The 50,171-nt window shown below is 37.8% G+C and carries 49 protein-coding genes and 1 pseudogene (1 of these 50 only partly in view); 36 read left to right on the top strand and 14 right to left on the bottom strand.

Annotated elements, in window-relative coordinates:
- Positions 1 to 84 precede the first annotated feature (84 nt).
- The 3 genes from AC6HVZ_RS11080 (at position 85) to AC6HVZ_RS11070 (ending at position 2,954) form a co-directional block, all read left to right on the top strand.
- Entirely contained in the window at positions 85 to 1,953 is a 1,869-nt protein-coding gene (locus AC6HVZ_RS11080) for an endonuclease (RefSeq protein WP_497558225.1), read from the top strand.
- A 528-nt stretch (positions 1,954 to 2,481) separates the two neighbouring features.
- Positions 2,482 to 2,811, top strand: a complete 330-nt coding sequence (locus AC6HVZ_RS11075; RefSeq protein ID WP_497558224.1) for an HIRAN domain-containing protein — start codon at positions 2,482 to 2,484, stop codon at positions 2,809 to 2,811.
- On the top strand, positions 2,790 to 2,954 hold the full coding sequence (locus tag AC6HVZ_RS11070) for a hypothetical protein (protein WP_497558223.1): 165 nt from the start codon (positions 2,790 to 2,792) through the stop codon (positions 2,952 to 2,954). Before AC6HVZ_RS11075 ends, AC6HVZ_RS11070 begins: the two co-directional genes overlap by 22 nt.
- A 207-nt stretch (positions 2,955 to 3,161) precedes the next feature.
- Here AC6HVZ_RS11070 and AC6HVZ_RS11065 read toward each other — a convergent pair whose 3' ends face one another.
- The 7 genes from AC6HVZ_RS11065 to modA form a co-directional block, all read right to left on the bottom strand.
- Entirely contained in the window at positions 3,162 to 4,937 is a 1,776-nt protein-coding gene (locus AC6HVZ_RS11065; protein WP_497558222.1) for a DUF262 domain-containing protein, read from the bottom strand.
- A gap of 92 nt (positions 4,938 to 5,029) precedes the next feature.
- On the bottom strand, positions 5,030 to 5,578 hold the full coding sequence (locus AC6HVZ_RS11060) for a hypothetical protein (RefSeq protein ID WP_497558221.1): 549 nt from the start codon (positions 5,576 to 5,578) through the stop codon (positions 5,030 to 5,032).
- A 60-nt stretch (positions 5,579 to 5,638) separates the two neighbouring features.
- Complete coding sequence (locus AC6HVZ_RS11055) at positions 5,639 to 5,851, bottom strand: hypothetical protein (RefSeq protein ID WP_497558220.1); 213 nt, start codon at positions 5,849 to 5,851, stop codon at positions 5,639 to 5,641.
- A gap of 574 nt (positions 5,852 to 6,425) precedes the next feature.
- Positions 6,426 to 6,680 (bottom strand): hypothetical protein, encoded by a 255-nt coding sequence (locus AC6HVZ_RS11050; protein ID WP_497558219.1) that lies wholly within the window; start codon positions 6,678 to 6,680, stop codon positions 6,426 to 6,428.
- A 162-nt stretch (positions 6,681 to 6,842) separates the two neighbouring features.
- Positions 6,843 to 7,901, bottom strand: a complete 1,059-nt coding sequence (locus tag AC6HVZ_RS11045) for a sulfate/molybdate ABC transporter ATP-binding protein (RefSeq protein WP_497558218.1) — start codon at positions 7,899 to 7,901, stop codon at positions 6,843 to 6,845.
- Positions 7,902 to 7,904: 3 nt separating this feature from the next.
- Positions 7,905 to 8,585, bottom strand: coding sequence for a molybdate ABC transporter permease subunit (gene modB / locus AC6HVZ_RS11040; RefSeq protein WP_497558217.1), 681 nt, complete (start codon positions 8,583 to 8,585; stop codon positions 7,905 to 7,907).
- Positions 8,586 to 9,374 carry a molybdate ABC transporter substrate-binding protein gene (modA, locus tag AC6HVZ_RS11035; protein WP_497558216.1) on the bottom strand — a complete coding sequence of 263 codons (789 nt, stop codon included), beginning with the start codon at positions 9,372 to 9,374 and terminating at the stop codon, positions 8,586 to 8,588.
- Positions 9,375 to 9,506: 132 nt separating this feature from the next.
- Here modA and AC6HVZ_RS11030 point away from each other — a divergent pair, with 132 nt between their 5' ends.
- The gene (locus AC6HVZ_RS11030) at positions 9,507 to 9,626 is read left to right on the top strand and encodes a helix-turn-helix domain-containing protein (RefSeq protein ID WP_497558215.1); all 120 of its coding nucleotides are present in this window, start codon (positions 9,507 to 9,509) and stop codon (positions 9,624 to 9,626) included.
- A 220-nt stretch (positions 9,627 to 9,846) separates the two neighbouring features.
- Here AC6HVZ_RS11030 and betA read toward each other — a convergent pair whose 3' ends face one another.
- Complete coding sequence (betA, locus tag AC6HVZ_RS11025) at positions 9,847 to 11,532, bottom strand: choline dehydrogenase (RefSeq protein WP_497558214.1); 1,686 nt, start codon at positions 11,530 to 11,532, stop codon at positions 9,847 to 9,849.
- A 126-nt stretch (positions 11,533 to 11,658) separates the two neighbouring features.
- Between betA and AC6HVZ_RS11020 the strand changes: the two genes are divergently transcribed.
- Positions 11,659 to 11,811, top strand: coding sequence for a hypothetical protein (locus tag AC6HVZ_RS11020; RefSeq protein ID WP_497558213.1), 153 nt, complete (start codon positions 11,659 to 11,661; stop codon positions 11,809 to 11,811).
- A 196-nt stretch (positions 11,812 to 12,007) separates the two neighbouring features.
- Here AC6HVZ_RS11020 and betB read toward each other — a convergent pair whose 3' ends face one another.
- On the bottom strand, positions 12,008 to 13,465 hold the full coding sequence (gene betB, locus AC6HVZ_RS11015; RefSeq protein ID WP_497558227.1) for a betaine-aldehyde dehydrogenase: 1,458 nt from the start codon (positions 13,463 to 13,465) through the stop codon (positions 12,008 to 12,010).
- 380 nt (positions 13,466 to 13,845) lie between these two features.
- Between betB and AC6HVZ_RS11010 the strand changes: the two genes are divergently transcribed.
- Positions 13,846 to 14,745 carry a glycine betaine ABC transporter substrate-binding protein gene (locus AC6HVZ_RS11010; protein WP_497558212.1) on the top strand — a complete coding sequence of 300 codons (900 nt, stop codon included), beginning with the start codon at positions 13,846 to 13,848 and terminating at the stop codon, positions 14,743 to 14,745.
- 202 nt (positions 14,746 to 14,947) lie between these two features.
- Complete coding sequence (gene cudC / locus AC6HVZ_RS11005) at positions 14,948 to 15,526, top strand: choline uptake/conversion transcriptional regulator CudC (RefSeq protein ID WP_497558211.1); 579 nt, start codon at positions 14,948 to 14,950, stop codon at positions 15,524 to 15,526.
- A 1,061-nt stretch (positions 15,527 to 16,587) separates the two neighbouring features.
- Here cudC and AC6HVZ_RS11000 read toward each other — a convergent pair.
- On the bottom strand, positions 16,588 to 17,763 hold the full coding sequence (locus AC6HVZ_RS11000; protein ID WP_497558210.1) for an NAD(P)/FAD-dependent oxidoreductase: 1,176 nt from the start codon (positions 17,761 to 17,763) through the stop codon (positions 16,588 to 16,590).
- Between the two features lie 202 nt (positions 17,764 to 17,965).
- On the opposite strand from AC6HVZ_RS11000, the gene AC6HVZ_RS10995 reads away from it, so the two are divergent.
- The 3 genes and pseudogenes from AC6HVZ_RS10995 (at position 17,966) to AC6HVZ_RS10985 (ending at position 19,827) form a co-directional block, all read left to right on the top strand.
- Positions 17,966 to 18,238 (top strand): (2Fe-2S)-binding protein, encoded by a 273-nt coding sequence (locus AC6HVZ_RS10995; protein WP_497558209.1) that lies wholly within the window; start codon positions 17,966 to 17,968, stop codon positions 18,236 to 18,238.
- A 7-nt stretch (positions 18,239 to 18,245) separates the two neighbouring features.
- Positions 18,246 to 18,524: pseudogene (locus tag AC6HVZ_RS10990) on the top strand ((2Fe-2S)-binding protein); the annotation flags it as partial.
- Between the two features lie 94 nt (positions 18,525 to 18,618).
- Positions 18,619 to 19,827: an NAD(P)/FAD-dependent oxidoreductase gene (locus tag AC6HVZ_RS10985; RefSeq protein WP_497558208.1), complete on the top strand. Its 1,209-nt coding sequence runs from the start codon at positions 18,619 to 18,621 to the stop codon at positions 19,825 to 19,827.
- Positions 19,828 to 20,232: 405 nt separating this feature from the next.
- Here the strand turns inward: AC6HVZ_RS10985 and AC6HVZ_RS10980 are convergent, their stop codons facing one another.
- The gene (locus tag AC6HVZ_RS10980) at positions 20,233 to 21,075 is read right to left on the bottom strand and encodes a MurR/RpiR family transcriptional regulator (RefSeq protein WP_497558207.1); all 843 of its coding nucleotides are present in this window, start codon (positions 21,073 to 21,075) and stop codon (positions 20,233 to 20,235) included.
- 195 nt (positions 21,076 to 21,270) lie between these two features.
- Here AC6HVZ_RS10980 and AC6HVZ_RS10975 point away from each other — a divergent pair, with 195 nt between their 5' ends.
- From AC6HVZ_RS10975 to AC6HVZ_RS10925, 11 genes are all read left to right on the top strand, one after another.
- A complete protein-coding gene (locus AC6HVZ_RS10975; protein WP_497558206.1) occupies positions 21,271 to 22,146 on the top strand; it encodes an N-acetylneuraminate lyase in 876 nt (291 codons plus the stop codon).
- Positions 22,147 to 22,170: 24 nt separating this feature from the next.
- Entirely contained in the window at positions 22,171 to 22,851 is a 681-nt protein-coding gene (locus tag AC6HVZ_RS10970) for an N-acetylmannosamine-6-phosphate 2-epimerase (protein ID WP_497558205.1), read from the top strand.
- Positions 22,852 to 23,250 (top strand): hypothetical protein, encoded by a 399-nt coding sequence (locus AC6HVZ_RS10965; protein WP_497558204.1) that lies wholly within the window; start codon positions 22,852 to 22,854, stop codon positions 23,248 to 23,250.
- Positions 23,247 to 23,912, top strand: coding sequence for a DctP family TRAP transporter solute-binding subunit (locus AC6HVZ_RS10960; protein ID WP_497558203.1), 666 nt, complete (start codon positions 23,247 to 23,249; stop codon positions 23,910 to 23,912). Before AC6HVZ_RS10965 ends, AC6HVZ_RS10960 begins: the two co-directional genes overlap by 4 nt.
- A 25-nt stretch (positions 23,913 to 23,937) precedes the next feature.
- Positions 23,938 to 24,411 carry a TRAP transporter small permease gene (locus AC6HVZ_RS10955; RefSeq protein ID WP_497558202.1) on the top strand — a complete coding sequence of 158 codons (474 nt, stop codon included), beginning with the start codon at positions 23,938 to 23,940 and terminating at the stop codon, positions 24,409 to 24,411.
- Entirely contained in the window at positions 24,412 to 25,689 is a 1,278-nt protein-coding gene (locus AC6HVZ_RS10950) for a TRAP transporter large permease (protein ID WP_497558201.1), read from the top strand. It begins immediately after the preceding gene.
- 28 nt (positions 25,690 to 25,717) lie between these two features.
- On the top strand, positions 25,718 to 26,623 hold the full coding sequence (locus AC6HVZ_RS10945) for an ROK family protein (protein ID WP_497558200.1): 906 nt from the start codon (positions 25,718 to 25,720) through the stop codon (positions 26,621 to 26,623).
- A gap of 140 nt (positions 26,624 to 26,763) precedes the next feature.
- Positions 26,764 to 27,402 carry a GDSL-type esterase/lipase family protein gene (locus AC6HVZ_RS10940; RefSeq protein WP_497558199.1) on the top strand — a complete coding sequence of 213 codons (639 nt, stop codon included), beginning with the start codon at positions 26,764 to 26,766 and terminating at the stop codon, positions 27,400 to 27,402.
- 303 nt (positions 27,403 to 27,705) lie between these two features.
- Complete coding sequence (locus AC6HVZ_RS10935) at positions 27,706 to 28,539, top strand: transposase (RefSeq protein WP_497558198.1); 834 nt, start codon at positions 27,706 to 27,708, stop codon at positions 28,537 to 28,539.
- Between the two features lie 534 nt (positions 28,540 to 29,073).
- A complete protein-coding gene (locus tag AC6HVZ_RS10930; protein ID WP_497558197.1) occupies positions 29,074 to 29,718 on the top strand; it encodes a DUF1186 domain-containing protein in 645 nt (214 codons plus the stop codon).
- 88 nt (positions 29,719 to 29,806) lie between these two features.
- Positions 29,807 to 30,820 carry a hypothetical protein gene (locus AC6HVZ_RS10925; protein ID WP_497558196.1) on the top strand — a complete coding sequence of 338 codons (1,014 nt, stop codon included), beginning with the start codon at positions 29,807 to 29,809 and terminating at the stop codon, positions 30,818 to 30,820.
- 355 nt (positions 30,821 to 31,175) lie between these two features.
- Here the strand turns inward: AC6HVZ_RS10925 and AC6HVZ_RS10920 are convergent, their stop codons facing one another.
- Positions 31,176 to 32,303, bottom strand: coding sequence for a M20 peptidase aminoacylase family protein (locus tag AC6HVZ_RS10920; RefSeq protein ID WP_497558195.1), 1,128 nt, complete (start codon positions 32,301 to 32,303; stop codon positions 31,176 to 31,178).
- A gap of 1 nt (position 32,304) precedes the next feature.
- On the bottom strand, positions 32,305 to 33,132 hold the full coding sequence (locus AC6HVZ_RS10915) for a MurR/RpiR family transcriptional regulator (protein WP_497558194.1): 828 nt from the start codon (positions 33,130 to 33,132) through the stop codon (positions 32,305 to 32,307).
- Positions 33,133 to 33,249: 117 nt separating this feature from the next.
- Here AC6HVZ_RS10915 and AC6HVZ_RS10910 point away from each other — a divergent pair, with 117 nt between their 5' ends.
- The 15 genes from AC6HVZ_RS10910 (at position 33,250) to hprK (ending at position 49,919) form a co-directional block, all read left to right on the top strand.
- The gene (locus AC6HVZ_RS10910; protein ID WP_497558193.1) at positions 33,250 to 34,668 is read left to right on the top strand and encodes a YfcC family protein; all 1,419 of its coding nucleotides are present in this window, start codon (positions 33,250 to 33,252) and stop codon (positions 34,666 to 34,668) included.
- A 22-nt stretch (positions 34,669 to 34,690) separates the two neighbouring features.
- Positions 34,691 to 35,797 (top strand): o-succinylbenzoate synthase, encoded by a 1,107-nt coding sequence (menC, locus tag AC6HVZ_RS10905; protein ID WP_497558192.1) that lies wholly within the window; start codon positions 34,691 to 34,693, stop codon positions 35,795 to 35,797.
- Positions 35,798 to 36,280: 483 nt separating this feature from the next.
- Positions 36,281 to 37,024 carry a hypothetical protein gene (locus tag AC6HVZ_RS10900; RefSeq protein ID WP_497558191.1) on the top strand — a complete coding sequence of 248 codons (744 nt, stop codon included), beginning with the start codon at positions 36,281 to 36,283 and terminating at the stop codon, positions 37,022 to 37,024.
- Positions 37,025 to 37,237: 213 nt separating this feature from the next.
- A complete protein-coding gene (locus tag AC6HVZ_RS10895; protein ID WP_497558190.1) occupies positions 37,238 to 37,861 on the top strand; it encodes an HNH endonuclease in 624 nt (207 codons plus the stop codon).
- A 278-nt stretch (positions 37,862 to 38,139) separates the two neighbouring features.
- Positions 38,140 to 39,000 carry a BglG family transcription antiterminator LicT gene (licT, locus tag AC6HVZ_RS10890; protein ID WP_497558189.1) on the top strand — a complete coding sequence of 287 codons (861 nt, stop codon included), beginning with the start codon at positions 38,140 to 38,142 and terminating at the stop codon, positions 38,998 to 39,000.
- A gap of 221 nt (positions 39,001 to 39,221) precedes the next feature.
- The gene (locus tag AC6HVZ_RS10885) at positions 39,222 to 41,192 is read left to right on the top strand and encodes a beta-glucoside-specific PTS transporter subunit IIABC (RefSeq protein WP_497558188.1); all 1,971 of its coding nucleotides are present in this window, start codon (positions 39,222 to 39,224) and stop codon (positions 41,190 to 41,192) included.
- Between the two features lie 36 nt (positions 41,193 to 41,228).
- On the top strand, positions 41,229 to 42,665 hold the full coding sequence (locus tag AC6HVZ_RS10880; protein WP_497558187.1) for a 6-phospho-beta-glucosidase: 1,437 nt from the start codon (positions 41,229 to 41,231) through the stop codon (positions 42,663 to 42,665).
- 449 nt (positions 42,666 to 43,114) lie between these two features.
- Positions 43,115 to 43,873, top strand: a complete 759-nt coding sequence (locus tag AC6HVZ_RS10875; RefSeq protein ID WP_497558186.1) for a class I SAM-dependent methyltransferase — start codon at positions 43,115 to 43,117, stop codon at positions 43,871 to 43,873.
- A 434-nt stretch (positions 43,874 to 44,307) separates the two neighbouring features.
- The gene (locus AC6HVZ_RS10870; protein WP_497558185.1) at positions 44,308 to 44,640 is read left to right on the top strand and encodes a hypothetical protein; all 333 of its coding nucleotides are present in this window, start codon (positions 44,308 to 44,310) and stop codon (positions 44,638 to 44,640) included.
- A gap of 86 nt (positions 44,641 to 44,726) precedes the next feature.
- Positions 44,727 to 45,125: a disulfide bond formation protein DsbD gene (locus tag AC6HVZ_RS10865; protein WP_497558184.1), complete on the top strand. Its 399-nt coding sequence runs from the start codon at positions 44,727 to 44,729 to the stop codon at positions 45,123 to 45,125.
- 107 nt (positions 45,126 to 45,232) lie between these two features.
- Positions 45,233 to 45,544, top strand: coding sequence for a hypothetical protein (locus tag AC6HVZ_RS10860; protein WP_497558183.1), 312 nt, complete (start codon positions 45,233 to 45,235; stop codon positions 45,542 to 45,544).
- Positions 45,545 to 46,119: 575 nt separating this feature from the next.
- Positions 46,120 to 47,625 (top strand): malate:quinone oxidoreductase, encoded by a 1,506-nt coding sequence (locus tag AC6HVZ_RS10855; RefSeq protein WP_497558182.1) that lies wholly within the window; start codon positions 46,120 to 46,122, stop codon positions 47,623 to 47,625.
- 107 nt (positions 47,626 to 47,732) lie between these two features.
- Entirely contained in the window at positions 47,733 to 47,885 is a 153-nt protein-coding gene (locus AC6HVZ_RS10850; RefSeq protein ID WP_497558181.1) for a hypothetical protein, read from the top strand.
- A 574-nt stretch (positions 47,886 to 48,459) separates the two neighbouring features.
- Positions 48,460 to 48,684 (top strand): hexameric tyrosine-coordinated heme protein, encoded by a 225-nt coding sequence (locus AC6HVZ_RS10845; protein ID WP_497558180.1) that lies wholly within the window; start codon positions 48,460 to 48,462, stop codon positions 48,682 to 48,684.
- Between the two features lie 308 nt (positions 48,685 to 48,992).
- A complete protein-coding gene (gene hprK, locus AC6HVZ_RS10840; RefSeq protein WP_497558179.1) occupies positions 48,993 to 49,919 on the top strand; it encodes an HPr(Ser) kinase/phosphatase in 927 nt (308 codons plus the stop codon).
- 37 nt (positions 49,920 to 49,956) lie between these two features.
- On the opposite strand, the gene AC6HVZ_RS10835 is transcribed toward hprK, so the two are convergent.
- Positions 49,957 to 50,171, bottom strand: partial view of a coenzyme F420-0:L-glutamate ligase gene (locus tag AC6HVZ_RS10835; protein WP_497558178.1) — the end only. Its footprint extends 985 nt past the window's final position; 215 of the gene's 1,200 nt are visible here — the last part of the coding sequence; its start codon lies off the right edge, out of view — the gene reads right to left on this strand; its stop codon occupies positions 49,957 to 49,959.

The raw sequence follows: 50,171 nt of genomic DNA, 5'->3' as shown, positions 1-50,171 counted from the left end.
GCTCTTTATTGGGGGAAAATAAAATTTGCCTTGTCCTTAACACCTTGGGACACTTGCACTTTGAGACTTCGCAATTAGCTCTACTTGCCAGAAGGTCTTGATGAACGTGATAAATGGGGACCAGCAGTGGACGAGGGGATTTATCATGGTGGTGGAGTAGAAGAGGGACCATATGCCGCTATTTCCAAATTAAACGAAGGAAAAGCAGCCTTCATTGGGGATTCCTCTCCTGTTGAGGATGCGACACCGAAATACCGAAATGAAGAAACTGGTAAAAAGAAAACAACGTACGATGGATTTACAGACGCAGATAACGGAGAATTACTATTAAATATCATTGATTGGTTAGCAGAAGATGAAACCTATGCAAGTTTTGCCGAGGCAGGTATTCCATTAGATGAACCTTCTCCATTCTTGGATAAGGAAATACCTGGGAATTCAACAGAACCTCAGGAAGAACCTTGGAGGGCACCGTTAGAATCTTATGATTGGTTTGATCCAGCAACATTCGCATCAGGTTCTTTTGGATCACCTGAAGATCCGGTTGCGGAACCGGAATTATCCTTGAACTATCCATCTGTTTTGCCAAATAACGAGCCCTTTACCATTGAAATAGTGGCAGAAGGTTTAAAGCCGGGACAAACGATTACGGGATATAACCTTGGTATTTATTTAGCTGGTGGTAAGCAAGTTGCCAAAGTCCAAAATGCGGACGGAAGCTGGCCTGCTAACTATGGCTATAGTGAAGATTTTCCACTTACAGCAAATAGTGACGGAATTGCCAAGCAAACATTAAACGTACAGCTGGACGAAAATGCGGATGGAAATGCAAATGTACGCTTGCGCCAAGGTTCAACAAACGTCATTACAAATCCCGCGCTTATTGGAGAAGCGGAAGAAACTGTTAAACTATCAATTCAGGAAGCACGTGATTTAGCGGATGGCAAGTCTGTAGAAGTAGAGGGTGTTATTACGACAGAACCAGGAGTCTTCGGTGGACAAGGCTTTTATTTACAAGATGAAACGGCAGGGATCTATGTGTTTCAACATGATGAGGCGTTTTGTCCTGGAGATAGAGTGAAGCTTGAAGGTGTCGTAACAACATTTCAAGGTCTAAAGCAAATTTCAGATCTGAAGCAGATCGAAGTAATTGGAAAAAGTGGACTCCCAGAATTTGAAGCTGTCGACCAAATAGACGATGCCAATCAAGGACAACGTGTTAAGCTTCAAGGTGAAATTGAAAATATAGTGTCTTACTGGAATGCATTTGAATTTGATGTAAGGAATGGTGAAAATCGGACGAGAGTGCGCGTTGATGACCGAACAAATATTTCTTATGAAGCGTTTCTAAGTAATTATGAAGAAGGAGAAGAAGTTTCAGTATCTGGTGTAGCTTCGATTTTTCAAGATACGTATCAATTATTAGTGGTGGCTGAAGACGATATCCAAAAGACGGCAGATTCTGATTCTGCCCCAATCATTAACCCTACTCCCGACTTCACGACATTTGATATTACGGGATCCTATCAAATTCCAGTGGATGTGTATGATGAAGATGGAGATTTAGCTGAAGTTATCATTGAGATGGAAGACAATACAATGAAAGATGATATTTCTATTGAGCCTCTAGATTATACACCTGGGAGCTATGAGATAAAAATTATTGCACGGGATTGGGCGGGGCATGTCACGGAAGAAGTGTTTCCTGTAGAGGCGATCCTCTCCTTATCTGAACTGGATGAATTAGTGGAACTAGGGGAAGATCAAGGTTATCTTGATCAAAGAATCGAAAAACGGTTATTGAAAAAGGCTAAAGATGTTCAAACCGCTAAAAGTGAACAAGCAAGAAATGGTAAATGGAATGCGTTAGTGTATCAGATTGAAGCGCAGCTGGGTAAGAAAATAGAGAGGGATTATATGGAGTATTGGGAAAGTCCGGTTGAAATGCGGTAGGTGAATGAAATGGTGCGGGATTAGGTGAGTAGCGGGAATAAAAACGTTAGGACGATGTAACGTTCGCTGAAATGATATTGGCATTGCAGGATTTGAAAATACATGCTAATAGAAAGATGAAAAAAGGGAGCTAGGCACTTCAGCCAAGCTTCTTTTTACTTTAAGTGAAGCACAAAGAGATTGGTTATTGAATATTATACCATTTAGAAGAGGAAAAATCTTAGAGTGGATTGGAAAGGAGGAAACAAACATTGAATAAGTAACGTTCATACGCTTTTAGTTGTATGGCAAGACAACAAAAGTCGATTGTACTATCATATTGGAACTCTTTCTCATTACGACGGTCACTTTGAGTTCTTTTATACAAACTATGGATCTGGACATCGCAAGCTTAAAGAAGCACTTGATAACGGATATATGCCGCATCCTGCATTTCCCAATATAAAAAAGGTTTAAAAGTCAAAAGTACTTTTTCCTGTATTCGATCGTCGTTTACCTTCTTCCGATCGCTCAGATTTTAGAGCTATTATGAGTGATTTGGGTCTGAACGATAATTCTACAAAAATGGATTTCTTGCGGCAAACTCGAGGTCGTTTAGCAAATGATACCTATTCTTTTGAGCAACCATTACGCCGTGAAAGTGATGGTAACCTATATTCAAGCTTTTTTGTTCATGGAATGCGTCATCGGAATTTACCTGCAGCTTGGCCAGATTGGCTGGCAATTAATGGATCGCTAGAATTACGGAAAGAGTCTACAAATCCTGGTGATCCACATGCAGTGGGGGTTTATACCAAAGGTGGTAAACACTTAGGATATGTTCCTGGATTCTACAGATGGCCATATATGCTCTTCTAGAACAAGATGCAGATCCGATTGTACGAGTCATATATATAAATGAAAAGTCTACTTCCTACTGGTGGCTTAAAGTTGATTTCGAATGTAAGATTCCAGCCGATGATAAAGTTGAGTCAACTGAAGTATTATCTGTAATGCAATAATAGCTCTTTAGAAAAAGCCCGTATTTCTATATTTAGATTTACGGGTCTTTATTTGTTCATATTAGATATAAAGTATATCTTGATTTAAATTTTTACCCTATCCAACGTTTACGGTGAACCATGACGTATCTAAGTGCGGTTTTGAGTATAGTTAAAGCTATGAAATTAAGTCACTTGGTCAATTTCATAGCTTTTAAAAACAAGATTTTAAATTAGACCTTTTCTTTTTAATTCCCTTATTGCTCTTAAATCTTCAGGGGTGGGGGGTGGAGTTGGTTGTTCTTCATTTTGACTTAGAAAATCGGGTTGATTTAATCCCCAATTATTTAATATATTTAACAGTTCATCAGAAACTCGTATGTCTCTCTCTCGAATTTCATCCATTCCCCAGTCTTTATGTTCGCTAGATAAATTTAATAAGATTTGAACTTCGGACTTCTTGTAACTCTCTTGTTTTTTAAAAAAATACCCGTTACTTGCAATGATATTAAGCTTTTTCTCAAAAGGTATTTTATTTCCTATATGTTCCACAAGTTCTTTTACCTCTTCATCAGAATTATTTGGAAAATAACTAGATTGCCACCTTCGGGGTAGAATATGCTCAATCTCCCATTTACCAGGAAGGAGATGCTCCTGCTTTTGATAGGCAAGGATCTTTAGAATCATCCGAACAGTGTTACGATGAGCCGTTTTAATCTTAATTTTTAGTTCTTGTTCATCCACCTTATTAAAATTAAATATAGGTGTAGGCGAATTAATAATTTCAGAATTTAAATTTAAAATTCCTCGTTTGACTGCATTAATAGTTGGCGTAACTATGTAGCGAGCTGCTAAAATAGCAAGTAAGTTTTTAAGGAACCTTAAAAAAAGTGCTTCAAAATTTGGTAAATCATGATGGTTAAGATAATAAATAACTACTGGATATTTCCAAAATTCATTTGGATACGATGATAACCCATCAAGTGTTTGTTTAATCTCGATATTTTTAGACCAATCCTCATCTTCTATTTCTACACGATTATTAACCACTTTCCACAAATTCAGCATTGAATTTAAGTTTGTTATAATATCAGTTTTATATAACTGTTCAAAGTTATTTCTTGAATAATACTTTCTTAGCCCTGGAGTTGTGGTATTTCTATCATTTTCTAATGCTCTTAAATAGAACATATAATAATAGAATAGTTTTTGAATACTTTCACTAGCATCTGTCGCTTCATCATCAAGTTGTTGCCATTGCTCAATGAAAACAGATCTCTTTTCAATGCTTAGATTATTATAGATTTTCGCTTTAAAAATATCAGCATCCGATAAAGCTAACCCTCTATCGTTAAGAGTTGAAAAGATTGTTAAAGCTGTATCTTGGGAATCTGCTGTGATTGGTAACAAAATTGCCTTGTTTAAAATATTCCTAATAAACCAAAAAAATAACTCCGGTTCATTTGTAGCATAATTCTCAATTAGCTCTGTAAATAGCTTATAGTTAAGTGAATAGTTATCTTTTGCAGTTTCTTCAGTAGTACCATTAACAAGAATCTGACCAAAAATTTTGTTTCCCTCATCACTTATAACTCTAGATTCAATAAGAGCTCTTTCAAAGTTAACCTCAGCTGTTAATTCATCTTGTTCCCACAATGCTGATTCTATCTGTCCTTTGAAGTTTGCCACTTCTTTTGTTTCTGTCATAGAATTAAGCTTGGAGTAAAGCGCCCGTAACAATAAGAATAAAGATGTTATTCGCTGTTGACCATCTATGATTTCTTGTTCACCACTATCACTTTCATAAGAAACAATCGTTCCTAGAAAATAAGTGCTTTCATTATTATTTTCTGTATACTCTGCTAAGTCTTCAAAAAGTGTTTGAATCTGTTCGTCAGTCCATGCATATGGACGTTGATATTCAGGAATAATAAATTTATTTGCTTTTCCTGTTTCTAATAGTTGCTTAACACTCTGTTTATTTACTTCTATAGATGTAGTCATTATTTATTTTCCTCTCTTTTAAAAAAGATTATTTTTTTAATACTAGACTTAAACAACAACACACATTTACTTGTACTACCGATTAGTGATTATCACTCTTCTTCAAGTATAATTTCTTCAAAATCAACATCGATAATGTCAGGAAAATTATCTTTCATAACTTTATACTCATCCATTATATCCTCTTTATTTAGAGTCAATGAATCCGACAATGCATCTGCTAATTTCTTTCCCATCGGACCCATGGTGACATATGTTATTGATCCGGAGACAACACCGCCTAATACTGGGACAATCTTGGAAACACCTTTTGCAAATGAATCTTTCGTGAGTTTAACACCAACATAACCTGTAACCTTTTTTATTATCGGATAAAATAAAGTCTTAGTAAGAGCTTGTTGAGGTAATTTTTTGAGGATTGCTTTTGAAAATCCAGATGATAAAAATTTTACTGCTGAAGTTGTTCCTCCAACCCCAAACATCACACCCAAAAATAGTAAGAGCTTATTTCTAGCATCCTCTGTATCACTGTATTCTTCTAACCACAAATCTTTGTGTCCATATAGGTAGGCTAATTCTTGGGCTAATCTAAGAGAAACACCTAAAAATTGCATGATGTCTGCGGGTATTGTTGCTGTCATCGCAATTCCACCAGGCAATCCAGCTATAAATGAAGCGGATGTACTTGACAGGGTATTTTTTTAAATTCTGGAAATAGCAATATTATCTAAAACTTCTTTTTTTACTCCAGCTATATAAGGTCCTTCTTTTAAAATCTCTTCAAGTATTGCCGGAGTTACAAGTTCTGAAAACGTATTGGTTAGAAAGCTTTCTCTCCCTATTTTTACACCAGGTATTTTTAATACTTGTTCAAGTGCGGTATCCATATCTATATTTATTTTATTTTTTTTCATAGAATTGTCTCCTACTATAGATTTTTCATTATTTAATTTTAATATAAGAGCAATTAATTGAATAATAGTTTAACATGGATTGTTAGTTTCTATGATATCATTAAATAGGTTAATTATCATTCGTATTTCTCCTACACTACTGTTCAAATATGTAATGGAATTAGACAGAAAAAATAAATCTATCGATGAAAAAAATTAGCGTTACAATTACGTTCACCATAATCGTAACGCTCTTTATATTTGATTACTTCACCTTTTCCTAGTCACCCAAGAATTTCTATAACTAGTTCTTTAATAATTTCCTTATTATTCATGTCTACCCACCCCTCAGTAATCACTAGGAAGCAACATTGTTTGATAAGCTCCATCATCTATACACCAAACGGTACCACTTACGGATGGATGATGCATATTTTAACGGAATCAGGCACTCGCACTTTCTTTCAGGTATTTTTTGTCTTTGGATGATGTGTTGCTTATCTTGCTTGTTCTCAAGTTCAAATACCTGTAAGTAATCCAGTTTTTCTCCCTGTTCCCGTTGATGGTCTAGCATGAGACCAATTCTGAAATATTTCTATCCATCTATTTTTTCAACTTCTACACATTCCATTGCATTCATGTGATCAATTAACATCTGCATGTCTTCTTCTTTATCAAAATGGTAGATACAGGAATAGGGTGGCAAGCTAAATTCATCTAATGATTCTCCATCATTTTCAGCTTCATACCATATTAAAAATTGGTTTTTAATTTCCTTTACATAAAAAGAAGGCAAATGTTCATCTGCTTTTAAAGCATGAACATCTGCCATCGTTTGAATTTTAGTCATTGATTGTTCTCCTAACTTTTTTGTGATTAAAAAGGCTATTCGTCTTTTGCGGTAAAAGACTCAGCCTGATCATCCAATGTGATTCCTAATTCATTTGAGGGATACCGAAAAGAAATGCGCTAGCTGCTTTTTACTTATTACCCATTTGGTTTCCTCCACTAATTATCTATTTTCTAACAAAAACATATGTCTTGGTGAAAGTTCTACCTTATAATTCCCTTCTAACAGAGAATCAATTTTATTATTGGGAATAGAAGCATCTATACTAAATGTATTCTCAATTAATAAAGATATATTAGTTTGGTGAATGCCTTTTATCATTTCAGTAATAGAAAAGTGAAACAAGTTATCTGAGTGCGTGTCGAATTTTTTAAAATGAATATTTTCGGAATAAATACCAACATGTGTAATATCAGGGGAAACTACCTGTTTTTGAACTTTTAATTTTATACCTTGAACTTCACACTCTAAGTGGTCTGAAACTTCTGTTACTGAATTGACAGGTAGGATATTTTTACACCCAATGATTTTTGCTGCTGATCTATTTGCTGGTTTTTTAAAAACTTCATCTTTTTTTCCTGACTGAATAATAGTTCCCTTATCATAAAGGATTAAATGGTCACAAAGTCGATAGGCTTCTTCCATGTTATGGGTTACAAGTAGAACAATGCCTGAATAATTTTCTCTCAAAATATTTAATAGTTCTTGCTCAAGAATGTGTTTAACATGATGGTCTAAAGCAGAAAAAGGCTCATCTAATAAGAGTAAACTAGGTTCTGTTATTAAAGTTCGAGCAAGTGCTACCCGTTGTTGTTGCCCACCAGAAAGTTGATTTGGATAGTGTTTTTCATAGCCAGAGAGTTGGACCTTTTTTAGTATGTTTGAAACTTTTTCCATTTTTTCAATCTTTGTTTGTCCCTTTAGTCCATATTCAATATTCTTCTCAACCGTTAAATGTGGAAAAAGAGCATAGTTTTGAAATACATAACCTATATTTCGATCCCTCGATTTAATATTAATTCGCTTATTAGATTGGTAAAGAGGTTGTCCATTTAATAGAATCTCACCCATAGCTGGTTTTTGAAGACCAGCAAGGCACTGTAATGTGAGACTTTTTCCACAACCTGAAGGACCAATGATACCTGTAATTCCTGTTCCGACGGCAAATTCAGCATTTAATTGAAAGTGCTTTAGTGTTTTTGCGATTTTGACGTTCAGCATAAATCAATTATCCCCCTTACGCAATCGTTTTCCCAGTCGATTAATAATGTATAATACACTCACCGACACAGAAGTCATGATTACGACTAGGATATTAGCCAAATCACGATTACCTGCTAGTAATGCGTCATAAATAGCAATCGGCATCGTCATTGTTTCATTTGGAATGCTTCCTGCAATCATAAGTGTTGCCCCGAAATCACCAAGGGCTCTTGCAAATGCAAGTGTAATCCCTGCAGCAATCCCTCTCCAAGCAAGAGGGATAATCACTGTAATGAAAATATTGAATTCTGATCTTCCTAATACTCTTGCAGCATTCAACAATGTTGGGTCAATTTCGGCAAATGCAGACCTTGCTGATTTAATCAAATAAGGTATTGATACAATGAGGGCCGCTACTACAGCACCAGTTGGTGTAAAGACAATCGTTATATCAAATCGATCTTCTAGAAATTTTCCGATTGAACTTTGTCTCCCTAATAAAACAAGTAAATAATAACCTATGACGGTTGGTGGAAGGACAATAGGTAAGGTTATTAATGTATCGATAATATCTGCTAACTTTCCATTTGACCGATTGAGGAAATAGGCAATGGGAATTCCAATTATAAATGTAAGTAGAGTTGCAGTTAGAGCAACTCTAAATGATAAAAATAGTGGAAATAAATTAATTCCCTCTAACATTTACTTTCCCTCCGGTACGATAAAACCATAACTCTCCATGATAGGTTTTCCTATTGGCCCCTTAATGAAGCCAATGAATTGCTTTGCCAATTCTTCTTGGTCTGTACGTCTTATAACAGCAATAGACTGTTCAAGCGGAGCATGCAACTGATCATCAATTATATGAAAAGTAACTTCGTCTTCTTTGTAAAGAGATAGAGCGATTATACCTACCTCAGCATTTCCCGTTTCGATAAATGCGAGAGTATCTGAAATATTTCTGCCATACACTAACTTTCCTTCTAGCTCTTCCCATAACCCAGCCGATTTAATTGCTTGTTTTGCTGCTAATCCATAAGGGGCATGATCAGGGTTAGCGATGGCAACCTTTTTCACTTCTGGTTTTAATAAATCTTCTAAATTCTTTATTGTTAAGGGACGATCAGGAAGAGTTGAAAGGCCAATTCTACCAAATGCATATGTTGTTTGTGTTTCTGGAATGATTAGGTCCTTTTCTCTCAATTGATCAACAAATTTGATGTTAGCAGCAGCGTATAGGTCAAAAGGTGCACCGTTTTCAATTTGATCTGCTAACTGTCCCGTTGACCCGAATGAAAAGGTAACTTTTGAGTTTGTTTCTTCTTCAAATAATTTTCCTATGTCATTAAAGGCCAACGCCAAGTCGGACGCAGCAGCAATTTTTAATTCAGATACACTATTTTCTTGTGATTTATTTGAAGAACAACCACTAGTAACTATCAGAAGTGGAATGGTGAGTGATATCATCAGTTTTAGATAGTTATTTTTCACTGTAGTTCATCTCCTTATATCTAGCTATAACTAAATATAATTATACGTGCTTTTGATGAAGGGATACAACTAGAAATGTTCCAATAATGGTAAAACTAGATATAACTAATTTATATCAAAGAAGGCTTATAAGTGGCTAAAAAATCCTATACAACCGAGGAAGTAGCACAACTATTAAAAGTTTCTAAATTAACGATCTATCTCCGCAGTCTAATAAATCCATTACAAATAGGCGGACAAACTATCATATAGTTTATCCTCGCTTGTGATATATTTTACTTTAAAGGTAAAAGTAGCCATATCCCTTTTTTGATCCCTGCTTGGGTAGTCTCTTGATGACATTGGGCACTGATCCCATAGTCATTTACATAAAACAAGAAGAAGGTACAACGAGCAGATTAAATCCGCTAGTTATGCCTTCTTTTACAGAAAACTTTCGATTGTTCCCTTAAAGAGTCCTCCCAACAATAACTTACTCCTTAACTGTGCCTGCGTTTGCTGGGTGAACGCCATGACGGTAATAATCTTTATATTCGGGCGACAATGGTTTTTGTCCACGGATAATATCCGCTGCTTTTTCCGCCAGCATTAACACCGGTGCATGGATATTTCCATTTGTTGTATGTGGCATAGCAGATGCATCAACTACACGCACATTGTCCAGGCCATGAACCTTCATGCTCTCTGGGTCTACGACTGCCATCGGGTCGGAAGCTGGTCCCATTTTTGCCGTGCAGGATGGATGAAGTGCTGTTTCCGCATCCTTCATTACCCATTCCAGAATTTCCTCATCTGTTTGAACAGAGAGCCCGGGTGAAATTTCACCTGTACTGTAAGGCGCTAACGCTGGCTGAGAAAGGATTTCTCGTGATACGCGGATTGCTTCAATCCATTCATTTCGATCCTCTTCGGTAGACAGATAGTTACATACGATACTTGGATGCTGGAAAGGATCTCGTGAACGAATTCTCAAGCTTCCTCGGGAGTTGGAATACATTGGTCCGACGTGTACCTGGAATCCATGCTTCGTATCCGCTTTTTGTCCATCATATCGAACCGCAAGCGGGAGGAAATGGAACATCAGATTTGGGTAATCAACCTCTTCATTCGAACGGACGAATCCACCACCTTCAAAATGGTTCGATGCTGCTGGTCCAGTACGGCCAAGCAGCCATTGCAAGCCTATCCAAGGCATTTTCGCTTTATTTAAGCTAGGCTGTTCTGAAACGGGCTGCGGACAAGCGTGCTGAATATATACTTCGAGATGATCCTCAAGGTTTTCACCTACACCCGGCAAGTCAACGATTGGGTTAATGCCAAGTGAGCGTAAATGTTCAGCGTTTCCTACACCGGATAATTGTAATAATTGCGGCGTGTTGAATGCTCCACCGGAAAGAATAACTTCACGTGCGTTAACATGATAGGTTTTTCCATTCTTTTGGTATGTTACACCTTGCGCTCTGATACCATCAAAATTGATACTGGTAACAAAAGCACGTGTCTTTACGGTAAGATTTTTGCGTTGCATGGCAGGGCGTAAATATGCTCGTGAGGCAGAAACCCGTCTTCCGTTATGCACTTGACTGTCAAATGGACCAAAGCCTTCTTGACGAAAACCGTTTACATCAGGTGTTCTGGTGTAACCAGCCTGAACAGCTGCATCGAAAAAAGCCTGAAATAAAGGATTTGTTGCCGGTCCACGCTTTAATTTAACTGGACCATGGTGACCGCGGTACTCATCAGATGAATCTGCTCCAAAGGTTGTTTCCAGTCGTTTAAAGTATGGAAGGCAATGGGCAAAATCCCAATTTTCCATGCCAGGCTTAGATCCCCACCGATCATAGTCCATCGGATTGCCACGTTGGTATATCATGCCATTTATGGAACTTGATCCCCCTAGCACTTTCCCCCGAGCATGTGCGACACGACGTCCATTCATATAAGGCTCAGCGTCCGTGGAATAGATCCAGTCATAGAAACGGTTGCCTGATGGGAACATCAAAGCTGCCGGCATTTGAATAAATAAATCCCAAAAGTAATCATTGCGTCCTGCTTCCAGAACAAGAACACTGCTATTTTCATCTATACTTAGGCGGTTACCGAGTACAGAACCTGCACTACCTCCTCCAACAATTACATAATCGTATGTTTGATTCATCTGAAATACCTCCTTAAAGATTGTAGATCTTTCACAAAGTACGGGGAAATTAATAGGTTTGTTTCTTTAAAATACACATTATACCGATTCCGAATAACCCAACTGATCCCACCCTCCCCGTAAAATGTGATTGAACCAGGATTGTTAAATGGAATACAGTATACAAAAGAAGTTGAAAACATATCCAAACGCTTTTTGGTTGTTGACATGATTGGCGAAGTTTCATTGTACTTAACGAAGCTAGCAATCTATTTCCTCTTCTTTGACTGTATCATTTAATTAGTTAAAAATATTTTTAACGTATAGAATAATATAAACATAACATGGTTTTTTAAACTTGTAAATCTAGAGGTAGTGTTCTAGATTTCGCAAAATGTATAAGGCACATGTTGGGACAAACTCAAGATTAGCTCTAAACCTTTCTATGAAAGAAGGCTTAGAGCTATTGGGTATAAGATATAGATTTTCAGCAAAATTATTTAAACCATTTAACAGGTTTCGGTTGTTTGTTACGATAAATATGCTTAACTTCGGTATATTCTTCCATACCTTCTGGACCAAGTTCACGGCCAATGCCTGATTGCTTATAACCGCCCCATGGTGCTTGTGCAAAATAAGGATGGAAGTCATTGATCCAAACGGTACCCATTCGTAAGCGTGCTGCGACAAATTCTGCCTTATTCAAATCTTGCGTCCACACGGCTCCAGCTAAACCATATATCGTATCGTTCGCTAATTTAACAGCTTCCTCCTTGGTCTCGAAAGTTTCTACTGTCAATACCGGCCCGAATATTTCTTCCTGGACGATGCGCATAGTGTTTGTACAGTTGGTAAATATGGTAGGTAAATAGAAAAAGCCGTTTTGCAATTCTGGATCATCAGGGCGCTTGCCGCCAACAGCTAGTTTGGCTCCTTCTTTTTGACCTATTTCCACATAGCTTTCAATTTTCGCTCGGTGTTCTGCAGAAATCATCGGACCGCTTTGTGTGTCTTCATCAAACCCATTGCCTAATTTGATTTGTTTCGTTCGTTCAACGAGTGCTTCAACAAATTCATCATGAATGCTCTCTTCAATTAACAGCCTAGATCCCGCAGAGCAAACTTGTCCTGCATGGAAAAATACAGCATTTAATGCTTGATCAACCGCTGTTTCAAAGTCAGCATCGGCAAATACGATATTCGGATTCTTTCCGCCGAGCTCAAGTGCGATTTTCTTCACATTATGACTGGCTGCCTGCATGATGGTTTTACCAGTATCAATGCCACCAGTGAATGAAATTAAATCAACGTCATCATTGGCAGATAGTTCTGCGCCAACAGATGCCCCGGAACCTAGCACTAAGTTGGCTACACCCTTTGGTATACCAACTTCTTCTATTAGTTCAAAGACTTTAACCGTTGTTAATGGTGTGATTTCACTCGGTTTCATAACAATGGTGTTACCTGCTGCTAACGCTGGTGCAATTTTCCATGCGGCTTGTAATAAAGGATAATTCCATGGTGTGATTTGACCACAAACACCAACGGGCTCGCGAACAACTTTACTCTCACTGTTTGGTATCGGTGATTCAATGACATCACCGCCGTTTTTATCTGCTAAACCACCGAAATAAAAAAATACGTTAGCGATGTCGGCCATATCAGCACGGCTTTCTTGGACTGTTTTACCTGTATCCAATGTCTCCAATTCAGCCAGTTCCTGCAAGTCTCGACGAATCAATGTACCTATTCTGTAAACGAGCTCACCACGTTCACTGGCAGGTAATGTGCTCCAGTTTCCTTCATCAAATGCTACCCTTGCTGCTTGAATGGCTGCTCGAGAATCTTCTTCATTTCCTTCACAAGCAGTTGCAATGACTTCTTGATTATATGGGTTAATGATATCTCGTGTTTCTCCTGATTTGGCGTTCACCCACTCACCATTTATATACATTCTTTGTAAGCGCAAATCATCACTCCTTTGGGTACTATATTATTAAATTTGTTAAATAAAAATTAAATTTTATTAATACAATTATCCTAACAGTACTTATAATTACTTGTCAAACATTGAAAAAATATGAAATTGTTTCATCCTTGCTACAACAGTATTGAAACGAGATGAACGAAATATTCCGATTTGACAAATCAAAATCTTTCGTTAACCTATTTACATATAGTAATATATTTAAAATTTATTAAATGTATTTATTTTATTTAATAAAGGGGGCGAAAGTAGTAATCCAAAATTATTTACGAGCATCCTTAAGCAAAGGTGTGTGCTTTTTACTAGATGTTTGCCAAAATATAAATTGGAAAGGTGTTTGATAATCAATGAAATTTCGCAGAATAACTCCATTCATTTTATTTACTATGATACTTTTTGTACTAGCGGCTTGTGGTTCGACTAGTGGAAGTGCCGATTCGGACAGTTCCTCTGGCGAATCGAATGAAAGCAGTGGCACAATCACGATTGGACAGATTAATTGGCCTGAAAATATTGCAGTGACCAATTTGTGGAAGGCTATTCTGGAAGATGAAGGTTATGACGTGGAGTTCAAACTTCTTGAAATGGGTCCTCAGATGGCCGCTTTATCTTCAGGAGATTTAGATGTGGCACCGGAGATTTGGTTGCCGGTACAAGATAAGAGTTACTATGAACAGTATAAAGAAGAAGTTAATTTTTTCGAAGATCCATGGTATGAAAATGGGAAAGTTGGCTTGGCTGTTCCAACGTATATGGAAGATATAAATAGCATTAGCGATTTAAATGAAAACAAAGAAAAATTCGATGGCGAAATAATCGGTTTTGAATCTGGGGCAGGTACAATGTTGGTAACGCAAGATGTAATCAAGGAATACGGTCTTGATTATGAATTGGTTGCGAGCAGTACGGCAGCAATGATTACCTCCATTAAGAATGCGGTGGAAGAAAAAGAACCGATCGTTGCACCGCTATGGAAACCACATTATGTGTTCTCTGAAGTGGACTTAAAGTTCTTGGAAGATCCAAAAAAAACCTTTGGTGAAGTTGAAAAAATTTATATGGCAACCCGAGATGAATTTGACGCAGACCATGAAAAGGTTAGTAATTGGTTGAAAAACTTTAATTTAAGCGACAAGCAACTTGGAGAATTAATGCTTATGATTAAAGAAAACAAAGACAATCCTATTAATGGTGCACAAATTTGGGTGGAAGAAAATCAGGATGTAATTGAAAAATGGATGAAGTAATGTAAGGCAAGGGACGATTCAATGAGAGAATCGTCCCTTTTCCATGAAGAATAATTTTTAAGAGAGATATTTCTAAGAATGCTTTTGGTAAATTTAAGTTGCATCTTCGTGATACTGATTATAAAATGAAAGAAACGTTTAATTTATTATAAATCAATTTAATTAAAAAATGCTCTTATTTTCGGTAAAAAGAGGTGCCACAATGGAAGAAAATCGAAATAATGTTACTAATGAAAAAGCCAAAGAAAAAATCGCCCAAGCTGAAAGTATGATGATTAATACGATTTCAGAAACGATGGATCTTTATGGTGTTACCCCTTCTGTAGGACGTCTGTATGCCACCATGTATTTTAAACATCAACCTATTACCCTAGATGAAATGAAAGATGCACTTGGTATGAGTAAACCAAGCATGAGTACATCTGTTAGGAAGCTTCAAGAAATCAATATCGTTCAAAAGGTATGGCAGAAAGGCTCAAGAAAAGATTCCTTCATGGCTGAAAAAAATTTCTTCAATTATTTCTCTCAATTTTTTGGTATGAAATGGGAGCGAGAAGTGAGTATGTTTTTGGTTAGTATTAAGAAGGCTCAAGATCAACTTCATGAGGTGATGGAAAATAGTGAGACAGATGAAGCATTGCGAGAAAAAGCTAGGCTGCATTACCAACAACTCGATGATGCCATGGTCTATTATCATTGGTTGGAAAAGCTTACCAAACTTACTAAATCTGGCGAAATATATAATTATATACCCTTAGAAGATACAGGTGAAAGGGATTAGTTATAATAAAGATGTCGATTAGATCGCAGAAATTAATGGGTAGGTATGTAAAATATAAGGTCATGCACTTCCTGAAGGTTTAAATTTGTTATATTCACTGCTGAATTTTGGAGATTTTTACTCGGGTTATTGCCATCATTGAAAGAGTCAGTTCCTCGCTGTGTTAAAGTATAAGCGTTGTGGGGAACTGACCTTTATAGCCATCCGTGATGATTTATTAATTGAAGTTATTTCTATTATAAAGAGCCAAATATGTTCTTGACGAGTAATTTCACATAGTAAATATACTTACCACGCATTCACGGGCAGTAATACCCCCACTGAATGAATTTTCACTTTATTAGACATTTTATATACATTTAATGCCTTTAATGACTTAATAAATGTAAACAAAATGTCATTTCATACATTTATTCATATATTTAATTAAGGAGAGGTCGCAAAATACCCCTCCATTTGTTATTTATTTCACTCTACAAACCGGTACGGTGAACCATATTACAAATACTGGTAAAACTGATGGTAGAAATGTAACACTCAGCAGTCTTATAAATCCATCACAAATAGGAGGACACCCTGTTCCGTGGTTGCGGCAACCGCTTTTTTATAACGATAAGTATAAAATTCACTCGTGTTTTTGCTAAAATAAGGAAAAGTTGAGAGAAGGACTTATGAAGTTGAGAGAAGAGTGTTTGAAGTTGAGAGAAAAGCCTATAAAGTTGAGAGATAATTGTAAATTCCCTTATTTTCTCTCAAGTTTCACCCAGTATCGCTCAACTTAGCCGCTGTATCTCTCAACTTTCACCCAGTATCTCTCAACTTAGCCGCTTTATCTCTCAACTTTCATCTCTAATTAGGATGGCCATTTCTCCAGCACTTCATCATTAGTTTGTTATGGACTATTAGGATATCACCAATGGTGGAGCAAATCCTGTTCATGGTTGTGTGACTTGCAAAATGGAGATATTATTCTTTCATGTGGGAATAAATGATTGGCTCTGTACATGAGCAAAATAAATGGGGGGTGCACGGTTATGCACCCCCTAAAGTCATATCAGCGATTATACGGTTGCGGCTTGAAAGCGTTCGAATTTCAATGGATCTGTCGGGATAATCGTTTCTTCTTTTCCTTGCACGAGCTCTTCGACTAATTTTCCGGTGACAGAGGCCATGCTGATGCCATCCCCCTCATGTCCGGCAGCGATATAAAAGCCGGGGATTTCATCTACTGCGGAGACGATCGGCAAATGGTCTTCTGTAAACGGGCGGAATCCAGTGTACGTACGGATCATATTAAAATCATTCATGGAAGGGAAGAATCGGAGTGCCCGGTTTGCGATGCTGCGGACAACGTCCATATTTACCTGTTCGTCATAGCCGACAAACTCCCGACTGCTTCCAAGCAGGAAGTTCTGGCTGTCTGTTGGCTCGAGAACAAGTGCAACACCGTGTTTCTCCGTGATTGGATCAACGTTGCGCTGACGACCGAATTTATTCATTAAGTAACCAAATTCCATCACATTCCGCAGCATCACTGGGTTTGCTCTGGATCCTACCATAATATGTCCTTTTCTCGGTACAATCGGGATCTTCAGGTCGAGCATTTCACCGATAAACGGTGCCCATACTCCCGCTGCATTCACAACTTTTTTCGCTGTGATGGTGCCTGACGATGTCTCGACAGTAAAATCTTTTTTCTTTGCTATGGAGGTCACTTCTGCATTTAGCTTTAGTTTTAAGCCATATTTTTTTGCTTTATCGATCAGAGAGTAACAAAATAAGTACGGGTTAATCAGGGAGTCTGTTTCGCATTCCAGCCCACCTGGAATATCATGGGCAAAATACGGAGACTCTTTGCGTATGTCGGCATTTGTCAGGAAATTGAACTTGAGTCCAGAATCACTTTGCGTTTTCACCCATTCCTTTGCTGCCTCTGCTTCGTCATCGTTGTCACATACTAGGATACTGCCAAGTGCCCGGTACTCATACGGCAGCTCTAGTTCATGCTGTAGTTCAGCAATGAGCTCCTGACTTTTCCAGGACATCTGACTGTCAAAGCCAGGATCTTTGTCAACGATGGATACATTACCATCACATCTGGATGATGTACCACTTGCGATATCATTTTTTTCAATCAACATACAGTCCATACCGGCTTTTGCAACGTAATAGGCAATCGAACAGCCGACAATACCACCGCCGATAATCACCACATCAGCATGATTTTTATTTCCCATGGTATATCTCCTTTTACTAAAAATTGAAGAAAGAGCTTTCATTTTTTCTGTTTTTTTGTGAAAATTAATCTATCGTCTATGTTAGAATAGATTTGTGGAATCTGTCAATTCATTTACCATACAATTCAAAGCGATCTTTTAACCAAAAGCACAAGCTAACATTCAGGAATTGTTCAAATCATGATAAAAGGAGAAATGAGCCATGGAAAAATTGGTTGTTTGTAGATGTGAGGAAGTATCACTGGAAGACATCAAACACACTGCTGAAACGTATCAATGCTCAGCACGTGAAGTGAAGCTGCGTACGCGCGCCGGCATGGGATACTGCGGGGGACGTACGTGCAGACCGCTAATCAATGCAGCTCTAGAAGAAGCAACAGGAGAAAAACCCGGTAATGATCTCCCGCTGAAAGTCCAGCCACCTGTCAGACCGGTATCATTATCCGTGTTAGGAGGTAATAAAGGTGACAAATAATCGAATCATGGATCACCCTGTACTGGGAAAATTAAAGAAAGAAACAGCGTTTATGTTTACGTTTGACGGAAAGGACTATCAGGCATATGAAGGAGATACCATCGCTTCTGCCCTGCTTGCCAATGGTGTCCGTACACTTAGAGTACATGAAAGATCAGCATCACCACGGGGTATTTATTGCAATATTGGGCATTGTTTTGAGTGTCGTGTAACCGTTGATGAAACTCCGGGTGTCCGAGCCTGTTTGGCCGAAGTGAAACCAGATATGGTAGTGGAAAGCGGTAAACCGAAAGCAGATCCGTTTGTGGATCACCGTGAAAACATGCCGCATACATATACGGAATTTGAGCAAAGAAATAATCATAAGGTGGGAAATAATCATGTCTGATGTTGTAATTATTGGTGCTGGTCCGGCAGGTATATCTGCTGCGATTTCCTGCCGTAAGTGGAATCTGGATGTAACCGTCCTGGATGAATTTCCAAAACCGGGTGGTAGGTTACTCGGTCAATTGCATCAGGAGCCTGACGGACAGTGGTGGAACGGGATTGAAGAAACCAAAAAGCTGCTTGATGATGCAACAGCGTTATATACAGATATCCAATGTGGTGTATCCTGTCATAGTATCGAAAAAACGGAAAATGGATTTATCGTACATACGAATAAAGGAACGTTTCCGGCAAAAAGTCTGCTTATCGCAACCGGGGCCGCCGAGTCGGCAGCACCGATTCCGGGTTGGACGCTGCCGGGTGTCATGTCGATAGGTGCTGCTCAGGTCATGACGAATGTACATCGTGTCCGTGTCGGTAATAAAGGAATCATAGCCGGTGTGAATGTATTATCCGCTGCAATTGCCAGGGAACTACAGCTGGCCGGTGTTGGACTGCATAGTATGGCGTTGCCGGTAAAAAATTCGGTTACATCTGAACACAGTAATCCGAAGAAGGTGATGGATGGATTGGTACGAATTGCACATCTTGCTCCATCTGCTTTTCTTCGTTTCGGAAGTAAATTTGCCAAAATAAACTGGATCCGTAATATGGCGGTTACATTTTATCCGAAACGCGGTGTGAAAATGTGGGGCATGCCCATTCATATCCGTAAAGCAATTGTCTCTATAAATGGAACAAAAAAAGTCGAGTCGGTCACGATATGTGATGTGAAATCTGATGGAGAGCCCATTTCAGGAAGCGAAAAGACAGTGGAAGTGGACTTTGTCTGTATCGCCGGTGGACTTTATCCGTTAACTGAACTTGCGGCTGTCATCGGTTGTCCTTTTCAATATGTGGAAGAGCTGGGTGGGCATGTTCCTGTCCATAATAAACAGATGGAAACGCCTGTGGAAGGTTTATTTGTCGCAGGTAACATCACAGGCATTGAAAGCTCTAAAGTTGCCATGGTACAGGGTAAGCTCGCCGGCTTATCCATTGTGAAACAAATGATCCGTGATTCGAAATCCATTGACGAGAAAATAGATGCAGCAATGAAAGAAGTTGAATCCGTTCGTGAAAATGCGTCCATCCAGTTTCATCCGGATATCCTAGAGGGCCGGGAAAAGATTGCCAGCGCATTTCAGAAACAACAAGCCTAATTAAAGAAGGTCATCTTTTCCGTAAAGGTGGCCTTCTATGCAGACGTAAGAAACTATAAAATTCAAATGCTGTGGATATACTTAGATACCCAAACACCCACGTTCAGCTCCAGCGCTTTTGTTCAAGAAGTAAGAAAGTAAAAACGAAATTGGCTCTTTCGCCGATTTCTTCAAATCCTACTTCTGATTTCTGGAAAGACGCTTTAGTGTTTTTCTCAGAATGGCAGTACAAGCGCTTGGAGTCCCGACTGCGAGGTACAGTATTTAAGCGGTAGCAATAAATCAAAGCACATATAGCGAAGGAAGCATCAATATAAATGGATGCTTCCTATTTCTTTTCAGAAAGATTCGTTAGTTTCTATGTAGATCAAGACAAAAGCTTTCCTTGGATCCATGTTTTCCCCCTTAATATAACTTATTGGATATAGTTTGTGCGATTCGTTCTTTTGTTTGTTTGGCTTTTTCGTAATTTGTCATTGTAATTCCCGTACATAAAAGGTCTATCACATATAACTGTGAAATCTTTGAAACAAGCGAACCACTGTCCAATGGGTTTTCCTTGGCAGATGTCAGTAAAACAATATCAGCATATCGCGTTAGCGGAGACTTCATATAGTTCGTTATGGCAATCACCTTTGCACCATTGTCCTTTCCTGTCTTGACGGCATCAATGATATCCTTCGTACTGCCTGTTAGACTGATTGCGATAATGACCGTATCATCGCTGACGGAGTTGGAGCGAATCACCTGGGTATGGGAATCTGTGATGGTTTGAATATTCACCCCGATACGCATTAACCGGTTCTGCATATCCAATCCAGCGATACCTGATGATGAAATACCATATATAACAACTGTCTTTGCCTCATTAATCTGTTCAATCGCCTTCTGTAATTGATCATCATCGACTAATTGGTACGTATCATCAACCGCTTGGATCATATTATTTCTCACTTTTTCGATATATGTCTCATCATTGTTGCTTTTTTCCCGAATAGAAAGCTCTCTAGCCAAAGACAGCTTGAACTCCTGGTACCCTTTATAGCCTAATTTACGGCAAAAACGTAAAACTGTAGCTTCCCCGACTTGGCAAGCAATTGCCAATTCAGTTAGTGATTGATAAACGATTTGTTCAAAATTTTCCGTGATGTATTGGTACATCTTTTGCTCAGATTTTGTAAATGTGTTTTTGTTTTGCTCCATTAGAATACTTAAATTCACCGTATTGTCATCTAATTGATTAGCCATATATATCCTCCTTCGATTCTAATTGTATCCTTTTGGTCGTCGTTTTTGCGACTTTATATCTTATGTTAGCCTAATTGGAGATAAACTCCAATAATAAAATAATTATTGATAATTTGTTTCCATATTGTTATGATACACCTAAATCATGAAGAATGAAAGCGGATACCTAATTGCCGCTGGATGGAGGTATATAGAATGAATGGTATTATGACAGCTTTGTTGACACCGTTTAATGAGGATGGAACGCTCAATGAAAAAGGACTACGGGAGGTGATTCGACATAATATTGATGAAATGAAAGTTAATGGGTTATATGTAGGCGGTTCCACAGGTGAAAGTTTTCTGATGGATGAGAGTACTCGAGAAGAGATCCTACGAATTGTCAAAAATGAAGCAGGAAATGACGTTACCTTGATTGCACAAATCGGCTCATTAAACATCGAAGAGGCGGTCAGGTTAGGAAATGCGGCCAAAGAACTTGGCTATGATGCCCTATCTGCAATTACGCCGTATTATTATAAATTCAATTTTGCAGAAATGAAAGCCTACTATCAACGAATTACGGAAGAGACGAATCATCCGATGATTGTTTATTCGATTCCGGTTCTTACTGGAACTGAAATCACGATGGAGAACTACGGTGAGCTATTAGCATTGCCAAATGTCATTGGTGTTAAGTATTCCGATCCAAATCTTTCGAAGCTGACGAAGTTGAAAGAATTGCACCCTGATAAAGTATTTTTCGGTGGAGCAGATGATATGCTTCTTCAATTTGCTGTATCTGGAGCAGATGGTGCAATCGGTAGTACTTATAGCCTCATTGGTAAAGAAGCCACTAAAGTATTTAATGCCGTACAAAGCTCAGATCTTCCGAAAGCACGTGATTTTCAAAATCGAATGAATAAGGTCATTTCGATTTTAGAAGAAGTTGGTGTTTATCAATCAATTAAACATGTTTTAAAACAACAGGGCGTTGATGGAGGATATATGAAATTTCCTTTCAGAGAAATTAGTGAAGAGGAAAAGAAAAAAGCAGAAAAAATTATCGATCTCCTATCAGTAGGAGAATAAATCACCTTAGTAGGAGTTTAGCAGATGAGTAAAAAACTAATTGTATCTTGTCAGGCTTTAGAAGATGAACCGCTTCATAGTTCATTTATTATGTCTAAAATGGCACTGGCTGCCTATCAAGGGGGAGCAAGTGGTATACGAGCCAATACTGTTGCTGATATCCGAGCGATAAAAGGGGAAGTAAATTTACCGATAATTGGGATCATTAAACAGGATTATGACGACAGTGAGGTTCGAATTACACCAACGATTAAGGAAGTAGAGGATCTGTATGAAGAAGGTGTAGATGTCATCGCCTTTGATGCAACAGATAGAATTCGCCCGAACAATGAAACGTTTGAATCCTTTTTCAAAAAGGTAAAGGAACGATTCCCAGAGCAAAAGTTCATGGCGGATGTGTCAACGGCAGAAGAGGCAATCCATGCTGAAAAATGTGGTGTGGATATTGTGGGTACAACCCTAGTCGGATATACGTCTTATACAGAAGATGACGAACCTCTAAAGACGTTGGAAGCAGTCCTTAAGTCAAGTGATTTACCGGTGATTGCAGAGGGAAATATTGACACACCCGAAAAGGCAAAGCGAGCTCTTATGCTTGGAGCTTCAGCTGTAGTAGTAGGTAGTGCCATTACGAGACCACAGAACATAACCAAAAAGTTTTCAATGAAAATGAATGAATCGAACATAACTAGGGAGGGAAATTAAATGAAGAAAAAATTGTTTTTCATGTTAACTTTAGCACTAGTACTAATTCTTGCGGCATGTGGAGATAGTGAAGAAGATAGTACGTCAGATAGTTCTTCAGATAGTGACAATGGGGAAAGCACAGGTGAACCGGTTGAACTACAGTTCGGTATGCAACCGAATACACAGTCCAATGAATATGAGGCAGCTCAATTTCTTGCAGACTATGTAGAAGAAGCAAGTGATGGACAAATGACCATCACCATTTACCCAGATGCACAACTTGGTAATGACCTTTCCATGCTTGGGCAACTGTCAGATGGTTCTCTTGATATTACATTATCAGAAATGGGACGTTTTGGTGAATGGCTCCCACGCGCTGAGTTATTGGCGGTACCATATGTGCGGTACCATATGTGATTGAAGATTTTGATCACATCAAACGGGTTGTTTATGAAACAGAATTTGGTGAAGAATTGCGTAATGAATTAATCGACGAGCATGGACTACGTGTAGTTGACAGTGCATATAATGGGACACGTGTAACATCTTCAAACAAAGAAATTAACAAACTAGCAGATATGGAAGGGATGAGCCTTCGTGTACCGGAAGCACAGACATTACTAGATTATGCAGAATATGTAGGAGCGACTCCGACACCTATGGCATTTGGAGAAGTCTATCTTGCACTACAAACTGGACAAGTGGATGGACAAGAGAATCCATTATCTGCAATTCGTGCACAAAGCTTCCATGAAGTACAGGATTACATTGCTTTAACGAATCATGTTGTGAATGACAATACTTATGTGGTCAGTGAACAGACGTGGCAGGAGCTTCCTGATGATCTGCGTCAAATCCTGGAGGAAGGTATTGATAAGGCTACAGACCATCACACAGAATTGTTCCAAACAGAGGAAGCAGAATTAATTGAGTTCTTTGAAGGAGAAGGTGTAACCATCACAGAACCTGATTTAACTGAATTTAGAGAAGCACTTTCAGAAGCATACCCTAACTACTATGAAAAAATTGGTGATGGCGCAAAAGAGTATATGGAAATGATTCAAGAAGCACGCCAATAAACAACCGTGAAGGTGATTATTTATGTTGAAAAAATTTCATGACAACTTTGAGGAAATTATCGGCACCGCACTGTTTGTCATCATGCTGGTTGTTTTAGTTGTACAAACTCTGACACGCCAAGGAATAGGTGTACCCTTGGTGTGGACAGAGGAGTTAAGTAAACTGCTATTTATTTATGCGGGTTATTTAGGAATTGTAGCTTGTATAAAAGATGACAGCCACGTATCGATTGATGTTTTCCTTAAGAAACTCCCAGCTAAAGCACAAAAATGGGTGTATACATTTAACCAATTATTGATTCTTGCTGCGCTGATCGTAGTGTTTTGTATTAGTATACCTATTGTAGAAAGACAAGAGCATTTGACGATTGTTACATTGCAAATATCCTATGCTTACATGTATGCAGCACTGCCAATTCTCACCCTGCTTATGATTTATCGATTAATTGAACGTTTGGTTAAGGAATGGCGCAAAAGTAAAGCTGCGGAGGTGAAGTAAATGGAAATTGCTATCATTTTTATTCTATGGATAGTATTACTGTTTATCGGTATTCCAGTCGGATTCACGTTACTTATTGCAGCACTTGCGTATTTTTTAATGGGAGATTGGAACCTGGTATTTGCCTCAGGAGCGCAATTAATTGATGGGATCAATAACTTCACGCTATTAGCAATTCCATTCTTCATCTTAACTGGTACGTTGATGAACGCTTCTGGGATTACAGACCGTATTTTCAATTTTGCTATGTCCTTAGTTGGGCATGTACCTGGTGGAGTAGGTCATGTGAACATTACTGCTAGCTTAATGTTCTCTGGCATGTCTGGTTCATCCCTGGCAGATGCTGGTGGGCTTGGTCAGCTAGAGATTAGAACGATGCGAAAGGCAGGCTATCATGATGACTTTAATGGTGGTTTGACGGCAGCTACAGCGATTCTTAGTGGGATTATACCGCCTAGCTTGAACATGATTATCTATGCAGCAATTGCTAATGTTTCGGTTGCTTCTATGTTTATTGCAGGGTTGGTACCCGGAATTATGATTGCAATCGCTTTATTTATTACAACGTATATAATGGCGAAAAGACGTGAATATGTAGTTCTAGAGCGAGTCAGTTTTAAAGTAATCTGGGAGAATTTCCGGAAGGCCTTTTGGGCATTGCTGACACCGATCATTATTATCGTTGGGATTTTCTCGGGATTTTTTACACCGACAGAAGCTGCCGTTGTGAGTACGGTATACGCTTTATTCCTAGGGTTCTTTGTCTATAAAGAGCTAACATTGAAAAAAGTATATGATAATTTCGTGGAAGCTATGAAGATGACTGGTGTTGTTGTCCTCATGCTTGCAGCTATTGAGTTTTTTGGACAATTCGTGGTCAGAGAGCGAGTAGCAATTAAAGTTGCTGATGCATTTTTAGGGGTGACAGAGAATCCGATTCTTCTACTCTTGTTAATCAGTGTACTATTGATCGCTCTAGGAACATTTATTGAAGCGCTTGCCTTACTCGTGCTTGTTGTTCCAGTGTTAATTCCAATGGTAACAAGTGTTGGCATTGATCCGATCTTTTTTGGAGCATTTGTTATCCTGAACTTAATGATCGGTATTTTGACACCACCAATGGGAATGGCCTTATTTGTTGTATCACGGGTTGGTAATATTCCGGTGGGCACGATGTATCGAGGAGTCCTACCATTCTTAGTTCCGATCGTGGTAGTGATGCTTGCACTGATTTTCTTCCCTGAACTATCGACCTTCCTTGTAGACATCTTGAACTAGTGAGTAAAACATGAATGGAGGAACAAAAATGATAGCGGGTGCTTTTGATATCGGTGGTACAAATATTAAATATGGTGTGATCAATGCACAAGGGGATATTCTCTTTAAATCGAAAGTTCCTACAAAAGCAAGTGAAGGCGGCATAGCCATTATCGCTCAATTAATAGAGCTTGCCAAAACACTGCAAAAGGAATACCAGCTTGACGGAATTGCCATTAGTACAGCTGGTCAAATTAATAAACAGGAGGGAAGTGTCATTCATGCCACTGATTCTCTCCCTGGTTATACTGGTTTGAATATAAAGAAAGAAGTGGAGATGGCGTTTCATTTACCGGTAGTGGTGGATAACGATGTCAACTGTGCAGCTATCGGTGAATATTGGTTAGGAGCGGCTCAGCATAATGATCAATTTCTTTGTATGACACTCGGAACCGGTATTGGAGGAGCGATTATTATAAATGGTCAAGTTTATAATGGAGCCGCTTATTCTGCTGGGGAATTTGGGCATATGACACTCTATCCTGGTGGAGAGGCTTGTCTTTGTGGGGATAAAGGATGCTATGAACAATATGCTTCGAGCAAAGCTTTGGAGCGACGTGCACATCATAAATTAAAACAAGAAATCTCATTACCAGAGTTATTTAACAACGCTCAAAATGGAGATGACGTGTCGGAATGGATCATAGATCAGTGGATTGATAACATCGCATTAGGAATTAAATCGCTTGTCCACATATTCAATCCTTCATTGATTGTGATTGGCGGTGGCGTCTCTGAACAGGGAGCCTATTTACTCGATAAGTTGCAAAAATGTGTCGATGGACGAATTATGCCTTCCTTTCAGCGATCCTTAGAGTTAAAGTTCGCACAGAATGGCAATGATGCTAACTTGCAGGGTGCTGTGTATCAGTTGAAGACTTTAATAGGAGAGTAAAGGATTGAATAAGTTTACATGCATTATTTTGATACTCATGTCAAAAATCACTGCTAACGATTGTTGGGGTGATTTTTGTTTTTTACATGAGAAAACGGTAAAAAAGGCAAATTAAATGATGTGTTGGAGGTCAAGAAATTATGAAAAAGCGTATTGTCTGTTTTGGTGATTCAAATACATGGGGCTTTCATGCGGAAAGTATGGGCAGATATTCTGAAGCGATTCGATGGCCATGCCTATTACAAAAAATGTTAGGAGATGATTATCAGGTTGTGGAAGAAGGCTTGCCTGGAAGAACGAGTGTTATGGACGATCCGTTAATAGAGGGGTTAAATGGTTTAGATTATGTTCATCCCTGTGTCAGAAGTCATGCACCATTACTGCTTGTAATCATTATGTTGGGCACAAATGATACAAAGGAAAGGTTTGGCATGACTGCATATAACATCGCCCAAGGAATAACGCGACTTGCTCAAAAAGTTAAAAGCACTGAAACTGGAAAAGATGGCAGCAATCCCAATGTATTAGTTGTCGCTCCACCTCATATAAACCCGAAATATATGCAAACAAATGTTAGTTTACCAATGGGGAGAGACTGTGATGTTAAATCAAAGGAACTACCCGGTCATTTAAAACAATTATTAGCAGGAACAGCTATTTATTTTTTAGATTCAAGTGAAACTGTATCAATGAATACTATTGATTATATGCACCTTGATGAGCAAGGTCATAAGCTTATGGCGAACATAATTTTTGAGAGAGTTAAAGAAGTTATATGAAGCACAGGTGTGAAGCACAGGGACGGTTCTTTTGATTCATTCTTTTTAAAGGAAGCGGATGAACTGTCCTTGAGCTTCAACCTGAAGAAATAAATATTCATATGTATCCAAACTGGACAGTGAAAAGTTCTAACAGGAAAAAGCAGGAAAAATAACCCTTTCTGGCGAAATATACTAATATCCTAACTGTCGGAAAGGAGATTAGATCGCTGAAAGGATTATAGTGAAAGTGTACCCTATTTTCATGCGATTGACCATACCTATGTTAAAATATATCAATTCTATTCTTTGTGAATTTCGTCCATGCTTTTCCCGGGAAAAACCTTCCACTGGTTTGTCATCATCATTACGGGTTTGATGTTACGTTCGGATCATTTAGGAGTGACTTCGATTATGCGTGATCTTGGTTTGCCCGCTCGTCGTTACGAAACACTGATTCATTTCTTTCGCTCCTCCGCATGGTCACTGGAATCCCTGCGGTTGACGTGGCTTAAAGTGGTCAAGCGAATCGCTCCCCTTTTTTACCTCAATGGGCGGGTGGTGCTTGTAGGGGATGGCATGAAACAGTCCAAGGAGGCTCGGCGTATGCCTGGTGTTAAGAAACTTCATCAGGAGTCAGAGAATTCCTCCAAAGCAACATATATTTTCGGTCATCTATTTGGTACCACCGGTATCCTAATGGGTACACCAAAGAAGTGGTTCTGTCTGCCCTTATTCATAAATCCTCAAGACGGTGTCAAAACCATTTTCAGCTGGATCAACCCAGCTGAACGGCAGGAATCCCATGTGGTACAAATGATCGATCAGGGCTTGAAAACCACGAAAGTGTTTGGGAAAGCCTTGCTACTTCTCGATCGCTACTTTCTATCCGTTCCTGCTTTAAAGCGCTTGAATCAATGGAACCAGTCAGAAGCCGCCCATACACATCTTGTGACCAAGGCCAAGTTGAATGCCGTAGCCTATGAACACCCTCCCGAGAAAAAGAAAGGACGGGGACGCCCGCGGAAAAAAGGGAAAACGATCAAACTGAAGCCCCTTTTTCAAAACCGCACAGATGAGTTTCAAACGGCAAAAGTGAAGATGTACGGTAAAGAGCAAACCGTCCAGTACTTATGCGTGGATTTACTATGGGGATAAGGTCTCTATCAGGAACTTCGTTTTGTGCTGGTGAAATTGGACGGACAGCCCTCCATTTTGGTGAGCACTGATTTGACGCTGGAACCCACCGACATCATTCGTTTGTATGGGTGCCGTTTCAAAATCGAATGTACCTTCCGGGAAATGAAGCAAGCCATTGGAGCATTCGGCTATCAATTCTGGTGAAAATGCATGCCGAAGCTGAACAGGTATCTAAAGAAGGGAGAGGCTCATCCGGTAGATCAAGTCACTGATCCGAAAGAACGGAGAAACATACAACAAACCATTAAAGCCATCGAGGGCTTTGTTATGTGCAGTTGCATCGCCATGGGCATGTTACAATTAATCGCCGTCCAGTTTTCAAATCGGAGTCGTCTGCACTTCTTTCGCTATCTGAGAACCCGTCTAAAGCAATCGTCTCGGAGGCTACAGTGATGGCTTATCTGCGCAAATTTATTTTTCGCATGTTTGCTCGTCAGCCGCATTTACCCATAACAAAAATAATTCAAAACAAGCAGGAAATTCCTGATTCTGATGACGATTGGCTGGCTTCTTATTGCTCGAAAACTTTTTACTGTCCTGGATACTGAAAAGCTAAAAGAATTAATAGAAGACCAAAATGCAAACGAATATGCGCGCACCGAGGGGTTAATAGCGCTCGTAACACTGGTATTACATGGAAAAATGGATAGAGAGCAAGTATTAGCATATTTTGAGGAATTGTTAAAAAAACAGTTGAAAACACCTGATTCCAGTAATTTTTTTATTTCGGAGATTATTATCTGCGCAAGACAGCTATACCCCGATCAAATGTACGATTTGATAGAAAAGATATTTGAGGCTGACCTTGTAGTTACTTGGACGATTGGTCTCGATAGTGTCAAACAAACATTAACAAGAGATAAAGAAGAGGTTTTAAATGAGAGCTTGTCGCTTGGTCATTATGATTTTATTGATGATACAATCAATAAAATGCAATATTGGGCAGCATTTTACAAAGAACGTGAAAGATCACTATCGAAAAGAAATTCCATTTTCGAGCAACGGTCTAATTCAAAACAGTTCAAAATTCCTTCAACCAACAAGCCGATAGTAAAAACGAATAAGACTGCCCGAAATGATTCGTGTCCATGTGGGAGTGGGAAAAAGTATAAAAAATGTTTTGGGCAGGGCATTTGACTTTAGGTTATAAGGTGATGAACAATACTTCGCTTTTGGATAAGGGGATTGTTCTAAAACTTTAATTCTAATGGGGAGTGTGATTTTTTTGAAAGTAAAAGATTTACGTTTACAGATTCAAACCTATTCACAGAAGGAATTACAGATGCTTGTAGTAGAAATGTACAAGGCAGTTCCAAAAAAAATAAAGGATGACAAGGAGCTTGATCAGCTGATCGAGGATCCGGAATTTTTAAAAAAGAAACGAAAATTGGCAAATGGCCAGGTTGAAACACCTGATATGAGTCTCCTATCCGACGACATTGAAACATTTATTGAGGATGCGAAGAATGACTATTATTTAGCACCCAATTCGGTGATATCCAAAAAAGAACGCACAAAATGGCGGTTTACTGCTAAACGATTTTACAAGGACTTGATTTCAGCCTATCAAAATCCTGAAAATCGTAAAGAAGCAGCTGAATGTATGGAAAGGTTATATAGGTTATTTTGCAAGGCAACAGGGTACTACATGTTCGTCAGTGATGAACCGTTTGTAGCACTTAATATTCCGCAAGAATCCTTTCTGGAACAAACATTGAGAATGAAGAAGGGAGTGGAGGAACCACAAACGTGGGTGAAGAGCAGCCTCAGTCTGATACTGGATAACCAAGATGAATCGGGTTATGATCTGACGGAATTAGTTGAAGTCTTTGTAAATTTATTACCAACACCTCCATTGACAGAAGTTGCGATAGAAGAAGCGAAGAAATTAAAATTAGCAATAGAACAGCAAAAATCGAAGACCAAAATGGGGAATTATCAATTTGAAGGAAAAGTCAATAGGATAGTTGAGGCTGTTTTTCAATTGTATACAGCTCTCCATGAGTGGGAGGTAGCCATCACCTATTGGAAAGAAAATTATTTAGAAACAAGGGAAGAAATACGTTTGTATAAGCTTCTTGATGTACTTAAAACATATAATTGTGTTGACGAATGGCGACGAGAATATAACCATGCCATTCAATCAGGAGTTAAGCCCAATGAGGAATTGCAAAAGACTTATAAATTTTTGCGGACAAATGATCACTTTCCGAGTTTTGATGATCTGTACCTTGAATGATTAGGGTAAGAAGTTGGATAAGACTGTCTCAATTAGACGTGAGAGTGGGATGAAATAAGGTTGATCCTTTCTATATTAAGGTTCTACCTTATTTTTAATCCACTGATACCGTACACTGCAACGAAACGACTATATACGTTACGAAAAACCTTGCCTTAAGTGTGGTGAGATAAAAAACGATCGTAAAAAGTGATATTCCAGTTAAACGAGAACTAATTCCAATTTAGCTTCTACTAACCTTGTTTTTCCGGTTCAATCAGTTGGTTTATTAGGAACCGGTATAATGTGTATATAAAGAAACAACCCTATTAATTTCCCCGTACTTTGTGAAAGATCCATTTTTCCTAAAACGGTTTTATTTTTTTATTCCATATACCTTTTTTATTGCTGCATATAATATATTTACGCCGTTCATTAATGCTTCCTTATCAAATGTCATGTTCGGGTGATGCAGTCCAGGCTGTAAATCACATCCAAGACCAAGCATAGTCGCTTTTAGTTCTGGTTTTTTAATGGTATAAAAGTGAAAATCATCTCCACCGGGGGTTACCAGTGGTTGATCTACATTTTCTTTGCCCAGTGTGTTTGCGATTGCATTTTCCATGACCGCTATTGCTTCATCATTTGTTTTGGCTGCTGCAATACCATCAATATTTGTTATATCAATATCGACATCATATAAATTTTTCATGGCTTCGAAAATACTGTTCACTTTGTTTTCCAGTTCTTCCATCAGCTCGTTATTTTGTGTGCGCATATCTAATGAGAAAGATGCGTTTCCGGGAATAATGTTTGTGTTTTTTCCACCGGCTTGGATGTTCGTCATCTTAACTGAATGTGGGACACGCGGGTCGAGATGGATTTTACCTAGCAGGTTAACAAGTTGTGCTGCAATTTCAATTGCATTGTTATTTAAATGCGGTCGTGCTCCGTGTGCATCATGGCCCTTAATTTCTGCGCTGTACATTTTTGTTGCACCATGGACTATGACTGGAGTGGCTCGACCCATTTCAGATTCTTGTTTGGGACGAAGGTGTACCCCAAATAGGTAATCGACATTATCGACTACATTTTTTTCGATCATTTTTAAAGCGCCGGAGCCTTTTTCCTCTGCTGGCTGGAAAATAAACTTCAATGCTACTTTATCTATCAATGAAGGGTTTTCTTTTACCATCCATAATAATCCTAAAACCATCGACATATGGGCATCATGTCCACAGGAGTGGTTTGGTTGGAACTTGCCGTTGACTTCCTGCCAAAGTGCGTCAATATCTGCACGAATGGCTACAACGGGAAGGTTCTTATTGAAATTTCCATACTCACCGATCACACCAGTGCAATCATCAAAGGTTGTCACAGTACAATCATTTTCCCGTAAAATTGTTTCGATATATTTCGTTGTTTCGGTTTCTTCCCAGCTAATTTCTGCATGATTATGAAGGTAATCAAATGTGTCTTTTACCTGTTGTTCTAGTTTAGCCATATTAATCTTCGCCATCCTTTATAAAATATTTGAATGTGGAGTGAATCTTGCCACGTTCTTCTACACGTTGAATGATTTCAAATAAAATGGAATTGATAACCGATAATGTAACAGGTCCTTTACTAATGATTCTGCTCTCGGTAATGGTAATTGGGATTACAACTTCAGCAAATTCCGCAACTGGTGCAACGCGAGAGTCCGTAATGGTTAATACTTTAATACCCTTTTCTTTCGCCTCTTCTGCAAGTCTAATGGTATCCAGGGCGTATCGGTAGAATGAAAACACAATAACACATGCGTTTTCTGGTAATAAATCCAGTAATCCAGCATCTGTTTCTGGTCGATAAAGAGATGCATTTCCTATTATGTAATTTAAATTGAAATTAAACCAGTGAGCGAATGCAAAGGAATTGTAGTATCCTGCAATAACCACTTTTTCACTACTAATAATGGTCTCAACTAAGTCCTCAATTTGTTTGACTTCCAATTTATCGACATTGCTTCTCAGGTTAGCCATATCTTTCAGGATACTTTCCGCAAAGTGGTTGGTGGCATTGCTTGATTCCGATGTTTCTTCAAGTGAAGCATTATTTAAGTCTAATAGGTGCTTTCTTACTTCTTTTTGTAATGTAGTATATCCGGTGTACCCAATTGAATTGCAAAATCGGATAACCATTGTTTCACTTACCCCAATCGTGTCTCCTACTTTTTTGGCAGAATGTATAGCAAATATCATAGGGTCAGAGAGTAAGGAATCGGCAACTTTTTTCAGCCCTTTTGTCAAAGTGGGAAAATAGGATTCCGTTTTTTTTACATAATCGGGTTTCATAAGTATCACCTTTTTAAAGTATTTACAATATTTTATCTTGCAATAAATTATATACTTTATTATAATCATATGCAAGTTGAAAATCTTTCGACAATTATTTGAAATAGGAGGAGTTATATGAATGACAAGCAGAAGCCAATAGAAAGAAAGAAGAAGAAGTTAGTTTTACCAGATGCTTATGTAATATTGTTTGCTATCTTGTTGTTGGCTGCAATTGCTACATATGTTATTCCGGCAGGCAGCTTTGAGCGAGAAACAGTGGATGAGATAACAACAGTAGTTCCTGATAGTTATGAAAGTACCGAACAACATCCGACATCAGTTATTGGAGTTTTCACTTCGATCCAGCAAGGTCTAATTGAATCTGCTTCTCTTATTTTCTTAGTATTAATAATTGGAGGAGCATTTGCAGTAATTGAGTACACAGGGGCAATTGATGCTCTGATTATGAAAACAATTAACAAGACGAAGGACAAGGAATATTTACTTATTATTATTGTTTGTGCATTATTTTCCATTTTTGGGGCTTTGGGGATTATCGTAAATGCGGTTATTGCCTTTATACCAATTGGTATCATTCTCGCCCGTTCCATGAAGCTTGATGCAGTAGTTGGCGTTTCGATTATTTACCTTGGAGCCTATGCAGGTTTTAATACGGCATTCTTGGATCCACTAACTACTGGAATGGCACAACAGATTGCCCAGGTACCACTTTTCTCAGGTATTAGCTATCGAATTCTTATTTATCTTACCGTATTGGCAGCCACAATTAGTTATATTTGGTGGTATGCGAATAAAGTGAAAAAAAATCCTGGAAAAAGTGTATTAGGTGACAATCGTTTTCCGAAGTATGATGAAAAGAGTATGGATAAAGTACCAACGGAATTAAATGGTATTCATAAATTTGTTTTACTATGGCTTGCAGTTGGGATTGGGATTTATATCTTCGGTGTATTCCAATTTGGTTGGTCATTAAACCAAATGGCGGCAATGTTTATAATCATTGCAATTGGGACAGCATTGATTGCTAAAATTAGTCCAAATGAGTTGGTGGAACAGTTTTTTAATGGATGTAAAGGTCTTGTTTATGGTGCAATGATTATCGGTATGGCTAGATCTATCGTAGTTGTATTAGAAAATGGACAAATCCTTGACACGGTAGTTCAAGGCATGGCAAATGTCATGTCACCATTCACAAGTGTTATGGGAGCCATTGTTATGTTTATAGCAAATGGACTTTTTAACATTATCGTTTCATCTGGAAGTGGACAGGCTGCGATTGTCATGCCAATTATGACACCACTAGCAGATATTATGGAAATACCACGCCAGGTTGCTGTTCAGGCATATAAAATGGGGGACGGGTTCTCCAATGTCATCACACCCATTTCAGGAATTTTAATGGCAAACCTAGCAATTGCGGGTATTTCATGGGTTAAATGGATTAAGTTTGTATTTCCATTAGTGTTGATTTGGTCTGCCATAGGTATTGTTTATTTAACGATTGCAGTGATGATGAACTGGGGTCCAATTTAAAAAAAGGAGCTGTTTAAAAGATATGAAAGTAAGTGAGATTGTTTTGTACAAAATACAAATGCGTATGAAGAATCCTTTCACAACAAGTTTTGGCACTGAACAGGATCGAGAATTTTTATTAGTGGAAGTAAAGAATGAAGAAGGGCTGTCTGGTTGGGGAGAAGGTGTAACGACTGAGCGACCGCTTTACAGTGAAGAATTTACTCAACAAAGTTGGTACATGCTGGAGAAATTTCTTATTCCTTTAGTTATCAATAAGGAGCTTGGGCATCCGGATGAGCTTCAAGATTTCTTTAACGTGTATAAGCGGAATAACATGGCTAAATCAGCATTAGAAGGCGCTGTTTGGGATCTATATGCCAAGTCAAAAGGGGAGTCACTTTCTAATGTATTAGGTGGTAGTAAATCGTCGGTTGAGGTAGGTATAAGCCTAGGAATTGAAGATAATACAGAAGACTTGCTGCAGGCTATTCAGAAAAAAACAGAGGAAGGCTACAAGCGAATTAAGATTAAAATTAAACCGGGAAAAGATTTGGAAGTTCTGCGTAAAGTACGCAAGCATTATCCAGATATTCCATTAATGGTCGATGCCAATTCTGCCTATACGCTGGAAGATATGGAAACATTAAAGGCGATGGATGAATTTAATCTGATGATGATTGAACAACCATTAACAGCTGGGGACCTGATTGATCATGCAAAATTACAAAAACAAATTGAAACACCTGTTTGTTTGGATGAAAGCATTCATTCCTATGAAGATGCACGCCAAGCAATTGAACTTGGCAGTGGGAAAATTATAAATATGAAGGTCGGGCGTGTTGGTGGTTTAACTCAAGCGAAGAAAATCCATGATTTATGTGAAGAAGCAAGCATCCCGTTATGGTGTGGTGGTATGCTTGAATCAGGGGTTGGACGAGCACATAACATCGCCATCGCATCTCTGGCAAATTTCACACTTCCAGGAGACACAGCATCCTCCTCCAGGTATTGGGAGAAAGATATAATTAAGCCAGAAGTAATAGCCGAAAATGGTCTGCTTACTGTAAACAATAAACCCGGAATTGGTTATGAAATAGACATAAAAGAAGTTGAAAAGAACACAATTGAAAAGAAGGTTTTTCGTTGAGATGGCTCTATGTCGAGAAATCAGATAAATTTAAATATAGAATTTTATTAGCTATTTAATGAAGACCACCACACTTGAATTTGTTTGTGTCCATGGTAGTACTCTTGTGATGGATGAGAAAAATCCAGCCTTTAGGGCACCATCTGCACAGTTAGCGTACCATGGACAATCACTTCTAAGTTTACGCTGTTGTTTCAGAACGAAAATTGATTTTCCCTTTCCTTCTAATTGCCAAATCATGTACATTGTATTTTTTATTCTGATGCAACAAATTTCTCAAAATGGCATAAAAGGTGAACTTATTGTTTCAATTTATCCGTTTGGGATGTTGGGACTGTTCTATCATCACTGAACAAGACAGTTTTGCATTGGTCATTTCTTTTAAAATGAAAAAAAAGTTCAAAGCATAAAATATCGCAAGTAAAGAGGAATATAGAAATTTATGTCGAATTATATACAAAGACAAATGAAAGGGAGGATAAAATGAAAAAGATAAAGACAATGAATAAGGTAGTGAAGTTTGCACAGTCTGAATCCAAAGCGAAACATTTCCGGCATGATTATCCTATTTCTGATGAAGTAAGGTATGAATTGTTAAATGGGGTATATAATGATTTTACGAAATATGCCTTGGAACACTATTATGCAGCACACTACCCAGTAATGAAGGAATATGTAGATGATCATTTTCCGAGAGAAGAGAAGCGGCAAGCTCTGGAGAAGAATATATTTTGGTGGCAGATGTCTTATCATGCAAGTCAAGATAAGCAGATGAGCTGTGTAGCGGATTATATTGCTAGTAATAGTCAATTACTTAACAACAAACCTCTGATTACATCTTGGCTGAGGGAATGGGATAAAGCAGTTCCCAAATTTTATCATGTTGGTCATAAATATAATGATCGGGTTCTTATTGTTGTTGATATACTGACAGAAAAGACGCTGGATGTCATTGTGTATGATCCTGCAGCTATACCACCTAAAACAGGGGAAATTGTCGTAGGAACCTTAATACCAATAGGTGATGCACTATACTTTCCAATAATTGATTTTTATCATTTTGATTACAATGCAAGAAAAGATATTGCAGTACATTTACATTCCTACTTCGAAATGCATTTGAAAAACGCTACAATACAAGAAGCATTTATCCACGTGCTTTCCGTTGCATTACAAATAGAGCGGCATGTCTTCATGGAAAATCAGCGAACCACATCTTCAAAGTAAAATACCATACAACATATTATTTCCATCTAATTAAGAGATAGATATATGCGTGACCCTAAATAATCACGTTGAACCAGGAGGGCGGAGAGTGTCTTGGACAGGACGAAAGTGTGTAGAATTTGTGGGCAGAGCTTGTCTGTATTAGAGTTCTCGAAAAAGAGTAAGAAAAAATGGAGATCATATTGCAGGAAATGCAACATTATAAAAAATGCAATGTTAGAAGCAAAGATAACCGAAATCCCGGAGCTTGAAAAAGAGTCTGAAATCGAGGTGAGAGGAAAAAGGTCAAATGGCAAATCATTTAGCTACTTTGTACCCTATAAGAAGGCGCTTCAATTAGTTGAAGGTAAGGTAGCATATATTGTGCACCCCAGACTGATTCGAAAATACTTTGATAGAGAAACGTTTCGAAAATTGGTATTCAGGAGATACGGTGAAAGATGCATTTACTGCGGAGAAAATGCTGACACAATTGATCATGTTTTTCCAAAAAACCATGGGGGAATATCTTCCTTTTCGAATTGCGTTCCTGCTTGCTTTGCTTGCAATAAGGCAAAGGATAATATGGATATAGATGACTTTCTTTATTATTATGAGCCATCAACAGTTATTTCCGGTATGAAAAAGGTGGATTCCGTTAGATATGGATTGATGGAATTAACGGATAAGGTTGGAAATATCAGTACGTATCTTAATATATGCTTGAAAAAGATAGAAATGAAAAAAGAAATATTAAATGAGTTAAATGAATTGGAGGAACTGGAGGAAAAACTGATCCGGATAAATGAGACAATAGTGAATTTCAGGAAAAACCAGGGTCAAGAAGATTTAGTTTAGTAAGTGTTTTATAAGATATTTAGCGGGGATCAATTAAGTGCAAAATAAAGAAAGTATTTTGATCAAATGTTTATGTGTGAATTAGCTGTATCCCTATCCGTTGCATTTGAAACCGCAATCACTTATAATGAAATATAGTAAACTTAAAGGATTGTTACTGTTTGGCAGGCAAAACCTGGGTTAATTGAAGTTGTAGTGGGACTTTTTGTCTACAATTTTAGTTCACCTAGGTTTTTTATCAGTCAAAATACAAATTTGCCTTTCGGGTGTGGATATAAATGAAAATTACGAAGGTATTAAATAATAATGTGGTAATGACTAAAAATGAATTAGATCAGGAAATGGTTGTCATGGGCAGAGGTTTGGCATTTCAGAAAAAGGTTGGAGAAGTAATTGACGCTTCCAAAGTTGAAAAAACCTTTGTGCTGGAAAGTTCTAGTGTAGCTTTAAAGCTTGCTGAATTGATGAAAGATACACCCGGAAAATTTCTGGATCTTTCCTACAAAATTCTTGAATTAGCCAAAATGCATCTCACGTATAAATTGGATGATTATTTATATGTAGCATTAACTGACCACTTGAGTTTTGCGATTACAAGGCATAAAAGAGGGATTGATCTAAAGAATCCTTTGCTTTGGGAAATACGCAGATACTATAAACAGGAATTCCAAGTTGCTCTTAAAGCCCTTGACATTGTAGAAGCGGAAACAGGGGTAAGATTAGCCGAAGATGAAGCAGCATCCATTGCATTGCATTTAGTCAATAGCCAACTTTCTGGTGAAAATATGACTGCAGCAGTTAAAGTTACTGAAATGGTAAACAATATCCTAACTATTGTAAAATACTATTTCAAAATCGAATTAGATGAGCAATCGATTAATTATGAACGGTTTTTAACACATCTCCGTTTTTTTGCCACCCGTCTTATTCGAAAAGAAAGATCGGGTAATACGTACGATGATTTTCTATATAAACAGGTGAAAGAAAAGTATATGGAAGCATTTCAATGCACCCAAAGAATTGCCATCTATATTGAAAAGAATTATGATTGGGAAATTTCCAATGATGAAAAGGTCTATTTAACCGTTCATATCCACCGGGTAACTTATCGCCAACAAGATACAACTATACGTGATTAATTTGTGAAAACGTTTTAAAGTTTATTGACTTAGTAGAAAAGTAGTGGTAAATTGTAATTGTTAATTAATTAACGACAAAATTATATATTTAAATGAAGGAATGTTACCTATTTTGGGCATAACCTGAATCGATTTGAAAGACACATAAGACTATGTGCTATTCAAATTGGTTCAGGTTTTTTATTTGCAATTATTCATAAGTAGAGAGAAGGTGTTCGATTATGAAGTATGAAAAATTGGCAAAAGACATTATTGATTTAGTCGGGGGTACGGAGAACGTAAATAGCGTAACTCACTGCGTTACGAGACTTCGTTTCAGATTAAAGGATCATGGGGAAGTGGATAAGAAAGCTTTAGAAGAACAAGATGGTGTAGTCACCGTTCGAGAAAGTTCAGGGCAATTCCAAGTAGTTATCGGCAACCATGTTCCTGAGGTTTATAAAGCAGTAGTTGCTGAAGGCGGGTTTGAAAATGACAAACAGGAAGATAACAATAATGGGAAAGGTGAAGAGAAAAAGGGACTAATCTCTAGTTTCATAGATATTATCTCGAATATCTTCTTGCCAGTTCTTCCGTTGCTTATGGCCACAGGTATTATAAAAGGGTTCAATTCAATGTTTGTCGCTCTAGGTTGGTTAGAAAATACTAGTGGTACTTATCAAATACTGAATGTCATTGGAGATGGATTCTTTACATTTTTACCTATTTTCTTAGGTTATACAGCGATGAAAAAGTTTGGGGGTACACCATTTCTTGGTATGGCAATTGCTGCTGCACTTGTTCATCCAAATCTCGCAGCAATTGGAGAAAGCGAACCATATATGACATTATTCGGTGGCACCGTATTAGAATCACCAGTACAAGTGTCATTCTTAAGCGTTCCAATTATCTTAATGAGTTATACGGCTTCGGTGGTACCGATAATTCTATCCACTTACTTCGCAGCTAAAGTTGAACATAGGTTTGCATCGATTATTCCACAAGTGGTTAAGTCATTTATCGTACCATTCTTAACATTGCTCATCATTGTGCCATTAACATTTATCATCATTGGCCCAATCGCAACATGGTTAGCACAGTCCATAGGATTCGCAATTCAAACAGGCTATGAATTCGCCCCACTCTTTGCAGGTATAATTGTTGGTGGATTTTGGCAAGTATTAGTCATTTTTGGTATTCATTGGGGAATCATTCCGATTTACTACAATAACTTAGCAGTTCAAGGATTTGATATGCTAATTGCTATGACATTTGCTGCATCTTTTGCACAAATTGGCGCAGTGCTTGCTGTTTGGATAAGAACCAAGAATAAAAAGCTAAAAACACTTAGTCTTCCTGCCTTTGTATCAGGATTCTTTGGTGTTACAGAGCCTGCAATTTATGGTATTTCACTACCACTAAAGACACCATTTATTATGAGTTGTATCGGATCTGCTGTAGGTGGTTCAATTATTGCAATGACAGGAGCAGCACTTTATAGTGCAGGACCTTTGGGTGTATTTAAAATCCCAACATTTATTCATCCAGAAATTGGAATTGACGGCGGGTTTTGGGGCATGATGGTTGCAATCGTCATTGCATTTGCCGTTGCTTTCGTATTAACATACTTCTTCGGTCGCATAAATCAAAAAGAAAATACTGAAGCGGTAGTCGGTGATAAGAAAATGCAAGAAGAAGTTTATGACGAAGAATTAGTTGAAAATGATTTGGATCGCACCATTGCAGAGATAACTGTACAGGGTGAAAATATTTTAAGCCCTATAAACGGTGCCATTGTTCCATTATCAGCCGTTCAAGATGAGGTTTTTTCTTCGGAAGCAATGGGTAAAGGTGTTGCGATTCATCCAAATGAAGGTCGAATGTACGCACCTGCAAATGGTGTAGTTACAACGCTCTTTAAAACAAAACACGCAATAGGTATTACAACAGGTAACGGTGCGGAAATACTAATTCATATTGGTATGGATACAGTTCAATTAGACGGTAAATTCTTCAAAGCACATATCGGACAAGGTGAAAAAGTTAAAGCAGGGGATCTGCTTGTTGAATTTGATATCAATAAAATTGAAGAAGCAGGGTATTCCGTCACAACCCCAATCATCGTTACTAATACGAATTCGTACGATGAACTTGAAATCGTATTAAGTGAGACAATAACTAAAGAAGATGTATTAATTATTACTAAAGTTTAAAGTAAATTTACTAAACAAATACAAGGAGGAATTTTCATGTCTAAGAATAAAAAGTTTCCAGATGGCTTTTTATGGGGTGGAGCAATTGCTGCCAACCAAGTAGAAGGAGCTTATCTTAAAGATGGAAAAGGATTAACAAACGTTGACTTACTCCCTACTGGATCTAAAAGAAGAAAAATAATGGAAGGGTATATCGAGAGTTTAAAACCTAACTCAGAAGACTTCTACCCTAGTCATGAAGCGATTGACTTTTATCATAACTATAAAGAGGATATAGCATTATTCGCAGAGATGGGCTTTAAATCATTTAGACTCTCTATCTCATGGGCAAGAGTTTTCCCAAATGGAGATGATGCGAATCCTAATGAAACCGGTCTTCAATTTTATGATGACTTGTTTGATGAGTTAAATAAACACAATATTGAACCGGTTGTAACAATCGCACATTTCGATGTGCCTGTATCACTTATCGAACGATTTGATAGCTGGAAAAGTCGAAAGCTTGTTGATTTATTTGAAAAGTACTCTGTCACAATCTTTGAGAGGTATAAGGATAAAGTGAAATATTGGATGACATTCAATGAAATAAACATGATATTACATCTTCCATTTATGGGTGCGGGCATTGTACTTAAAGAAGGAGAAAATCGTGATCAAGTGCTTTATCAGGCTGCGCACCATCAGCTTGTTGCAAGTGCCAAAGCTGTTAGAGCTTGTCATGAAATAATTCCTGATGCAAAAATTGGCTGTATGCTTGCAGCAGGAGAGACTTATCCGTATACAAGTAATCCGGATGATATTTTCAAAGCAATGGAAAAAGACCGTGAATCATTCTTCTTCATTGATATACAATCCAGAGGTGAATATCCAGGCTATGCGAAACGCTTCTTCAAGGATAACAACCTGACAATAGAGATGGAAGAAGAAGATGCGGCATTATTGAAAAATCACACAGTTGACTATATCGGATTCAGCTATTATTCCAGCAGAACAACGAGTACAGATCCAGAGATTTTAAAGGATAAAACTAGTGGGAACATATTTGGATCGGTTACAAACCCGTACCTAGAAACATCTGAATGGGGCTGGACAATTGATCCAAAAGGCTTCCGTATTACAGCTAACCAGCTCTATGACCGCTATCAAAAACCATTATTTGTTGTGGAAAACGGTCTTGGTGCGATTGATGAAATTAGCAATGACGGTACGATCAATGATGACTATCGAATTGATTATTTGAAAAGGCACATCGCACAAATGGGTGAAGCAATCGAGGATGGAGTGGACATCATCGGTTATACTAGCTGGGGGCCGATTGACATTGTCAGTGCGTCCACTGGCGAAATGAAAAAACGCTATGGCTATATTTATGTTGATCGAGATAATGAAGGAAACGGAACATTAAATCGTATGAAAAAGAAAAGCTTTGGTTGGTATAAAAATGTCATTTCGACAAATGGTGAAAAGCTGTAATAAGAAAGAGGAGATCCCGATAATTTGGTGTAGTATCAAATTACCGGGTTTTTCTATGCTTAAATACAGCATTGGACAAGGTAGTTCCCGTTTCTAAACATCAATCTGGCAGGGCAACATAATGGATCCGGAATGTTTCAAACGCATCATGAAGTGTTACCGATTTATTCTATGACCGATATTATGCAAGCTCATTAGCCGTTTTTTGATAAATAAAGTTGTTACATTTACAATTAAGATGTTAAAAAAATCCCTGTTTGAGCTTTGAAATTAAGTTTGATCATTTTAAAAATTCGATAACTAACAAAAATTTGCTATAATTATGGTAATAGCTGTATTGTAACATTACAATAAACGGCTATTTGGTGGAGGAGTTAAATCCCTTATTACGTAATTTATTGTAACGTTAAAGCTAGGCATAGTGGAGATAGAGAAAGGGGAAAAGGTATATGTTGGGTTATTATAATAAGCTTTCTTCAGAGGTATATGATATAGACAAATATATCGGTCTTTCATTTGGAGATGTTGAATTTTACAGCGAAAGATTGGCTTCGTGTGAAGGTAATGTTCTCGAACCTGGGGTTGGTACAGGTCGGATTCTTATTCCACTATTAGAAAAAGGATTGAAAGTTGATGGTTTTGATGTATCCGATGAAATGTTAAAAATTTGCCGTAATAACTGTGAAAGTAGAGGGCTACACCCGAAATTATTTGAAGGGAAAATGGAGTCATTTACTTTGGATATAGAATATGAGGCGATTATCGTACCAACTGGAACATTTTTGTTGATACATAAAAGAGAAGAATCTCTTCGTGCTCTGAAAAATTTCTATAATCACCTTTCAGATGGAGGCAAGCTTATTTTAGACATCTTTCTGCAAACTGATCTAACGGTTGATAATGTATCGATAAGAACTTGGGAATCTCAGAATGATGAGACTATCACTTTAGAAAGTAAAATAGTTGAGGTTGACTTTATCAGTCAATATACCATTTCCCATAATCGATATGAAAAATGGAATAATGGTCAATTAACACAGTCAGAGCTAGAAAGATTCCCACTTCGTTGGTATGGGGTTGAAGAGTTAAAAACGATCCTTGAACAGATTGGTTTTAAAGATATTATTATATCGGCAGATTACAAACACGGAGAATATCCCACAAATGCAACCCAGACAATCACATTTGAAGCAATTGCTAATAAATAATTATACTGCAAACGGGCGCCTTAAAGACCACATCTAATAAATGATCGAACTTTCCAATGTACATTATAATTAGTTGACTATTTTGATTACAAATTGCTTATTTCAGAACACGGTATGATAATTGAATATGCGAAAGGGTGAGAAATATGCATCGTTTTACAGCTATGGAAGAAGGAATTGGAGTTTCAAAATTAGAGCTAAAATGCGTTAAATTTTTACACCTTTTAATGTTTAGGAAAAGCATATTTTTAGCATCTCAAATAGAAAAAATTAGTGATGATCTAGAAAAAATTAAACATCGGAAAGTCTTCTAATAAGATTTCAATTGTATATTCCCACATTCGGGCGGATTTCTGGAACAATGAATCTGCTCCCAATATTGAAGAAGAGGGCCAGATAGTTGAACAAGAAATTTAAATAAATGAGGTGAGTTAATGAAAAAGTATTTAATCATTTCAATTCTTGTTTTACTAATCGTATTAGCACTTATTTTTATAGTTATAGAGTTAAATAAGGATGAAACATTTACAATTGTTCAAAAGGAAGCGGAAATTGGAGTTTTGATTGAAAGCAATAAGCTATTAAACCCAAGCTATAAACGAGCAACTATTGGTTTGAAGGATGTACATATAGTAAACGCATCAGGTAATGAAATAGATTTTAGTAAATTAGAAGTAGGAAATGAAATAAAAGCTGAGTTTAAAGCAATCGAGGGGCTTTCTGACCCTCCTGTGTTGAGTGCATGGAAAGTAGTTTTATTGGACTAACTTAGCGCAATTCTGGAATAGCATTAGCGCTAATCGGGACAATAAGGCAATTTAACTGTATATTATTTTTTTATGGGAGTGGTTAAGTGAATAGAAAAGTCTTTAACATAATTGGATGGATTCTGCTTTTAGGAATGGGTGTTTCGTGGATTGGGTTTGGCTATTCAAGTTGGTATTTATTATTCCTTCCAATGGCGTACATTTCTTTTTCAATTAACGATGGCAGCATTAAAAAATTCGGAAAGATAAAGCAGATGTCCATCCCACAAGTAATTCTAATTTTGTTTGCATTTGTCGTGTCCGTTGGTATTGTATTTGGTCTTATTCAATTAGCTAATTACTTGATAAACGATATATTACACTTAACTGGAGGGATAAAGACACTCAGTGTGATTATTGCTGTGATTCTTTCATTATATCCTGTTAAGTTAACTTTTGGCAGTGTTGTTTATAAAGTAACAAAGGATTTGAATACTACAAGATAAAAAATCTGTGAGTTTTGAAGGACGGATGCAATTCTTCGATAGAGCGCATTTGTCTAACAAACTTGTTCAGGGAAGGAATATTTTGTGAAAGAAACAGAGGTGCTTATGTGAAACGAAATATTTTATCAATTGCTCTTCTTTGTATTACGCTATTCGCAGCATATTTGGGATTATTTGCTCAGGATGTAGCCTATTACTTTGCAGATGATTTGATTGATGGATCCCCTTTTAAAATGCTTATTATCGTAACTCTGACAAGTATTGGTTTATTTATATTTGTATTTGTAATTGAGATGATTTTATTAGCTAGGCACCAATTAAAATCAAAAATATTTATCCGTGTGCTGATGGCAAATGTTTTAATTGGGCTTATTGTTTCAATGTGGTCTTCATTCGTATTAATAATGTGGTGGGGGTAAATTCAGCATAAGAAATATCACAATTACAGTAATCGGTCGCAAAAGCGGAAGATCACTAAACCCAATGGATAACTTTTCCCCTATTGGCAATGTTTGTTGAAGATTATGCATCAGCATGTGAAACTTCTTCATCATATTTTTTGTTATCCTTTAATTTTTCAGTTTGTTGTCAGTTCGTAAAGGGTTGAGGCATCGTGATTATTACTATATAGCAATATTGTTTCTAATTGTGATTCATTATTAATGTGCTTAGATTGATCAGGGTACTGATTCATTTTACCATTCATATAAATAAGTTTGTTTTGAAAAGTGTATATCTGTTATATATAACAGGCAATGTTTCGTAAATGACATGGGTTCAATATTATTGCTTTTTCCAGCTTTTAAATAAAAACTATCCGAACGTAATATATTAATCTAGAAAAATTAGTGATATACTATAGATATAATCTTATTAGCTAAAATAATAATTGAATCAAAGAGGTTGTGTGATTAGGCAATGTCCTGGTACACTGAAAAGCTTTAAACTAGGTGTTTATCTTTTCTATAAATTTTAAAGTGTAAGGAAGGGTATTATGAGCAGCTTACCGAGAAAAACAGATGTTATTCTAATTGGTGCCGGAGTCATGAGTGCGACTCTTGGGGCATTATTGAAGGAATTAGTACCGGAGTGGGAGATTACAGTGTTCGAGAAACTCTCAAAGCCGGGGGAGGAGAGCTCTAACGGATGGAATAATGCGGGAACGGGGCATGCTGCGCTTTGTGAGCTGAACTACACTCCAGAAAAACCGGATGGATCCATCGATACGGAAAAAGCATTAAAAATCAATGAACAGTTTCAGGTATCCAAGCAGTTTTGGTCTTATCTCGTAAACAACAATCTAATAACTAATCCACGGGACTTTATTATGCCATTGCCTCATATGAGTTTAGTCCATGGGGAGAAAGATGTAACGTTTTTAAAGAAACGTTTTGCGGCCCTGTCAAATAATCCTTTATTTCAAGGGATGGAGTTTACCGATGTCCCAGATAAACTTATGGAATGGATTCCGCTTATTATGAAAGATCGTACATCGGATGAGCCAATGGCAGCAACAAAAATCAATTCCGGAACCGATGTCAACTTTGGTGCGTTAACAAGCATGCTGTTTGACCACTTACAAAGTAATAACATTGAGGTTAACTACAAACACAGTGTTGAGGATGTTAAGCGTGCTGAAGATGGCTCATGGGAAGTAAAAGTGCATGATATAAATGGCGGGAAAATTGAATACCATACGGCAAACTTCGTCTTTATTGGCGCTGGTGGTGGAAGTCTTTCTCTACTGCAAAAAACCGGCATTCCTGAATCAAAACATGTTGGAGGCTTCCCGGTAAGCGGAGAATTTATGGTATGTGATAATCCGGAAATTGTAGAGCAGCATAATGCCAAAGTATACGGTAAGGCTAAGGTCGGTGCGCCTCCGATGTCTGTTCCACATCTGGATACACGTTATATCGATGGCAAAAAGACTTTGTTATTTGGGCCGTTTGCTGGATTCTCACCAAAGTTCCTAAAAACAGGTTCCTATTCTGATTTGATCCGTTCTGTAAAGCCAAACAACGCTTTCACGATGTTGTCGGCGGGGGCGAAAGAAATGAAATTGACAAAGTATCTGGTTCAGCAAGTATTGTTGTCAAATGAAAAACGTATGGAAGAATTACGCGAATTCATTCCAACTGCGAAAAGTGAAGATTGGGATGTAGTTGTAGCAGGTCAACGTGTGCAAGTAATCAAGGATACAGAAGCTGGCGGCAAGGGAACACTTCAATTTGGCACGGAAGTTGTAACAGGTGCTGATGGCTCAATTGCTGCATTGCTCGGCGCTTCTCCAGGTGCTTCAACAGCGGTTTCCATTATGCTTGAGGTATTGGAAAAATGCTTCCCTGAACATATCAAAGAGTGGGAAGCAAAAGTAAAGGAAATGATTCCATCTTATGGCATTTCACTAAAGGATAATCCGGAGCTTATCCGAAAACTTCGTATTTCAACAGCGAAGGCACTTGGGTTGGCGGATCATAAGGAGTTACAGGAAGCATAATTGCCATTTGGCAGTTTTGCTTCTTTTTTATGGGAATTACCTATTTCTTAATTATTTTAGGAACTTACACTGGAAATTCTAAACCTATTAATACGGGAGGAGAGCTTATGAGCAAGATTTCTAAACAGACGAAGAAACCTATTTTATTTTTTGTTATAATTATTTTCTTAGCTGGATTGGCTGATTTTAAATATAAAGGGTTATTCTATCAACTATTACCTACACCTATTCAAAAATATTTGACGGATATGTTTCAATAATGATAAGCAAGAATTTAATTTTCTAGTATTTTTGCCGAAATCAGCCAAAGTTGAGAGAAGACTTATGAAGTTGAGAGAAGTATGCAATAAGTTGAGAGAAGACTTATGAAGTTGAGAGATAAGCCTATAAAGTTGAGAGATAATTGTAAATTTCCTTGTTTTCTCTCAACTTTTACCCAGTTTCTCTCAACTTTACCGTTTTATCTCTCAACTTTCATCTCTAATTAGGAGAACCATTTTTTTAGCACTTCATCATTTGTAGCTACCGCCCTTGATCCTGTTCTAAACGTGTATATTTTTTTCAGTAATATGTGATCTCCGTGGTAAATAGGGTACGAAACTTTTAAGGAAGCGATTTTTGCTAATAAAGGAGGCTGAAGCTATGCCGCTTAAAAGCGGCTGCATTTTCTTCTTGTACCATTCGAATATTCGTATTGCCCATTATTTTTATAACTGAAAAAAGTGTTACAATTATCACGTTATTAACAGATTATTTTATAAATTGTAAAAATTAATTGTCATCGCTGTATTAATGAGGTAATCTAGAGATAGACTAAAGGGGAGGATGATAGTAATGGCTGATTGGCTTACAAGTTTACAAACAGAAACACCTCAAGAAGGATTTGAGTTAGCTATTTTGTTGGCGAGAAAAGGAGTGGGTTATACCCAGCCCTCTACGGAAGTAAGAAAGAAATTACGGCCAGAATATGAGGAGAATGCGGATAGCTTAACAGCTGCCTCACAAGTCATTGCGATCCATTATCAAACCGTGGCTGCTGCTAATAACTATTGGAAATAAATATAAAATTTCAACAGAATTAACCCGTCTCTTCGTCTTAAAATACAATAAGCGATCAGCTTTTCAATCTGGTCGCTTATTCATCCATATTGGACTTTATATATTTCTACATCCCATACAATCTTCTGAACTCTCCTGATATAATCAAATAACTTTTAAGATAAACTTACAGTTATTGCTTCAAAAGGGATAGTATTTCCGTATATAAAAAAATAGCATCTTCAAACAAGTGAGTTTCTATTACTATCTAAACCGTTTTGCAGTATAATCAATGAATAGAATACTATAGAGTTTGGAGTGTAATCAAAGTGAAATCAATAGCAGTAGAGAAGTTAGTAGATGAGTTTTCCTTGGAGGTACTGGCAGGGGAAGAGCATCTGGATCGGAAAGTTACAACACTTCGGACACATCGTCCAGGGCTGGAGTTTATTGGCTATTTTGATTTTTTTCCAATGGAGCGTGTGCAAATTCTTGGTAAAAAGGAAATTACCTACTTGCATCAACTAAGTAAAAAGGAACGCCAGAAGCGGATTGGCAATGTTGTAAATTACCATCCACCATGCTTTATTGTAACAGCTAAGCAGCAAGGGCTTACATATTTAAAACAGTATTGTACAAAAGAAGCGATTCCGTTATTAAGGACAGAGGAATCAACAACTGATTTTATAGCAAAGGCTGATGGCTATTTAACTAAAATTCTGGCACCGGAAATTGCCTTGCACGGTGTTTGTATTAATGTTTTTGGGATTGGAATCCTACTTCGTGGAGAATCAGGAGTGGGGAAAAGCGAAATAGCCCACACCTTGATCGGCAGAGGACATCGACTAGTGGCAGATGATATTGTCGTATTGAAAAAGCTTAGTCATAAAACGATTCTTGGTACCCATAATGAGAAAAACAAGGAGTTTCTGGCACTAAGAAGTGTTGGGTTATTGAATGTTGTACGTGTATATGGAAGAAAGGCTTTTCAGGATGAAACAAGGATTGCTTTAGATATAAAACTGACAAAATGGGAAAAAAATTCCCTTAACAATGAGCTTGAGCTTGAAGCGAAATTTGAGGAATACATGGATGTTCCTATCCCGCATATTGAAATTCAGCTCCAACCAGGTCGGGATGTGGCGGGTCTGATTGAAGCTGCAGCAAACAACTGGTACTTGCAGCAGCAAGGGTACAGTGCAGCTGAAGAGTTTATTCACCGTATTGAGTCAGAAGAAAAAGACGAGGGCAGTTAAGCTCTCGTCTTTTGGCATGGTTATAGCACCTTATCTTTCATCCCTCGTTACTTGTATAATTATCAAAATATCCCTGTATAAAGACGATTGGCGTACCTTTATCGCCACTTCCTGAAGTCAGGTCAGAAAGGGAACCAATCAGATCTGTCAACTTTCTGGGAGTCGTACCTTGGGCTTCCATTGATCCTACAAGATCAGCATCTTTATTATCAATGAACTTAGCGATAGCTTTTTGCAATTCTTCCCCTTTTA

Source organism: Oceanobacillus sp. NCCP-135, assembly GCF_059698015.1.
Note: the sequence above shows the minus strand (reverse complement) of the source record. Positions and strands in the feature narration are given on the sequence as shown.

Coding starts and splice junctions, on each gene's coding strand:
- AC6HVZ_RS11075 (WP_497558224.1), top strand. CDS start 2,482: ATGAGTGATTTGGGTCTGAACGATAATTCTACAAAAATGGATTTCTTG.
- AC6HVZ_RS11070 (WP_497558223.1), top strand. CDS start 2,790: ATGGCCATATATGCTCTTCTAGAACAAGATGCAGATCCGATTGTACGA.
- AC6HVZ_RS11065 (WP_497558222.1), bottom strand. CDS start 4,937: ATGACTACATCTATAGAAGTAAATAAACAGAGTGTTAAGCAACTATTA.
- AC6HVZ_RS11060 (WP_497558221.1), bottom strand. CDS start 5,578: ATGACAGCAACAATACCCGCAGACATCATGCAATTTTTAGGTGTTTCT.
- AC6HVZ_RS11055 (WP_497558220.1), bottom strand. CDS start 5,851: ATGAAAAAAAATAAAATAAATATAGATATGGATACCGCACTTGAACAA.
- AC6HVZ_RS11050 (WP_497558219.1), bottom strand. CDS start 6,680: ATGACTAAAATTCAAACGATGGCAGATGTTCATGCTTTAAAAGCAGAT.
- AC6HVZ_RS11045 (WP_497558218.1), bottom strand. CDS start 7,901: ATGCTGAACGTCAAAATCGCAAAAACACTAAAGCACTTTCAATTAAAT.
- modB (WP_497558217.1), bottom strand. CDS start 8,585: ATGTTAGAGGGAATTAATTTATTTCCACTATTTTTATCATTTAGAGTT.
- betA (WP_497558214.1), bottom strand. CDS start 11,532: ATGAATCAAACATACGATTATGTAATTGTTGGAGGAGGTAGTGCAGGT.
- betB (WP_497558227.1), bottom strand. CDS start 13,465: ATGTATATAAATGGTGAGTGGGTGAACGCCAAATCAGGAGAAACACGA.
- AC6HVZ_RS11010 (WP_497558212.1), top strand. CDS start 13,846: ATGAAATTTCGCAGAATAACTCCATTCATTTTATTTACTATGATACTT.
- cudC (WP_497558211.1), top strand. CDS start 14,948: ATGGAAGAAAATCGAAATAATGTTACTAATGAAAAAGCCAAAGAAAAA.
- AC6HVZ_RS11000 (WP_497558210.1), bottom strand. CDS start 17,763: ATGGGAAATAAAAATCATGCTGATGTGGTGATTATCGGCGGTGGTATT.
- AC6HVZ_RS10995 (WP_497558209.1), top strand. CDS start 17,966: ATGGAAAAATTGGTTGTTTGTAGATGTGAGGAAGTATCACTGGAAGAC.
- AC6HVZ_RS10985 (WP_497558208.1), top strand. CDS start 18,619: ATGTCTGATGTTGTAATTATTGGTGCTGGTCCGGCAGGTATATCTGCT.
- AC6HVZ_RS10980 (WP_497558207.1), bottom strand. CDS start 21,075: ATGGCTAATCAATTAGATGACAATACGGTGAATTTAAGTATTCTAATG.
- AC6HVZ_RS10975 (WP_497558206.1), top strand. CDS start 21,271: ATGAATGGTATTATGACAGCTTTGTTGACACCGTTTAATGAGGATGGA.
- AC6HVZ_RS10970 (WP_497558205.1), top strand. CDS start 22,171: ATGAGTAAAAAACTAATTGTATCTTGTCAGGCTTTAGAAGATGAACCG.
- AC6HVZ_RS10965 (WP_497558204.1), top strand. CDS start 22,852: ATGAAGAAAAAATTGTTTTTCATGTTAACTTTAGCACTAGTACTAATT.
- AC6HVZ_RS10950 (WP_497558201.1), top strand. CDS start 24,412: ATGGAAATTGCTATCATTTTTATTCTATGGATAGTATTACTGTTTATC.
- AC6HVZ_RS10945 (WP_497558200.1), top strand. CDS start 25,718: ATGATAGCGGGTGCTTTTGATATCGGTGGTACAAATATTAAATATGGT.
- AC6HVZ_RS10940 (WP_497558199.1), top strand. CDS start 26,764: ATGAAAAAGCGTATTGTCTGTTTTGGTGATTCAAATACATGGGGCTTT.
- AC6HVZ_RS10935 (WP_497558198.1), top strand. CDS start 27,706: ATGCTTTTCCCGGGAAAAACCTTCCACTGGTTTGTCATCATCATTACG.
- AC6HVZ_RS10930 (WP_497558197.1), top strand. CDS start 29,074: ATGACGATTGGCTGGCTTCTTATTGCTCGAAAACTTTTTACTGTCCTG.
- AC6HVZ_RS10920 (WP_497558195.1), bottom strand. CDS start 32,303: ATGGCTAAACTAGAACAACAGGTAAAAGACACATTTGATTACCTTCAT.
- AC6HVZ_RS10915 (WP_497558194.1), bottom strand. CDS start 33,132: ATGAAACCCGATTATGTAAAAAAAACGGAATCCTATTTTCCCACTTTG.
- AC6HVZ_RS10910 (WP_497558193.1), top strand. CDS start 33,250: ATGAATGACAAGCAGAAGCCAATAGAAAGAAAGAAGAAGAAGTTAGTT.
- menC (WP_497558192.1), top strand. CDS start 34,691: ATGAAAGTAAGTGAGATTGTTTTGTACAAAATACAAATGCGTATGAAG.
- AC6HVZ_RS10900 (WP_497558191.1), top strand. CDS start 36,281: ATGAAAAAGATAAAGACAATGAATAAGGTAGTGAAGTTTGCACAGTCT.
- AC6HVZ_RS10895 (WP_497558190.1), top strand. CDS start 37,238: ATGTTAGAAGCAAAGATAACCGAAATCCCGGAGCTTGAAAAAGAGTCT.
- licT (WP_497558189.1), top strand. CDS start 38,140: ATGAAAATTACGAAGGTATTAAATAATAATGTGGTAATGACTAAAAAT.
- AC6HVZ_RS10885 (WP_497558188.1), top strand. CDS start 39,222: ATGAAGTATGAAAAATTGGCAAAAGACATTATTGATTTAGTCGGGGGT.
- AC6HVZ_RS10880 (WP_497558187.1), top strand. CDS start 41,229: ATGTCTAAGAATAAAAAGTTTCCAGATGGCTTTTTATGGGGTGGAGCA.
- AC6HVZ_RS10875 (WP_497558186.1), top strand. CDS start 43,115: ATGTTGGGTTATTATAATAAGCTTTCTTCAGAGGTATATGATATAGAC.
- AC6HVZ_RS10870 (WP_497558185.1), top strand. CDS start 44,308: ATGAAAAAGTATTTAATCATTTCAATTCTTGTTTTACTAATCGTATTA.
- AC6HVZ_RS10855 (WP_497558182.1), top strand. CDS start 46,120: ATGAGCAGCTTACCGAGAAAAACAGATGTTATTCTAATTGGTGCCGGA.
- AC6HVZ_RS10850 (WP_497558181.1), top strand. CDS start 47,733: ATGAGCAAGATTTCTAAACAGACGAAGAAACCTATTTTATTTTTTGTT.
- AC6HVZ_RS10845 (WP_497558180.1), top strand. CDS start 48,460: ATGGCTGATTGGCTTACAAGTTTACAAACAGAAACACCTCAAGAAGGA.